The following is a 55,245-nucleotide window of genomic DNA, read 5'->3' as shown; positions in this document are numbered from 1 at the left end:
CGAGATCTGGCTGCTGATCCGCCCCGATTTGGCCGAGGTGCCGCGGGTGCGGGCGGTGGCCGACGCGCTGGCCGGGCTGTTCCGGGAGCACCGGGCGCTGTTCGGCTAGGCCCGGAACACGCCCCGCAGCAGCGTCGCCACCACCAGGGCCAGCACGCCCGCCACGGCGACCGGCACCGCCGCCGCCGGCCAGCCCGCGGCATCGACCACCCCGCCGACCGCCACCGGGCCGATCACCTGGCCGAGATTGCTGCCCTGCATGATCAGGCCGAGCGTCATCGGCCCCAGCCCCGGCTTCGGCGCCACCAGCCCCGCGGCGCCCAGCACCGTGGCCGGCAGCAGCCCGCCGACGCCGGAGAACAGGACGCAGAGCAGGAACACCACCATCGGCGGCAGCGGGAGGGCGAAGACGGCGATGCCGGTCAGGGTCATGACGGTGGCCGCCGTGGCGATCAGCATCCAGCGGGCGGCGCCGCGCCCGAGCAGCAGGCCGGCGGCCAGGTTGCCGAGCACATTGGCGCCGACGGCGACGGCGCTGAGCGCCCCGGCCGCGGCGACGGCCACGCCCATCCGCTCCATCAGCAGCACCGGCAGGAAGCTGGCCAGGGCGAAGTAGAGCAGGCTGTACAGCACGAAGGCGCCGGCCAGCAGCAGCGGGCCGCGCGAGGTCGCGGTCAGCACCGCGTCGCCGCCGATCTCGCGCCAGGACAGGCCGTCCGGCACGCGCTCCCGCGCCCGCACGGCGAACAGCACCAGCAGGACGAAGGCACCGGCCAGGACGGCGTTGGCGATCCAGAACGGGCGCCATCCCGCCAGCGCGGCGCCGAGCAGCAGGGCGATCGCCATGCCGCCCGGCATGAAGGCGCTCCAGATGCCGAAGGCGAGGTCGCGGTCCGGCGCGGCGACGATGCGCTGCAGCAGCGCCGGCGCCGCGACCACGACCAGCAGGAAGCCGAGTCCTTCGAGCACGCGGGTGCCGAGCAGCAGCGGGAAGCTGCCGGCGGTCGAGCCGACGGCGCTGCCTAGGGCCAGGGCGGCGAGGCCGAGCGCCAGCAGCCGGCGGTCGCCGAACCGGGCCACGGCGGCACCCGCCGGAATGCCGCCGACCACGCCCAGCAGGGCGAAGACCGACATGATCCAGCCGGCCGATTCGAGACTCAGGCCGAATTCGGTCCGCAGGGCCGGCAGGGCGATGGCGCCCTTGCCGACCTGCAGCGCCGCGACCACGCCGGACGCGACGACCACCGCGACCGCGGTCCAGCGGGTCGGCGCCGCCTGCGGTCCTGCGAGCGCTGCGGTCACGCCGCGGAGTCCCGGATCGGCGGGCTGGCCTGGATCGCGCGGGTCCAATGCACCAGGCGCTGCAGCATCCGGGCCAGGATCGCCCGGGTCGGCTCATCGGTCAGGCGCAGGTCCGCGTCGAACTTCCCGGCGGCGCGGCCGACGAAGATCTCCGGCTGGTTCAGCACATGCAGGCCGGTGGTGATCGCCACGTCGCGCAGATGCAGCTGCGCCCGCACCGTGCCCATCCCGGCCGAGGCGCCGAGGATGGCGACCGGCTTGCCGACCAGCACCGAGGCGCCATAGGGGCGCGACGCCCAGTCCAGCGCGTTCTTCAGCGCCGGCGCGATCGAGTAGTTGTATTCCGGCACCGCTAGCAGCAGCGCGTCGGCCGCCTCGATCTTCGCCTTCAGCGCCTGGACCGGATCGGGGAGGCCCTCGGCCTCGACATCCTCGTTGAAGAAGGGCAAGTCGGCGAGCGGGTGGATCTCCAGCGCGGCATCGGCGGGCAGCAGCTCGCTTGCGGCGCGCAGCAGCGCGGTGTTCAGCGAGGCCCGGCGCAGGCTGCCGGACAGGCCGAGGATGCGGATCGGGTCGGACATCGGAACCCCTTCCAGAAAGGCCGGCGCCCGTTCCACGGCGCCGAATGGGATTTGGCCCGGAACCAGCGCGGCGCCCATTCCCGAGCTCCGTATGCACCCTATACAATTCCGTATAGTCGGTCAGGGCGGGTTGAGCTCCGGCGCCCGGGCCTTCAGCTCGGCCACGGCGAAGTCGATGAAGGCACGGATGCGCGGCGCGTCGCGCAGGTCGGCATGCACCCCCAGCCGCACCGACTGCACCGGGCAGGACACCGGCGTCTCGATCCGCCGCAGCGCCGGGCGCGCGTCGCCCAGCAGCCGCGGCAGCGAGGCCATCGCCAGCCCGGTCTCGGCCGCGGCCATCTGCGATCCCAGGCCGCTGGTGCGCGAGATCACCCGCGCCTCGGGCGCGATGCCGTGCAGCCAGACCGCCTGGGTCGACCGGCTGGCGAACTCATACATGGTGACCACGACATGGCCGGCGCAGCCGGCGGCGAAATCCGGTGGGCCGTGCCGGTCGAGATAGCCGGTCGTGGCGTAGAGGCCGTAGCCGACCTCCGCCACCTTGCGCTCGATCAGGTCCTCCTGGGCGAAGGCGGCGAAGCGGAACGCCAGGTCGGCCTCGCGCCGCGACAGGTTGAACATGCGCGGCTCGTTCAGGAGCTCGATCGCCACCAGCGGGTGCAGCACGCCGAACCGCGCCGTGATCGGGGCCACGACAGTGTCGCCGAACCAGTCCAGGCTGGTGATGGTGATCGCGCCCTGCAGGCCGGTGTCGCGCGCGGCGATCCGGCGCTCGACCGCCAGCGCCCCCTCCTCCATCCGCTGCAGCCCGTCGACCAGCGCGGCGCAGAGCGGCGTCGGCGACAGGCCGCCGGCCGAGCGTTCGAACAGCTTGACCCCGATCCGCCGCTCCAGCCCGTCCAGCCGCCGGCTGACCGTCGGCTGGGTCGTGCCCAACGCCCGCGCCGCGGCGCTGAGCGAACCGTGCCGGGCGACGGCGAAGGCGAACTTCAGATCGTCCCAATCCATGCGGGGACTATACGGAACTGCATGGACGGCCGGAAGCGTTACCCCCTCAGGGGCAGGGGCTCGGATACGCGGTGTGGATCGCGTCGATGCCCTGCAGCACCTCCGGCGACAGCGTGACCTCGGCCGCGGCGATGTTGGTGCGCAGCTGCTCCATCGAGGTGGCGCCGATGATTACCGCGGTCATGAACGGCCGCGACAGGGCATAGGCGATCGCCATCTGCGCCGGGTCCAGCCCATGCTCGCGCGCCAGGGCGATGTAGCGCCGGGTCGCCGGCTCGGCGTTCGGCGTGTCGTAGCGCGACTTGCGGCGGTCGATCGCGCGGCGCGAGCCCGGCGGCAGCTGGCCGTCGAGATACTTGCCGGTCAGGGTCGCCGCGGCCAGCGGGGCGTAACCGAGCAGCCCGATATCCTCGCGATGGGCGCATTCGGCGAGGCCGACCTCGAAGCTGCGGTTCAGCAGGTTGTAGGGGTTCTGGATCGAGACCGGGCGCGGCAGGCCCAGCCGGTCCGACGCCTCGACATAGCGCATCAGGCCCCAGGGCGTCTCGTTCGACAGGCCGACATGGCGGATGCGGCCGGCCTTCACCTCATCGGCCAGCGCCGCCAGCGTCTCCTCCGGCGCGACGAAATCCTCGGCCGAATCATGGGCGTAGCCGAGCCTGCCGAAGCTGTTCACCGAGCGGTTCGGCCAATGCAGCTGGTACAGGTCGATCCGGTCGGTCTGCAGCCGCTTCAGGCTGGCCTCGACCGCGGCCTTGACGTTCTTGGCGTCGAGCCGCGGCTTGCCGTCGCGGACATAGCTCAGATGCGCGCCCGGGCCGGCGATCTTGGAGGCCAGCACCACCTGGTTGCGCTTGCCGGACGTCGCGAACCAGCTGCCGATGATCTCCTCGGTCCGGCCATAGCTCTCGGCCGTCGGCGGCACCGAATACATCTCGGCCGTGTCCCAGAAGGTGACGCCGCGGTCGAGCGCGTAGTCCATCTGGGCATGGCCCTCGGCCTCGGTGTTCTGCGTGCCCCAGGTCATGGTGCCGAGGCAGATCGCGGTGACGTCGAGGCCGGTGCGGCCGAGCGGACGCTGTTCCATCAGGGGCTCCGGGAGCGGATTGGTCGGACGATTTCGCTATAGCCGGAAACGCCGCCGAACGGAACCGCGATGCGGCGGCGTCTTGCCGGCGCGGGCGGCGAGCCCCATGCTGAACCGTCGACTGCTGTCCAACGCCGATGCGCCGCCCGCCGATCGATCTGACCACGCTTCTCCTGGCCGCCGCGGCCGTCGCCTGCCTTGTCTACGTCGTGCTCGGCGTAGAGCCCGACTATCCTTGGGCACGATCCCTGCTCAACCTTGTCGGGCCGGATCTCTATCCGTTCGTGAGCCGCGGCATCTTCGGCTTCGTATTTGCCATGACCGCCGTCTTCGCGTGGCTCAGCGCGACGGACCGGCTTCGGCTCGACCGCTGGACCGGGACGAAACGCCGGCAGGCGGAGCTGATCGACAACGCCATCCACCGCGATCCTTGAGCGGTCACCCCGTCCGGGCCAACCCGCTGGACCGGATCAGCTCGATCACCGCGGGGGTGATGCGCTCGACGATCGCCTTCACGCCCGCGGCGTTGGGGTGCATGCCGTCGGCCTGGTTCAGCGCCGTCAGCGTCGCCACCCCGTCGAGGAAGAAGGGGTACAGCGCCACGCCATGGGCCTCGGCCAGGTCCGGGAAGATCGGGTCGAAGGCCGCGGCATAGGCCGGGCCGAGATTGGGCGCGGCCCGCATCCCGGCCAGCAGCGTCGGGATCTTCTCCTGGTCCAGCCGGGCCAGGATCTTGTCGAGATTGGCCCGGGTCGAGGCCGGGTCGAGGCCGCGCAGCATGTCGTTGGCGCCGAGCTCGACGAGGACGAGGTCGGGCTTGTCGGCCAGGGCCCAGTCCAGCCGGTCGAGCCCGCCGGCGCTGGTGTCGCCGGAGACGCCGCCGTTCAGCACTCTCACGTCGTGGCCCTTCGCCCGCAGCGCCGCCTCGAGCTGCGGCACGAAGCCATCCGCCTCGTCCAGGCCGAAGCCGGCGGTCAGGCTGTCACCCAGAGCGAGGATGCGGATCGTCCCCGCCTGCGCCAGGCTGGGCAGCGCGACAGCCGCGCACAGGGCCAGGAGCGCCGCATTGAAAAGGCGCCGCGCGGCGCCATCTGTCCGGAGTTGGGCGAGAGGGATACGCATGGACGGGACTACTCCTGCACCGCAGGCCGGCTTCGGGGCCGGAACGGCCGCCCCGCCCAGCATCCGGCTGACCGATGTGCACCTTGAATTGGCGAGCGCGGCCGGCCCCGTCAACATCCTGCGCGGAATCGACCTGTCGGTCGCCGCCGGCGAAGTGGTGTCGATCGTCGGCCCCTCCGGCTCCGGCAAGTCCAGCCTGATGATGCTGATCGGCGGGCTGGAGCGGCCGACCCAGGGCCGGGTCGAGGTCGCCGGACGCGAGCTGTCGACGGCGAGCGAGGACGCTTTGGCGCTGTTCCGGCGCGACCATGTCGGCATCGTGTTCCAGAACTTCCACCTGATCCCGACGATGACGGCGCTGGAGAACGTCGCCATCCCGCTGGAGTTCGCGGGCGCGGCCGACGCCTTCGAGCAGGCGGCGGAGCGGCTGCGCGCCGTCGGGCTGGGCCACCGCCTGAGCCATTATCCCGGCCAGCTGTCGGGCGGCGAGCAGCAGCGCACCGCCCTGGCCCGTGCCTTCGCCGCCGACCCCGACGTGATCCTGGCCGACGAGCCGACCGGCAATCTGGACGGCGAGACCGGGCGGCAGGTGATCGAGCTGATGTTCGACCTGTCGCGCCGGCGCGGCGCCACGCTGCTGCTGATCACCCACGACCCGGCGCTGGCGGCGCGCTGCGACCGCATCGTCCGGCTGGTCGACGGCCGCATCACCGATGTCGGCCTCACCCACTCCGCCGCCCTGGCCCGGCTGAAATGAGCTTGCGCAACGCCGCCCGCCTGGCCCGGCGCGAGCTGCGCGGCGGCCTCAAGGGCTTTCGCATCTTCCTGGCCTGCCTGGCGCTGGGGGTCGGCGCCATCGCCGCGGTGCAGTCGGTCGCCGACGGCATCCGCCGCAGCATCGCCGAGGACGGCCAGGCGATCCTGGGCGGCGATGTTGAGCTGCACCGCCTGTACCAGGCGGCGACGGCGGCGGAGCGGGCGCAGTTCGAGGCCGCCGGCCGGGTGTCGGAGGTGGTCGAGACCCGCGGCATGGCCCGCAACCCGCAGGACGAAGCCACGACGCTGGTCGAGCTGAAGGCCGTCGACGGCGCCTATCCGCTGTATGGCCGGATGGAGCTGGAGGGCGGCGGCGACCTGCAGGCGGCGCTGGCCCAGCAGGACGGCGTCTGGGGCGCGGTGGCCGACCCGGAGGTGGCGGCGCGGTTGGGCCTGTCGGCCGGCGGCCGGATCGCGGTCGGCGATTCGGTGGTGGAGCTGCGCGGCACCATCGCGCGCGAGCCGGACAAGGCCGGCAGCGGCTTCGCCATCGGGCCGCGGCTGATGATCGACCGCGGCGCGCTGGACGCCAGCGGCCTGATCCAGCCGGGATCGATGCTGACCTACAACTACCGCCTGGCGCTGCCGCGCGGCAGCGACGCGCGCGAGATCGCCGAGGGGTTCAAGGATCAATTCCAGGATGCCAACTGGCGGGTGCGCGACGACCGCGACGCGGCGCCGTCGCTGCGCCGGACCATCGACCAGCTGACCATGTACCTGACCCTGGTCGGGCTGACCGCGCTCTTGGTCGGCGGCGCCGGGGTCGGCAATGCGGTGCGCGCCTGGCTGGACGCGCGGCTGGCCACCATTGCCACGCTGAAATGCCTGGGCGCGCCCGGGCGGCTGATCTTCCAGACCTATCTGCTGCAGGTGCTGGTGCTGTCCGGCCTCGGCATCGCCATCGGCCTCGCCATCGGCGCCGTCGCGCCCTCGGCCGTCGCCGCGCTGATCCAGGGGCTGCTGCCGGTCGAGGCCCGGATCGGGGTCTATCCCGGCGCCCTGCTGCTGGCCGCCGGCTTCGGCCTGCTGACCAGCCTGACCTTCTCGCTGTGGCCGCTGGCCCGCGCCGCCTGCATCCCGGCCGCGGCGCTGTTCCGCGACCGGGTGGCGCCGCGCCATGCCCGGCCGGAGCCGCGCTTCGTCGCGGCCACCGGCCTGTGCGCCGTGGCCCTGGCCGGCCTCGCCGTCGCCACCGCGGCGGACCCGAAGCTGGCCGCGATCTTCGTCGGCGGCGCGGTCGCCTCCATCCTGCTGTTCACCGGCACGGCGCTCGGCGTCATGGTTCTGTCGCGCCGCGCCCCGCGCCCGCGCCGGCCGGGGCTGCGCCTGGCGCTGGCCAACCTGCACCGGCCGGGCGCGCCGACGCCGCAGATCGTGCTGTCGCTCGGCCTCGGCCTGACCGTGCTGGCGGCGATCGCCCTGATCCAGGGCAACATGGACCGCCAGATCCGCGACACCCTGCCCGACCAGGCGCCGTCCTTCTTCTTCGTCGACGTGCAGAAGTCGCAGAAGGGGCAGTTCGACGCCCTGATCCAGGGCACGCCGGGCGCCGCCGACCTGGCCGAGGTGCCCAGCCTGCGCGGCCGCATCGCGGCGGTGAACGGCGTGCCGGCCGACAAGGCGGTGATCGACCCCAGCAAGTCGGGCTGGCTGCGCGGCGACCGCGGCGTCACCTACGCCGCGGCGATGCCGCCGAAGGATAAGCTGCTACAGGGGCAATGGTGGCCGGCCGGCTATGACGGCCCGCCGCGGATCTCGGTCTACAAGGACGTCGCCGAGGCCTTCGGGCTGAAGCCGGGCGACCGGATGACGATCAACGTGCTGGGCCGCGACATCGAGGCCGAGGTCGCCAACATCCGCGACATCGACTGGAGCACGCTGGGCATCAACTTCACCCTGATCATGTCGCCGAAGCCGCTGTCGGCCGCGCCGCACACCTGGCTGGCGACGGTCAGGATTCCGCCGGCCGGGGAGATGGCGCTGCAGAAGGCGGTGACCGAGGCCTTCCCCAACGTCACCACGGTGCGCCTGAGGGATGCGCTGGAGACGGTGAACGCGCTGCTGTCCCAGATCGGTACGGCGGTGCGGTCGACCGCCGGCGTCACCCTGCTGGCCGGCGCGCTGGTGCTGGCGGGCGCCGTGGTGGCGGGCCACCGCCGCCGGATCTACGACGCCGTGGTGCTGAAGGTTCTGGGCGCCACCCGCGGCGATATCCTGCGCGCCTTCCTGATCGAATACGGCCTGCTGGGCCTGCTGACCGCCGTGATCGCCTGCGCGCTCGGCAGCGTCGCCGCCTGGGCCGTGCTGACTTTCGTGATGGAGATCGACTGGACCTTCCTGCCGCTGACCCTCCTGGGCACCGCGGCGCTGTGCATCGCCATCACCCTCGGCTTCGGCTTCCTCGGCACCTGGGTGGCGCTCGGCCAGAAGGCGGCGCCGCTGCTGCGGAACGAGTGAGGCCTCGCTTCGCTCATCCGGCGGGAGGCGTCATCCGAAGTGCCCCGCCGCGGATCCCCAGGAAGTCGCAGGCCAGATCGCTGACCTTGTCGATCTCCACCGGATCGAAGGGGTCCAGACCGGTCATGATGCGATATTCGTGAGCGAAGACGAAGCTCGTCGTCACCAGGCCGATGACCGCGTAATGGAGCTGGCCCGGATCGCCGGGCCGCGCCGCCCCGACGGCCTGGGCGGCGCGGATCAGACCGGTCGAGAATTCGAAATAGGGGCGGACGTGGGTTTCGATCAGCCATCGGATTCGCACATTGTCGGTCCGCCCCTCGAAGGTGACGATGCGGTGGAATTCCGGCCGGCGCGCCGTGAACAGGACAAGCTCCCGCACCATGATCCGCAAGGCTTGCTGGGGGCTCTCACCCGCCAGCCGCGGATGCATGGCGGCGAACTGCGCGGCGGCTTCGCCCATGATCGAGGCGAGCGCAGCCCGCCAAAGGGCTTCTTTGGTCTTGAAGTGATAGACCACCAGCTGGTGCATCACACCGGCGCGATCCGCGATCTGCCGTAGGCTCGCCCCCTCGAAGCCGAAGGTGGCAAACACCTCCAGGGCGGCCGCCAAGATCCGCGAGCAGCCGCCTTCCCGGCGCGCCTCGCTGTTCATAGCGACGCCTTTCACCATGTCCTCCTCGCGCGGCTGCGCCATCCGATGGATTATTGACTTTCCAGACGGAAAGTCCATCTCTACAGCACTTTCCGAACGGAAAGTCAGCAGATGGAGATGCAGCCTGTGAAACGGGTTCTGATCGTGGGTGGGGGATATGCGGGGACGATGCTCGCCCGGGCGCTGGACGAGGTCGCCGAGGTGCGGCTGATCGAGCCGCGGGACCGCTTCGTGCACAACGTCGCGGCCATCCGGGCGGTCGTCGAACCGGCCCTGCTGGACCGACTGATCATTCCCTATGACCGCCTGCTTCGCCGGGGATCGGTGATCCAGGGGCTGGCCGCCGACATCAGCGAAGGCCGTGTGACGCTGGCCGACGGGACGACGATAGAGGCCGACATCGTCGTCGCCGCGACCGGGTCGACCTACGGCCGGCCCTTCAAGCCGCAATCTGCCTCGGGCGAGATCTTCGCCCAGGACAGCCGGTCGGCGCACGAGACCCTGCGCGCCGTGCGGTCCGTGGCGATCGTCGGCGGCGGGGCGGTCGGCGTGGAACTGGCCGGCGAAATCGCGGCCGCCTATCCGGGCAAGCCGATGACCTTGCTGGCGTCTTCGCCGAACCTGCTTCCCGGCTATTCGGGCCGGCTTTCGGCGGCGCTGGCCGAGCAACTCACGGCCCGGGGCGTGACGCTTCGCCTGGGTGCACGGGTCGAAGGCCTCGAGGCCGCCGACCGCCCGTTCGCCGGCGTGCTGACGGCGGCAGGCCGGACCGTCGAGGCCGACCTGGTCTTCCCGGCCATTGGCGCACGACCCGTCGTCCCGCCGATCGCTCATGCCAAGCTCTCCCCCTCCGGGCGGCTCGGGCTCGATCCATGGTTGAGGCCTGCGGGATTGCGCCACGTCTTCGCCTTGGGCGATGCCGCCGAGACGGGCGACCCCATGACCATCGTCGCCATCACGCGGCAGGCGCCCTGGCTGGCGAAGACGCTGAAGGCGGTCATGGCCGGGCGCGCCGTCGAGAGCCTGGCCGCCTACACGGCTTGGCGCGCGCCGGCGATCCTGGTGCCGCTGGGCCCGAAGGCCGGGGCCAGCATTCTGCCGGTCACGCGGCACGGCCTGGCCGTCGGCCCGTGCGTGACGTCGACGCTGAAGGGCCGCGACCTCTTTGTCCCGCGCTACCGCAAGACCTTCGGCTACGGCGCGGCGACAGATGCGCGCTGAGCCTCCCCGCCATCACCTCCTGCAAAAAGGAGACAAGGAGGGATCGGCCACACGCGACGCCTGAGGCCCTTCGGCGCAGGCGCCAACTGTTGTATGTTGGCCCGACGCTGCCAATATCTGCCGCGTGGTTTTTCACCACCCTAGAGGACTTCAAGATGGCCTTCGATCCACAGGGCCGTTACGCAACACCGGGCGCCGGCGCGCGCACCATCGAGCGTGCGGCGTTCGACGAGGGTCTGCGGCAGTACATGCTGCGGATCTATTGGTACATGGCCGGCGGCCTGCTGGTCAGCGGCATCACCGCCGCGGCGGTGATGTTCACGCCGCTCGGCGGCGTGTTCCTGGCGGCCAACGCCTTCGGGCAGGTCGGCCTGACCGGGCTGGGCTGGGTCGCGCTGCTGGCGCCGATCGGCCTGATCTTCTGGATGAGCATGGGCATCCGCTCGATGAGCGCGTCCACGCTGCAGACGCTGTACTGGCTGTTCGTAGCCCTGCAGGGCATCGGCTTGGCGCCGATCCTGATGGCCTATACCGGCGAGAGCGTGGTCCGGGTGTTCTTCATCACCGCGGCGTCCTTCGCGGGGCTGAGCCTGTACGGCTACACCACCAAGCGCAGCCTGTCGGCCTTCGGCTCGTTCCTGATCATGGGCCTGTTCGGCATCATCATCGCCAGCGTGGTCAACATCTTCCTGGCCTCGAGCGGCCTGGCCTTCGTCATCAGCGTGCTCGGCGTGCTGATCTTCGCCGGCCTGATCGCCTACGACACCCAGCGGCTGAAGGAGCAGTATGCCGAGGGGCTGGGCCAGGAGGTCGAGACCAAGACCGCGGTCTGGGGCGCGCTGACCCTGTACCTGAACTTCCTGAACCTGTTCATGTTCCTGCTGCGGCTGCTCGGCAACCGCAACTGACCAACCGTCGTCATGACGGACAGCCCGGCGGCTTCGGCCGCCGGGCTTCGCTTTTCCGGACGCCGCATCGACCATGGACATGACCGAAGCCGTTCCCGACCCGTCCCGAAAAGGCCGCCGCCGCCTGGCCGACACGTTCGACAACTGGATCGTCGACCACGGCGTGTTCCGGACCTTCGTCAACACCCGGATCGAGATCGCCCCCGGGATCTGGCGCTCGGGCCAGCCCCTGCCCTACCAGATCCGCGGCATGGCCCGCGACGGCATCCGCACCATCATCAACCTGCGCGGCCCACGCGACTGCGGTTCCTACCGCTCCGAGGTGGAGGCCTGCCGCCGCCACGGCATCACCCTGGTCGACGTCACCACCAAGTCGCGCGACGCGCCGAAAGTCAGCGTGCTGCACCAGATCAAGCGGGCGCTGGACGGGGCAGAGTACCCGATCCTGGTGCATTGCAAGTCGGGCTCCGACCGCGCCGGGCTGGTGGCGGCCCTGATCCTGATGACGCGGGAGAACATCCCGCCGGCCGAGGCGCTGAAGCAGTTGCACTGGCGCTATCTGCACTTCAAGAAGTCGCCGACCGGCCTACTGGACCGTTTCATCGAGGCCTATGCCGAGGCCAATGCGCGCGAGCCGATCGGCTTCTGGGACTGGGTCGATACCGCCTATGACCGCAAGAAGGTGAAAGCCTCCTTCACCCCCAGCGGCCTCGCCACCATGATCGTGGACCGGGTGCTGGGGCGGGAGTGAGCCGGCGGCTTTACCGCGGATCGGATTCGGCCTAAATTCAGACCTTATTCGGACCGATCCGGGAGTTCGTCGCCATGAAGCTGTCCGACCGCGTGAAGCCGATCAGCTACCTGAAGGCCCATGCTCCGGAGGTCATCCAGGGGCTGAGGGAGGGGCAGGAACCGTTCATCATCACCGTCAACGGCGAAGCCAAGGCGGTGCTGCAGGATATCGACAGCTATGAAGAGACCCAGGAAACGCTGGCGTTGCTGAAGATTCTGGCGCTGGGGGAGCGCGACTATGAAGCGGGCAAGTTCCGGCCGGCCGAGGACGTATTTGCCGACCTGGAAGCCCGCCTCGAGGCCCGCCTCAAGGATTGATCCCGGTGTCCCTGCCGGTCATCGTGCTGCGGGAAGCGGAACGGGACCTCGAGAGCGTTGTCGACTTTATCGCCGATCACGATTCGGCGGAGAACGCTCGTCGCATCCTCCGATCCCTGAACGATGTGATCCGGCGGCTGACAACCCTGCCGTCACGCGGCAACATCTCGAAGGAATTGCGCGCCCTCGGACTGGCTCAGTTCCGCGAGGCCCACTACAAGCCGTATCGCATCATCTATCGCGTCCGCGAGGACGCGGTGGTCGTCCATTGCATCGTCGACGGACGGCGCGACATGCAGAGCCTGCTGCAGCACCGATTGCTGCAAACGCCCTGAGCCAAATGAAAAGGGCGCAGCCTCGGCCGCGCCCTTCCCGTTTCCGTCCCTAAACCCGGTTCTTCTTACGCGTAGTGCTGGCCGAAGCGGTTGGCCAGGACGTCGGACAGGTTCGCCTGCTCCTGCCGCACGAAGCCCTGCTGCGGCAGCTTGCCGGCGCGCTGCAGGTCGACCATGGCGCAGATGCCGGCCGCGGTCGTGACCTGGATCGCGCTCCACAGCTGGCCGGCGATCTCCTTGGCGTAGACCTTCTTGGCGTAGGTCTCCTGCATCAGCCGGCCTTCCTTCTTGCCCCAGGCGGTGACGAAGATCAGGACCACGTCCTGCTTGGTCATCGGGATCGAGGCCTCGAGCACGTCCTTCAGGATGTCGCGGCGCTGCCCCAGCTGCAGCTCGTTGACCAAGAGCTTGACGATGTCGCGGTGGCCCGGATAGCGCACGGTCTTGTAGTTCAGGAACTTGACCTTGCCGTCCAGCGTCTCGCACAGGGTGCCGAGGCCGCCCGAGGTGTTGAACGCCTCGTAGTCGATGCCGTCGAGCGAGATGTGCTCCATGCCCTCGAGCGGCAGCACCTCGCGCAGCTCGCCCTCGTGGATCGCCTCGCAGGGGTTGCAGTACTCATTGATCAGCCCGTCGGTCGACCAGGTCAGGTTGTACTTCAGCGCATTCGACGGATAGACCGGCAGGGCGCCGACGCGCATATGCACGGTGTGCAGCTCGTCGAAGCGCTTGGCCAGATCGTAGCCGACGATCGAGATGAAGCCCGGCGCCAGGCCGCATTGCGGGGTGAAGGCGGTCTTCGCGCCCTCGGCCAAAGCCTTGACCCGGCGGGTGCTCTCGACGTCCTCGGTCAGGTCGAAGTAATGGGCGCCGCGGTCCTTCGCCGCCTCGGCGATCAGCGGCGTCAGGTGGAATGGCGCGGCCGAGATCACCACGTCGTGGCCGGACACCGCGTCGCGCAGCGCCTGCGCGTCGTCGAAGCGCAGCTGGCGCTTGGCGACATTGGCCTCGAGCCGGTCGAGCATGCCCTGGTCCTGGTCGCCGACGGTGAGCTGGTAGTCACCGGTGGCGGTCAGCAGGGCGGTGATGCAGGTGCCGATCTTGCCGCCGCCGAGCAGCAGAACCTTGGTCATGACGCCGTCTCCTTCAGACGAACGCCCCGGGGCCGGCGGCACCGGGGCGGTTCGGATGGAGCGTCTCTACACCCGCCGGAAAGCCGCAGAAAGCCTTGTGTTCGGGCGTTCCGGAAGGTGCGCGCGGAGGCTCGGCGACCTTCGAGTCGCCGGTGGATCGGAGAAAGCGGGAAAGATAATTAGCCGACCAAGATTTGTGGCCGAGATCCCATTCAACACTGATTCTTCGAAGTAGGTTTGGTTCGCACCTACGCGATGATCTCAGGCCGCAGCCGGACCGCGCCGCGCAGCACGTCGCCGGGCTGCAGCACCGCCATGCCGGTGTCGGTGCGGCCGGACTCGGCGAGGTTGAAGGCGTCGGTCGCGTTGCTCACCGGCTCGACGCAGACATAGGGGTCGTCCGGCGAGTAGCAGACCAGGAAGTCGAAGGGCGCGTCGGCTTCCATCACCAGCCGGGCGCGATGCTCAGGCCAGTCGATCACCGCCCGCCGGTCCCAGCCGGTGAAGTTGTTGTCCATCCGCACCGCTTCCGGCCGGACGCCGCGCCGGAAATCCTTCTCCGGCGGCGGCTCGACCAGTTCCAGCGGCATCACCTCGGAATCGTTGACCCACATCCGCTCGATCCCGGCGGTCACCGTCGTCTGCGGCGTGCGCGGGAAGTAGAAATGCTGGCCCAGCCCCGCCGGCATCGGCTCGCGGCCGGTGTTCTCGACCGACAGCACGAGGTCGAAGCCGGCCGGGGTCAGCTCGAATTCCTGCCGCGCCCGGTACGGGAAGGGCCAGGAATCGGCGGCGTAGTCGTCGACCAGCACGCAGCGCGTCGCCGACCGCTCCAGCACCGTCCAGGGCCGCTGCCAGCCATGGCCGTGCAGCTGGTGCCGCTCACGCGTGTTCAGCGGCAGCGCCACCTCCCGCCCCCGGAAGCGGAAGCGGCCCTCGCGAATCCGGTTCGAAAACGGGGTGAGCGGGAAGTTGGCGAGGCCGAGCGGATCGTCCGCCGCCAGCGCTTCGGCAGTGGCCGGGCGCAGCCAGTCGCGCCGGTCCGGGCCCGAGCCGGTCCACCAGGCGGCGATGCCGCCGCCGATCGCCGGCACGATGTCGGCCCCGCTGTCACCCGCCCGCAATTGCACCGTCTCGACCGTCATTCCATCCTCCCGTTGCGGCTGCCCTGGTCAGCAATGTTCGGCAATGCTTGACGCCGATCCGCCGAGGGCTCAATACTCCATTTGTATGATGAATAGTAAAGAGTGCGGTCGGCAAGCCAGATCGCGCCGTTGGGGAAAGGCCGTGGTCGAGAAGTGCGGAGAGAATGTCGTTCGAGCGGACGGCATGCGGATGGCCCGTGGCAGGACTGCCCGGCCCAGCCCCGACCTGCGTATCGACCGGAGCGAGATCGTCGGACCGATGGAAGACGGCGGAGCCGGGACGCTGTGGCGCCCGAGCGGCTTCGGCCGCGTCTGACCGGCAGCAGGAAAGGGGAACAGATGTCCGGCCCGGAGAGACCTATCGGGGGAAGAGCGATCGCGATGGCCGCTGCGTCGGCCCATCCGGACGCGACGATGGCCGGGACCCCGGTGCTGCGGCGCGGCCGGCGCCCGGCGGAGGCCGCGGGCGCCGCCGACCAGCCGCAGGGCGGCAGCAAGACCTTCTCCCGCCGCTCGCTGCACGGCCAGATCGCCTACGACATCGGCACCCGGATCGTGCGCGGCGACATCCAGCCCGGCACGGTGCTGCCGAACGAATCCGACCTGTCGACCCAGTTCTCGGTCAGCCGCACCGCGCTGCGCGAGGCGATCAAGGTGCTGGCCGCCAAGGGGCTGGTCGAATCCCGCCCCAAGACCGGCACCAGGGTGCGGCCGCGCGGCGAATGGAACATGCTGGACCCGGACCTGCTGGCCTGGCAGTTCGCGACCCAGCCGATGGAGCGCCTGGCCAAGGACCTGTTCGAGATCCGCCAGATCATCGAGCCGGCGGCCGCGGCGATGGCGGCGGAGCGCGGCGATGACGGCCAGCGGGCGGCGATCACTCGCGCCTTCGCCGACATGGAGGCGGCGCCGGACGGCGACGCCTCGGTCGAGCCCGACCTGCGCTTCCACCAGTCGATCCTGGCGGCGTCGAACAACGAGTTCCTGCAGCCGCTGGGCGCCCTGATCGAGACCGCGATGGCGTCGAGCTTCCGCATCACCAACAACGAGCCCGGGGCGCTGCAGGTGTCGCTGCCGCTGCACCGCGCGGTGCGCGACGCCATCCTGGCGCGGCAGCCGGAGGAGGCGCGCCAGGCGATGCGGATCCTGCTCGAGGACGCGGCGCGGGACATGGTTCGCGCCCTGCCGCACTTCAAGCCGACCCTCTGACCACAGCCTAGCCACAAGGATCTCGTGATGGCTGACGACGCCGGCAGCAGCAACAACAACCGGAAGCCTCTCCGCTCCTCCGCCTGGTTCGGGCACTACGACAAGGACGGCTTCATCCATCGCAGCTGGATGCGCAACCAGGGCCTGCCGGACCATGTGTTCGACGGCCGCCCGGTGATCGGCATCTGCCAGACCTTCTCCGAGTTCACCCCCTGCAACGCCCATTTCCGCAAGCTGGCGGAGCATGTGAAGCGCGGCGTGTGGGAGATGGGTGGCTTCCCGCTGGAGTTCCCGGTGTTCTCGACCGGCGAGACCAACCTGCGGCCGACCGCCATGCTGTACCGCAACCTGGCGGCGATGGATGTCGAGGAGGCGATCCGCGCCAACCCGATCGACGGCGTCGTGCTGCTGACCGGCTGCGACAAGACCACGCCGTCGCTGCTGATGGGCGCGGCCAGCTGCGACATCCCGGCGATCGTCGTGTCCGGCGGCCCGATGCTGAACGGCCGCTACCAGGACCGCACCATCGGCTCGGGCACCGCGGTCTGGCAGTTCGACGCCGACGTCAAGGCCGGGGTGATGAGCCTGCAGCAGTTCATGGAGGCCGAGGCCGCGCAGTCGCGCTCCGCCGGGCACTGCATGACCATGGGCACGGCCAGCACCATGAACTCGATGGCCGAGGCGTTGGGCACCAGCCTGACCGGCTGCGCCGCGATCCCGGCGGTCGACGCCCGTCGCTACGTCATCGCCCACATGTCCGGCCGCCGCATCGTCGAGATGGTGCATGAGGATCTGCGCATCTCGAAGATCCTGACCCGCGAGGCCTTCCTGAACGCGGTGCGCGTCAACGGCGCCATCGGCGGGTCGACCAACGCCGTCATCCACCTGCTGGCCCTGGCCGGCCGCACCGGCGTCGACTTCACCCTGAAGGACTGGGACGAGTTCGGCCGCGACGTGCCGACCCTGGTCGACCTGATGCCGTCCGGCCGCTTCCTGATGGAGGACTTCTACTATGCCGGCGGCATCCCGGCGGTGACCCGGGCGCTGGGCGAGAACGGCATGCTGTTCAAGGACGCCCCGACCGTCACCGGCAAGACCATGTGGGAGAACGTCCAGGCCGCCGCCAACTGGAACCCGGAGGTGATCCGCCCCTGGGACAACGCGCTGGTCAAGCAGGGCGGCATCACCGTGCTGAAGGGCAACCTGGCGCCGGACGGCGCCGTGCTGAAGCCCTCCGCCGCGACGCCGGAGCTGATGCAGCATCGCGGCCGCGCCGTGGTGTTCGAGACCATCGAGCACTACAAGGCGCGCGTCGACGACCCGGATCTCGACATCGACGAGACCTGCATCATGGTGCTGAAGAACTGCGGCCCGAAGGGCTATCCGGGCATGGCCGAGGTCGGCAACCTGGCGCTGCCGCAGAAGGTGCTGAAGAAGGGCGTGCGCGACATGGTCCGCATCTCCGACGCGCGGATGAGCGGCACCGCCTACGGCACCGTGGTGCTGCACACCGCGCCGGAAGCCGCGGCCGGCGGCCCGCTGGCCCTGGTGCAGGACGGCGACATGATCGAGCTGGACGTCGCCAACCGGCGGCTGCATCTCGACGTGCCCGAGGCCGAGCTGGCGGAACGGCGCAAGCGCTGGTCGCCGCCGGAGCCGGCCATGAAGGGCGGATACCAGGAGCTGTATGTCCGCCACGTGATGCAGGCCGACAAGGGTGCCGACCTGGACTTCCTGGTCGGCTGCCGCGGCCACGCCGTACCGCGCGACAGCCATTGACCCCTTCCGGCCCGCCCCGTCCGGGGCGGGCTTTCTCCATTCCGGACAGCCCGATCAGGCAGACACCATCATGACCGAATACGCGAATTATCCGTCGCTGCGCGACAAGCCCGTCTTCGTCAGCGGCGGCGGCAGCGGCATCGGCGAGAGCATCGTCGAGCATTTCTGCCGCCAGCAGGCGCGGGTGTTCTTCGTCGACATCAACGATGCGGCGTCGACCGCGCTGGTCGACCGGCTGAAGGCCGAAGGGCTGAAGGCGCCGCAGTACCGGCACTGCGACCTGCGCGACATCGCCGACCTGCGCGCCGCGGTGGCCGAGGCGCAGCAGGCGATCGGGACCATCCGGATCCTGGTCAACAACGCCGCGCACGACCAGCGCCACGCGCCGGAGACGGTCGAGCCCGACTATTGGGACGAGCGCATGGCGGTGAATCTGCGCCACCAGTTCTTCGCCGCCCAGGCGGTGCAGCCGGGGATGCGCGACGCCGGCGGCGGCTCGATCATCAATTTCGGCTCGGTCTCCTGGCGGCTGAAGCAGGGCGGCATGCCGGCCTACACCTCCGCCAAGGCGGGGGTGGAGGGGCTGACCCGCGGCCTGGCGCGCGACTGGGGCCCGCAGCACATCCGGGTCAACACCGTGATGCCGGGCTGGGTCATCACCCAGCGCCAGAAGGACCTGTGGCTGACGCCGGAGGCGGATGAGGAGCGCCGGAAGGGGCAGTGCATCCCCGACCAGGTGCTGCCCGTGCACCTGGCGCAGATGACCCTGTGGCTGGCGGCGGACGACAGCGCCATGTGCACCGGCCAGACTTTCGTCGTGGACGCCGGCTGGGCGTCGGGACTGTGAGGCGGATATGAACCTGATCCAACTGCGCACCAAGGCCGGCGACCGGCGCGTCGGCATCGTCTCGGGCGGAGACACGCTGAAGCTGCTGTCCGCCTTCGACACCACCTACGACCTGGCCCAGGCGGCGATCGCGTCGCGCAAGACCATCGCCGAGCTGGCCGCGGCCGATGAAGGGGCCGGCACCGAGTCCTACGACGCCGTGATCGCCGAGGGCCGGCTGCTGGTGCCGCTCGACCATCCCGATCCGGCGCATTGCATCGTCACCGGCACCGGCCTGACCCATCTCGGCAGCGCCGACGCCCGCGACCAGATGCACAAGACTCTCGGCGAGGCCGAGACGCTGACCGACAGCATGAAGATGTTCCGCGACGGCCTGAGCGGCGGGAAACCTGCCGGCGGCAAGCCGGGCGTGCAGCCGGAATGGTTCTACAAGGGCGACGGCTCGATCGTGGTCGCCGGCGAGCAGGCCCTGACCATGCCAGCCTTCGCGCTGGATGGCGGCGAGGAGCCGGAGATCACCGGCTGCTACCTGGTCGGGCCGGACGGCACGCCCTGGCGCGTCGGCTTCGCCATCGGCAACGAGTTCTCCGACCACATCACCGAGCGGCAGAACTACCTGCTGCTGGCCCATTCCAAGCTGCGCCAGTGCTCGGTCGGGCCGGAGCTGCTGGTCGGCCCGCTGCCGGACGACGTGCGCGGCACCAGCCGCATCACCCGTAGCGGCAAGACGATCTGGGAGAAGTCGTTCCTGAGCGGCGAGGCCAACATGAGCCACTGGATCGCCAATCTGGAGCACCACCACTTCAAATACGGGCTGTTCCGCCGGCCGGGCGACGTGCATCTGCACTTCTTCGGCACCGCGACGCTGAGCGTCACCGACGGCATCAAGCCCGAGCCCGGCGACCGCTTCGAGATCGAGGCTAAAGCCTTCGGCCGCCCGCTGCGCAACCCTCTCGCGCGCGCGGCGGAGGAGACGGTGACGGTGCGGGCGCTGTAGGCTCGGGCGCATCGGGAGGACGCTTCCCTCTTCTGTCATGCCCGGGCTTGACCCGGGCATCCAGGGGCCACGAAGAGCCGCTCTGGCCGCCCCTGGATCCTCGGGTCAAGCCCGAGGATGACAATAGGGAAGAATGGACAAACTCCGCCTTCGGGTGGAACACGGGGAAACGCGGATGAACAGGATCGATCTCGACGGCAAACTGGCCGTGGTCACCGGCGGGGCGCAGGGCATCGGCCGGGCGGTCGCCGAGCGCTTCATCGCCTCGGGCGCCCAGGTGGTGCTGTGGGACCGCGACCAGGCCCTGGTCGAGGCGACGGCCAAGGCGATCGGCGCCACCGGCGTCGCCATCGATGTCACCGATGCCGCCGCGATCGCCGCGGCCGTGGAGGCTCAAGGGCGGATCGACATCCTGATCAACAATGCCGGCATCGCCGGCCCGTCGGTGAAGACCTGGGACTATCCGATCGACACCTGGCGCCAGGTGATCGAGCTGGACCTGAACGCGGTCTACTACTGCTGCCGGGCAGTGGTGCCGGGGATGATCGCCCGCGGCTATGGCCGCATCGTCAACGTGTCCTCGATCGCCGGCAAGGAGGGCAACCCCAACGCCAGCGCCTATTCCGCCGCCAAGTCCGGCGTCATCGCCCTGACCAAGTCGCTGGGCAAGGAGCTGGCGGGCCACGACATCGCGGTCAACTGCGTCACCCCGGCCACCGCCAAGACCCGGATCCTGGAGCAGATCAGCCAGGAGCACATCGACTACATGCTGTCGCGCATCCCCCGCGCCCGCTTCCTGAAGGTCGAGGAGGCGGCGTCGATGATCGCGTGGCTGTGCTCGGCCGAGAACAGTTTCACCACCGGCGCCGTCTTCGATCTGTCGGGCGGCCGCGCGACCTATTGAGCCGATGACCGACGCCGACCTCCTCGCCGCGCTGCGCCGGATGGGGTTGGCCGGGCCGGACGAGACGCCGCGCTTCACCGCGCTGACCGGCGGCGTCTCCTCCGACATCTTCCGGGTCGACCTCGCCACGGGCCCGATCTGCGTCAAGCGCGCCCTGGCCAAGCTTCGGGTGGCCGCCGACTGGCGGGCGCCGGTGGCGCGCAACCTGTACGAAGCGCGCTGGATGCGGGTCGCCGCCGGCATCGTGCCGCAGGCGGTGCCGCGGCTGCTCGGACAGGACGAGACGGCCGGGGCGCTGGCCATGGCCTATCTGGCGCCGGAGGACCATCCGGTGTGGAAGGCCGAGCTTCGCGACGGCCGCGCCGACCCCGCCTTCGCCGCCGAGGTCGGGCGACGCCTGGCCGCCATCCACGCCGCCACGGCGGCAGATCCGGCCCTGGCAGCCGAGTTCCCGACCGACGCGATCTTCTACGACATCCGGCTGGAGCCCTATCTGGTGGCGACCGCGGCGGCGCATCCGGACTGCGCCGCGGCGCTGCACGCGCTGGTCGAGACCACGCGGACGACGAAGCAGGCCCTGGTGCATGGCGATGTCAGCCCGAAGAACATCCTGGCCGGCCCGCAGGGGCCGGTGTTCCTGGACGCCGAATGCGCCTGGTGGGGCGACCCGGCCTTCGACCTGGCCTTCTGCCTGAACCACCTGCTGCTGAAGGGCCTGTGGCGGCCGGATTCGGCGCCGGACTTCCTGGCCTGCTTCGACGCCCTGGCCGCCGCCTACAGCGCCGGGGTGGACTGGGAGCCGGCCGATGCCTTCGAGGCCCGCGCCGCCCGGCTGCTGCCCGGCCTATTCCTGGCCCGGGTCGACGGCAAGTCGCCGGCCGAGTACCTGACCGATGCGGCGCAGAAGGACCGGGTGCGACGCGTGGCTCGGTCCCTGCTGCTGGACCCGCCGACACGATTGGCCGAGATTCGGACCGCCTGGACTGAGGAGCTGAACGCATGACCCGCACCACCATCGCCGGGATCCGCGGCCGGCGCGTCTGGGACAGCCGGGGGCGGCCGACGGTCGAGGCCGAGATCCGGCTGGAGGGCGGCGCCACAGGCCGCGCCATCGCCCCGGCCGGCGCCTCCACCGGCTCCGGCGAGGCGCGGGACAAGCGCGACGGCGGCACAGCCTTCGGCGGTCATGACGTGCAGGGCGCGGTGGCCGCGGTGAACGGCGAGATCGCCCGCGCCCTGGCCGGGCTCGATGCCGCCGACCAGGCCGGGCTGGACCGGGTGCTGATCGAGCTCGACGGCACGCCGGACAAGGGTCGATTGGGCGGCAACGCCACCATCGCCGTGTCGATGGCTGCCGCCCATGCCGCCGCTTCCGCCGCCGGCCTGCCGCTGTGGCGCCATCTCGGCGGCGACGAGGCAACCCTGCTGCCGCTGCCCGAGATCCAGATTTTTGGCGGCGGCGCCCATGCGGGGCGGCGGCTGGACCTGCAGGATTTCATGGTGGTCTGCCCCGGCGCCGGCAGCTTCGCCGAGGCGCTGGACTGGACCGCCGAGGTCTACCGCGCCGCCGGGTCGCTGATGGCCGAGGCCGGCAAGCTGTACGGCGTCGCCGACGAGGGCGGCTTCTGGCCCGACTTCGCCGACGCGGCCGAGGCGCTGGACATGCTGCTCCGCGCCATCGAGCGCGCCGGCCGCCGCCCGGGCGAGGAGGTGGCGATCGCGCTGGACGTCGCCGCCTCGGAGTTCGGGCGCAACGGCCGCTACCGCTTCGAGGGGCGCGAGCTCGACACCGGCGCGATGGTCGAGCTGGTCGCCGGCTGGACCAAGCGCTGGCCGATCGTCTCGGTCGAGGACCCGGTGGCGGAGGACGACGCCGCCGGCTTCCGCGCCATCACCGCCGCGATCGGCGACCGGGTGCAGGTGGTCGGCGACGACTTCCTGGTCACCGACGCCGCGCGGGTGCGCGATGCCGCGGTGGCCAAGGCCTGCACCACCGTGCTGATCAAGCCGAACCAGCGCGGCACCTTGACCGAGACCAAGGCGGCCTGGGACGCGGCGCAGGCGGCCGGTCTCGGCGGCATCGTCTCCGCCCGCTCGGGCGAGAGCGAGGACACCACCATCGTCGACCTCGCGGTCGGCTGGGGCGTCGGCCAGCTGAAAGTGGGGTCCTTCGCCCGGTCGGAGCGGATGGCGAAGTGGAATGCGGCGCTGCGGATCGAGGAGGCGTTGGGCGGCCGCGCCATCTTCGCCGGCCGAAGCGTCTTGCGCGGGTGAGCGGTCTGGGCTGTTCTGCCCGTCCCGCAACCGGATGAGCTTATGAGTTCAGACATCGCCTCGCTGCTCGCCCAGATCGATCTCCGCATCCTCGGCCTGGCCATCCTGCTGGTGGCGCTGCTGACCCTGCTCGTGGCCCTGTTCCGTCGGCCGAGGCTGGATCTCACGCCCCTGAGCGGTGCGGTCGAGGATCTGCGCCGCGACCTGGCCCGGGTGGAGCAGGAGCTGCAGACGGCGGAGCGGCGCGGCGAGGCCTCGGCCGAGGCGCGGGACAGCCGACAGCGGCAAGAGATCGCATCGTCGCTGCGCCACACCGGCGAGACCCTGGTCGGCGCCATGAAGGCGATCGGCGAGACCCAGCAGACCCGCCTCGACACCGTCGCCGCCCGGCTGCAGTCGCTGTCCGAATCGATGGCGCAGAGCCAGAACCGGCTGCGCGAGACCATGGACCTGAACCTGCAGTCGCTGCGCAAGGAGAACGAGGCGAAGCTGGAGCAGATGCGCGCCACGGTCGACGAGAAGCTGCAGGCGACGCTGGAGGCGCGGCTGCAGACCCAGTTCCAGACCGTCAGCGAGCGGCTGGAGCGGGTGCATCAGGGCTTGGGCGAGATGCAGGTGCTGGCCGGCGGCGTCGGCGACCTGAAGAAGATGCTGTCCGGCGTCAAGACCCGCGGTACCTTCGGCGAGGAGCAGTTGGACGCCCTGCTGGCGCAGGTGCTGACCGAGGACCAGCTGGTGCGCAATGCCCGGCCGCGGCCGGACAGCGCCGAGACGGTGGAGTTCGCCATCCGCCTGCCCGAGGGCGTGCTGCTGCCGGTCGACAGCAAGTTCCCGCAGGAGGATTACGAGCGGCTGATCCTGGCGGTGGAGGCCGGCGACGCCCTGGCGGTCGACGCCGCCGGCAGGCAGCTGGAGCGGCGGATCCGGGACGAGGCGAAGAAGATCGCCACCAAGTACATCTGCCCGCCGACGACGACCGATTTCGCCGTGCTGTTCGTGCCGACCGAGGGGCTGTTCGCCGAGATCCTGCGCCGCCCCGGCCTGCGCGAATCGATCCGCGAGCAGCACCGCGTCACCATCCTGGGCCCGACCACGCTGGGCGCCTTCCTGTCCAGCCTGCGCATGGGCTTCCGCACCCTGGCGATCCGCGAGAAATCGGCCGAGATCTGGCAGGTGCTGGGCGCGGTGAAGACCGAGTTCCGCACCTATGGCGAGCTGATGGACAAGGTCGGCAAGAAGCTGCAGGAGGGCCAGAACGTGATCCGCGACATCGGCACCCGCACCCGTGCCATCCACCGCAAGCTGCGCGAGGTGGAGGAGCTGCCGATGGACAAGGCCGCGCCGATCCTGGAGCTCGACGCGCCCGAGGCCGAGATGCCGCCCGTCCTTTCCGACAGTCCGGCGGAAGAAGAGACGCCATAGCCCTGTTGCATCGGCAGGCCGCGGGCCCTATCCAGTCATCATTCATCCGACAATAGGTCGAGAAGAGGAAACCAGATGAGCGTCCACGCCAACTACATCGCCGGCTCGTGGGTCGAAGGCCCGGACGCGGCGAAGAACGTGAACCCGTCGGACCTGTCGGACGTGGTCGGCGAGTACAGCCGCGCCGACCGCGCCCAGGCGGAGCAGGCGATCGCCGCGGCCCGTGCCGCCTTCCCGAAATGGTCGATGACGACGCTGCAGGAGCGGCACGACCTGCTCGACAAGATCGGCAACACCATCCTGGCGCGGAAGGAGGAGCTGGGCCGGCTGCTGTCGCGCGAGGAGGGCAAGACCCTGCCCGAGGGCATCGGCGAGGCCGCCCGCGCCGGCCAGATCTTCAAGTTCTTCGCCGGCGAGGTGCTGCGCATCCAGGGCGAGAAGCTGGCCTCGGTCCGCCCCGGCATCGATGTCGAGATCACGCGTGAGCCGATCGGCGTCATCGGTCTGATCACGCCGTGGAACTTCCCGATCGCGATCCCGGCCTGGAAGCTGGCCCCGGCCCTGGCCTACGGCAACTGCGTCGTGTTCAAGCCGGCCGACCTGGTGCCGGGCAGCGCCTGGGCCCTGGCGCAGATCATCGTCGATTCGGGCGTCCCGGCCGGCGTGTTCAACCTGGTGATGGGCCGCGGCTCGGTGGTCGGCGAGGCCTTCGTCGCCAGCAAGGATGTCGACGCCATCACCTTCACCGGCTCGGTCGGCACCGGCCGCGGCATCGCCCTGCGCTGCGCCGAGCTGGGCAAGAAGGTGCAGCTCGAGATGGGCGGCAAGAACCCGATGGTCATCCTCGACGACGCGGACCTGAACACCGCCGTCGGGGCCGCCACCAACAGCGCCTTCTTCTCCACCGGCCAGCGCTGCACCGCCTCGTCGCGGCTGATCGTGACCGAGGGCATCCACGACCGCTTCGTCGCGGCGATGACCGAGAAGCTGAAGGCGCTGAAGGTCGACAACGCGCTGAAGCAGGGCACCGAGATGGGCCCGGTGGTGGACCAGAGCCAGCTGGACCAGGATCTGTCCTACATCGACATCGGCGTCACGGAAGGCGCCAAGCTGGCCTTCGGAGGCGAGCGGCTGAACCGCGAGACCGAGGGCTTCTACCTGTCGCCGGCGCTGTTCACCGAGACCACCAACGACATGCGGATCAGCCGCGAGGAGATCTTCGGGCCGGTCGCCTCGGTGATCCGGGTCAAGGATTACGAGCAGGCGCTGGCCACGGCGAACGACACCGAGTTCGGCCTGTCCGCCGGCATCGCCACCTCGAGCCTGAAGCACGCCAGCCACTTCAAGCGGGCCAGCCAGGCCGGCATGGTGATGGTGAACCTGCCGACCGCGGGCGTGGACTACCACGTGCCGTTCGGCGGCCGGAAGGGCTCCAGCTACGGCCCGCGCGAACAGGGCCGCTACGCCGCGGAGTTCTACACCGTGGTCAAGACCGCCTACACCTTCCCGGGATGATTTCAGCCGGAAACGGAATGCAGGAGGGCCCGGCCGGCGACGGCCGGGCCTTTTCTGTTTGCGCTTGCGATGCGCCACGGGATGACCAATATGACCATCATGACTATATCGCGTGGAGGTTCGTCGTGAGCGCAGGAACATGGACCGTCGCCGAAGCCAAGGCGAAGTTCAGCGAAGTCATCGATCGAGCCCGCCGGGAGGGACCACAGACAGTCACCCGCAACGGACATTCCGCCGTGGTGGTAGTATCCGCCGAGGAATGGGAACGAAAGACAAAGCGCGTCGGCACCCTCGCTGACTTTTTTGCCGCTTCTCCCCTCCGCGGCTCGGGATTGGATACCGAACGACTCAACGACGGCCCCCGCGAGACCGACCTTTGACCTTCCTTCTCGACACCAACGTCGTCTCGGAGTGGAAGAAGCCCTCTCCCGACGCCGGCGTCATCGCTTGGCTGGCCAACACTGACGAAGACCGGACTTTTCTGAGCGTCGTCACTCTGGCGGAGCTGAGGTATGGCATCGATCGACTGCCCGGTGGAAAGCGGCGCAGCTTGCTCGATCATTGGCTGACGCACGACCTCCCGACACGCTTCGAATCCCGGATCCTGCCGATCGACCCGGCCGTAGCGGATACGTGGGGTATCATCATCGCACGCCGAGCCGCCATGGGACGGCCGATCGGCGCCATGGATGCCTTCATGGCTGCCACCGCCCAGATCCACGACCTCACGCTGGTGACCCGCAATATCTCGGATTTCGAGGCTTCGGTGACATCCATCGTGAATCCGTGGACGCGCCCGCCGTCCACCTGACGACCTCCTCCCTCAAGACCCGCCCGTCACCGCCTGCCAGTCCAGGCCGAAGCGGGCGAGGTACTTGCGCAGGCGGTCGGCATCGTTGGCACTGGTCTTCTGCGCCCGCGAGGCGGCGAACAGGGTGCGGCCGGCGGCGCTGAGCGAGCTGCTGGTGCGGCACACCCCGACCACCGCGGCCAGCTGCGCCCGATCGAACAGGTCGACCTGCGCCAGCCGCTCTAGCCCCAGCAGCCCGGCCAGCAGCGCCTCGCCGCCGTCCTCGCCGCCGCGCGACCAGGTGCGGTGCAGCCGCTCGATCTCCTCCTCCACCACCGCCTCGTTGATTCGGCCGGAGGGGGCGAAGGTGGCCATGCGCGTGATCGAGGCACCGAGGTCGCGGAAATTCGCGCTCCACACCGCCTCGGGCGCGGTGGCGAAGGCCAGATAGCGGTCCCGCGCCTCGCGGTTGAAGGTGATCTTGACCCCCTCCCGCTCGGCATGGCGGCGCAGCTCGAACTCCAGGTTCGGGGCGATGTCCTCGCGCCGGTCGCGCAGCCCCGGCAAAGTGAAGGTCCACAGGTTCAGCCGGGCCAGCAGGTCCTCGCGGAACCGGCCGCGGGCGACGTCGACCGAGAGGTCGCGGTTGGTGCCGGCGATCAGCTGGAAGTCGCTCGACACCTCGCGGTCCGCGCCGACCGGCGGGAACCGCTTCTCCTCCACCGCGCGCAGAATCATCGCCTGCTCGTCGGGCCCCAGCTCACCAATCTCGTCGAGGAACAGGATGCCGCCATCGGCCGAGCGCAGCAGCCCGGCGCGGTCCTGCAGCGCCCCGGTGAAGGCGCCCTTCACATGGCCGAACAGGGCCGACATGGCGCCGTCGCCGCGCAGCGTGGCGCAGTTGACCTCGACGAACGGCCCCTCGACCTGGTGCCGTGCCTTCTTCAGGTCGTAGATCCGCCGCGCCAGCTGCGACTTGCCGGCGCCGGTCGGGCCGATCAGCAGCAAGGGCGCCTTCGACCGGATCGCCACCTGCTCGATCTGGTCGATCATGCGGTTGAAGGCGGCGTTGCGGGTGGCGATGCCGGATTTCAGGAACGACGCCGCCTCCTCCCGCTCCGCCTCGAAGCGGGTGGCGATGCGGTCGTAGCGGGAGAGGTCCAGGTCGATCACGTCGTAGCCGCCGGGATGCCCGGCCTCCCACCGCTTCGGCGGGGTCAGCTGCAGCAGCCGCGCCGGCAGGTAATGCGCCTCGGTCAGCAAGAACCAGCAGATCTGGATGACATGCGTGCCGGTGGTGATGTTGACCAGATACTCCTCATCCTCGGTGTCGAAGTCGTAGCCGCGGGCGAAGTCCAGCATCGCCGCGAACACCTCCTGGAAGTCCCAGGCGTTGCGCAGGTTGATCAAGTTGAAGCGGACCACCGTGTCCGGCGACACCGCCTGGATGTCGGTGGCGACCCGTTTGGCCAGCGCGGCGGAGTGGGTGTCGTGGATCAGCTCCAGCCGGTCGACCAGCATGTCTTCGTGCTGGCACAGCGCCACGGTCGGCCGCCACCGCTCCCACCGGCTGTCCAGCTTGCCGGCATCCATGGTGGTGCCGATGAAGCCGATGACCACCCGACGCTTCGGCATGATCTATCCTATAAGATAAATATCGATCCTGCAGGATCGGATTTCCCCATCATGGGTGATGATCAGAGACGTGTAAATGGGGGTCCGAAAATTTTTTATCCCTTCATTCTCAATCAGTTGGGTGAGATCGGCCGATCGGCTGTCCGGAGTTGGCACGCGCTTCGCTTATAGGAGGGCGCAACCAAAGGATGACGATCATGGCAAACAAGTCCGTGTTTGCTTCGCTGATGGGAAGGCTGCTTCCGCGCAGCGATGCCGTGAACCACGAGGGGGCCCAGGCCTACGCCCTGACGCCGCGCCACGCGCTGGCGCAGCTGGCGGCGACCGGGACGCTCCACCGGACGTTCTACGCCGATGCGCGGGAGCAGCTGGACCAGGTGCTCGCCCTCGCCCGCGAGGTCGAGCCCGGATTCATCGCCCGCACCGCGGTCCATGCCCGGGAGCGGGGGCACATGAAGGACATGCCGGCCCTGCTGGTCGCCCTGCTGTCCACCCTGCAATCGCCCGACGTCACGCCGGCCTTCCGGCGCGTCGTCGACAACGGCCGCATGCTGCGCAGCTTCGTGCAGATCATGCGGTCGGGCGCCGTCGGGCGGAAGTCGCTCGGCACCCGGCCGAAGCGGCTGGTGCAGGAGTGGCTGGAGCAGGCCTCGGACATCGAGATCATGCGGGCCGCGGTGGGGCAGGACCCCTCGCTGGCCGATGTGGTCAGGATGGTGCACCCGAAGCCGGCGAATCCGTCGCGCCAGGCGCTGTATGGCTGGCTGATCGGCCGGCCCTATGACGCCGCGGCGCTGCCGGAGGTCGTGCGGGCCTTCGAGGCCTTCAAGCGCGACCCGTCGGCGCCGGTGCCGGACGTGCCCTTCCAGATGCTGACGGCGCTGCCGCTGACGCGGGAGCACTGGGCGGCGATCGGGGAGAAGGCCGGCTGGCACATGCTGCGGATGAACCTGAACACCTTCGCGCGCCACGGCGTGTTCGAGGTGGACGGGTTCGCCGAGCGGGTGGCGGCAAGGCTGCGCGACCCGGAGGCGATCCGGCGCGCCCGGGTGTTCCCGTACCAGCTGATGGCGGCTTACGCCATGACGGGGACGGGAGTGCCGGCGGTGGTGCGCGAGGCGCTGCAGGACGCGATGGAGGTCGCGGTCGGCAACGTCCCGGTGCTGGCCGGCCGGGTGGTGATCTGCCCCGATGTGTCGGGGTCGATGGCCTCCCCGGTCACCGGATACCGGGCCGGCGGGACCACGGCGGTGCGCTGCATCGACGTCGCCGCGCTGGTGGCGGCGGCGGTGCTGCGGGCCAACCGGTCGGCCCGGATCATGCCGTTCGAACGGGATGTGGTCGAGATCGACCTCAACCCGCGCGATGCGGTGATGACCAACGCGCGGAAGCTGGCCGCCATCGGTGGTGGCGGCACCAACTGCTCGGCCCCGGTCGAGCGGCTGGTGGCGGAGCGCGCGGCGGTCGACCTCGTCGTCTTCGTCTCGGACAACCAGTCCTGGGTCGATGCGGCGAAGCACCCGCACCAGGGCACCGGGCTGATGCAGGCCTGGGCGAAGCTGAAGGAGAGGAATCCGGAGGCCAAGCTGGTCTGCATCGACATCCAGCCCTACGCCACGACGCAGGCGCAGGAGCGGGCGGACATCCTCAACGTCGGGGGCTTCTCCGACGCGGTGTTCGACGCGATCGCCGCCTTCGCCGCGGACGGGTCGGGCGCGGACCGCTGGGTCGACGAGATCGAGCGGATCGTGCTCTGACGGATCGGGGCCGGGCGTCCGGAAAACCGGGCGTCCGGTCCCGGCCGGGAGGAATGCGGTCGGGACTCCAGTGAACCCCGTGGGCAGGCCGGGCAACCGCTGCCTCGGGGCGCCGCTTCGGCGGCGGTTGTCCCGGCCACCACTCGTCCTCCCGGTTGGATCCATGGCGAATGCCGTGCGGGAGTCCATCCTCCAAAGATGGGGCTAACCATGCCCCCTCTCGCACATCCTCGTCGCCATGGCCGCAGGATCGATCCGGCCGGCCGCCGGCCCGGCGAATGCCGCGGAGAGTACAGTCGCACCGACCAAAGACGCGCCCTCCGGCGCGTCCGCTTCTACGGTGCGGGTCTCTCTCCCGATCTTCGTCGCCGGGCCGGCGGCCGGTCGGTGGGGAACGGCCGGAGGCCGGGGGGAATGCCGTCGGGACTACGTTGAAAACCTGCCGTCACACGCAGGCGCCGCCTCGGCGGCGGTCGTCCCGGCAACCCTGGTCCCCCCGGCCGATCGTGTTTCGTGACGAATGCCGGCGGAATTCCATGGAGGCGGGTTCGACTCCCGCCGGGTCCGGTTTCCATCACCGGCCCGTCGCTCAGCGGCCGAGCAATGGTTTCGCCACCCCTGGTCGTCACGCCTGCCTCACGCGGCGAATGCCTGCGGGAGTCCATTGGTCAGAGCACCTGCCGCAAGGCAGGAGGTGGCGGTTCGACTCCGTCCCGGGCCGCGAGGTCCGGTAGCTCAGGAAACACTCTCGCGAACCCTTGTCGCCGTCCCTCGCAACCCCTTGAAAGGACCACAGATCGCAGCGAATGCCGGCCGGGATTCCATCAGGCAGCGGCGCAAGCCGTGAGGTTCGAGTCCTCGCCCGCACCACGGTCCACCGTGGGACGGAAAGATCCCGCCACTCCTTGTCGCTGCACCCGAACGCATGGCGAATGCCGATGGAACTCCATGGACTCTTACTCCCCAGGTCGCGGGTTCGACTCCCGCCGGGGCATCGCCCTCACGGGAATGCTCCGTAGCTCAGCGGTAGAGCAGGTGCCCGGCCGGGTCTCGACCCGGACGGGCAGCGTTTCATCACCCTTGTCGCCATGCGTCCTTCTGGACTCGAGGATCACCATCATGGACCGGACCTACGACCTTCTGACCGAAAGCTTCGCCCCGGCGCGCGACACGCGCGCCAAGCCGGTCAAGATGTGGACCCGCGGCGTGCCGGTCGATGACGGCTCGCGCCAGCAGTTGCTGAACACGGCGACCCTGCCGTTCATCCACAAGCATGTCGCGGCGATGCCGGACGTGCATTACGGCAAGGGCGCGACCATCGGGTCGGTCATCCCGACGCGCGGGGCGATCATCCCGGCGGCGGTCGGCGTCGACATCGGCTGCGGCATGTGCGCCGTGCGCACGACCCTGACCAGCCACCAGCTGCCGGACAGCCTGTCCGGGCTGCGCTCGGCGCTCGAGGCGGTGATCCCGGTCGGGATGGCCGATCACGGGCAGAAGGTGCCGCGCGCGGCGGAGAACGCCTGGTACTCGGGCTTCAAGCGCCGCTACGACGAGCTGCAGCAGAAGTACCCGGCGATCTCCACCCGGAACTCGCCGGCGCGGCAGATCGGCACGCTGGGCGGCGGCAACCACTTCATCGAGGTCTGCCTGGACCAGGACGACCGGGTGTGGGTGATGCTGCATTCCGGCTCGCGCGGGGTCGGCAACCGCATCGGCAGCTTCTTCATCGCCGCGGCGCGCCGGGAGATGGAGCGGCTGTTCATCCACCTGCCGGACCGGGACCTGGCCTACCTGGCCGAGGGCTCGGCGCTGTTCGACGACTACATGGAAGCGGTCGGCTGGGCGCAGGACTACGCCCGCGCCAACCGGGACGTGATGCTGAAGCAGGCGCTGGCGGCGATGGCCGCCGCCTTCACCGATTTCGGCGTCACCGACGAGGCGATCAACTGCCACCACAACTACGTGGAGCGGGAGCATCACTTCGGCGAGAACGTCTGGGTCACCCGCAAGGGCGCCGTGCGCGCCCGCGAGGGCGATCTGGGCATCATCCCGGGATCGATGGGGGCGCGGTCCTTCATCGTCCGCGGCAAGGGCAATCCCGACAGCTTCTGCTCGTGCTCCCACGGGGCCGGGCGGGTGATGTCGCGGACCGAGGCCAAGCGGCGGTTCACGGTCGCCGACCATGCAGCCGCCACCGCGGGGATCGAGTGCCGCAAGGACGAGGGCGTCATCGACGAGACGCCCAAGGCCTACAAGGACATCGACGCCGTGATGGCCGCCCAGTCGGATCTGGTGGAGGTGGTACACACGCTGCGCCAGATCGTCTGTGTGAAGGGGTAGAGACGCCACGGGCAGCGGTCCGGGCAGCCGGACCGCTGCCCGCCGTTGCTCGTGGTCTCAACAACAAGAAACGAAAGAACCGACCATGATCACGATCGACGGATCCCAGGGCGAGGGCGGAGGGCAGATCCTGCGCTCGGCCCTGACCCTGTCCCTGGCGACCGGGACCCCGTTCCGGATCGAGCGGATCCGGGCGGGGCGCACCAAGCCGGGCCTGCTGCGCCAGCACCTCACGGCCGTGAAGGCGGCGAGCGAGATCGGCCGGGCCGCGGTGACGGGGGCCGAGCTGGGCTCGACCGTGCTCGGCTTCACGCCGGGGCCGGTCGCGGCCGGCGCGTATGACTTCGCCATCGGCTCGGCCGGGTCGACCCTGCTGGTGCTGCAGACCGTGCTGCTGCCGCTGGCGCTGGCGGACGCCCCGTCGCGGCTGCGGCTGCAGGGCGGCACCCATGCCATGGGGGCGCCGAGCTTCGACTTCGTCGAGCGCGCCTTCCTGCCGCTGCTGCACCGCATGGGCTTCCACGCCCGGGCGGCGCTGCGGCGGCACGGCTTCTACCCGGCAGGCGGCGGCGTGGTCGACGTCGAGGTGATGCCGCGCGGCAGGCCGGCGCCGCTGGTGCTGGAGCGGCGCGGCGCCCTGGTGTCGCAGCAGGTGGAGGCGGTGGTCACCCATCTGCCGCTGCACATCGCGGCGCGGGAGACGGCGACCGTCGCCAAGGCCCTGCGCTGGCGGACCGAGGCGCTGGCCCCGGCCCGCGCCGTCGCCGCGGACGGGCCGGGCAACTGCCTGACCGTGACGGTGGCGCATGAGCATGCGACCGAGGTGTTCACCGGCCATGGCCAGCCCGGCCTGGCGGCGGAGGATGTCGCCGCGGCGACGGCAAAGGCGGTGCGGCAGTACCTCGCCAGCCGGGCCCCGGTCGGCCCGCATCTGGCGGACCAGCTGCTGCTGCCGATGGCTCTGGGCGCGGGCGGCCGGTTCGTCACGGTGGCGCCGACGCCGCACACCCGCACCAACATCGCGGTGATCGAGGCCTTCCTCGGCACCCGGATCGCGGTGACCCGCCACACCGGCCGCAGCATGCTGGTCACGGTGGCCGGGCGAACGAGCAAGGAGGCGGCATGAACGCCGCGCAGACCCTGACGCCGAGGACGCTGGCCCCGTTCCTGCTGAACGTGGCCAGCGTCCTGCCGGTCTTCATCTGGGGGCCGCCGGGCATCGGCAAATCCGCCCTGGTCCAGGCCTTCGCCGAGTCCGTCGGCCTGCCCTGCGTGTCGCTGCTCGGCTCGCAGCTGGCGCCGGAGGACATCATCGGCGTGCCGCAGATCATGGACGGCAAGTCGCGCTTCTGCCCGCCGACCATCATCGCGCGGGACGAGCCCTATTGCCTGTTCCTGGACGAGCTGAACGCCTGCTCGCACGAGGTGCAGAAGGCGTTCTACTCGCTGATCCTGGACCGGCGGGTGGGTGAGTTCCGCCTGCCCGAGGGCACCATCGTGATCGGCGCCGGCAACCGGACGGAGGATGCGGCGATCACCCGGCCGCTGTCCTCCGCCCTGGTCAACCGGCTGGTCCATGTCCAGCTGCGCGCCTCGGCCCGCGACTGGCTGGACTGGGCCGGCGGCGCCGGGGTGCATGAGATGGTCATCTCCTATGTCGGGCAGCGGTCGGACCACCTCTGGTCCAAGCCGCCGAAGCATGAGGAGCCGTTCTCGACTCCGCGGGCCTGGGACATGCTGTCCCGCGCCCTGCACGCCTATGGTCCGGGCATCACGCTGGACGAGATCAAGGTGCTGGCCAGCGGCCTGCTGACGCCGGCGCATGCCCAGCAGTTCGCGGCCTTCGCCAAGCTGCGCGAGCGGGCGCACGACCTGTCGGCGATCCTGAAGGGCGACCGCGGCTGGCCGGAGAAGCCGGAGGAGCGGGACATCCTGTACTTCCTGGTGCAGCAGCTGCGCGACCGGCTGATCAAGGAGCTGCCGGACGACGAGGGCGCCGCCGGGCGCGAGGCGCGGCAGCTGGCCAACCGGTCGAAGGAGCTGATCGTGACCCTGGCGCGGATCTCCACCGAGCTGGCCCAGCTGGTGGTGACCGAGACCGAGAGCGGCGCCGCCCTGCCGGCCTGGTACACCATCGAGCTGGCGCGCGCTTTGCCGCGGCTGGCGGCGCAGCGGGCGGGCTGACGGCCATGGCCAGGCGCCGCGAACCGCCGAAGGAGAATCTGCGCGCGATCACGGCCGGCTGCGCCCTGCTGCGCGACCACCCACTGTTCGCCGGCCTGGTCGGTCGCGACTGGATGGCGGCGAGGCCGTCCCGACCCTTCCCGACCGACGGCTTCGCCCGGCTGGTCCTGTCGCGCAGCCGGTACGACGACAAGCCGGTGATCACGATCGAAGCCAATCCCTGGCGCCGCGCCGAGCCGGCGGAATGGGCCAATATCCTGGCCCAGGCGCTGCTGCACGAGCATATGAACCATGTCGATCCCGCCCGCACCGACGAGGCCTGGCGCATGGCGTGCGGCCTGGTCGCGGTCGAGTTCCTGCGCCCGCTGGGCCTCGGCCGGCGGCCGGAAGCCCTGCCCTATCCGGCGCTGCCGCCGCCGGGCCGCGACGTGGCGGAGATCGCCCGGATCCTGGCGGAAGACCCGGCCGGCCGCGCCGCCCATGCCGGTCCCGGCATCGCCGGCGCCGGAGAGACGGCCTGGATCTTCACCGCCGACGCCCCGCCGCTGACCCCGGCGATCCGCAGGGCGTATGAGGACCGGTTCGCCACGGCGATCCGCCGCAGCGTCGTCAGTGCGATCGAGGGGGCCGGCGCCGCAGCGCGCGGCCCGGCCGGGCCCAGGCGCAACCCCAACTCCCTGGCCGAGCGTGCCCGCGCCTGGTTCGTCGCCAGCTATCCGCTGCTGGCGGCACTGGCGGCGACCTTCGAGATCATCGAGGACGAGGGGCTGTGCCGGCAGCTGGACATCGCCGTCGCCGCCGTCGACACCGAGCTGCAGCGGATCTACCTGAACCCGAAATTCCCCTGGACCCATGACGGGCTGAAATTCGTCATGGCGCATGAGCTGCTGCATGTCGGGCTGCGCCACGAGCCGCGTCGGCAGGGCCGCGACCCGTATCTGTGGAACATCGCCTGCGACTACGTGATCAATGGCTGGCTGGTCGAGATGGGCGTCGGCGAGGTGCCGTTCGACAGCCTGCTGCTGGACCCCGAGCTGGGCTTCGAGCGCGACTCGGCGGAGGCGATCTACGACCGCATCACCCGCGACCTGCGCCTGATCCGGCGGCTGAACAAGGCCCGCACCCTGCGCGGCCAGGGCAAGGTCGACATGCTGGGCGACCGGCCGCCGGCCTGGTGGACCGGGCCGGGCACCGACCTGGACGCCTTCTACCGCCGCGCTCTGGCCGAGGGGCTGGACCTGCATCTGGCCGGCACCGGGCGCGGCGAGCTGCCCGGCGAGCTGGTCGAGGAGATCCGGGCGATCCAGCACCCGCCGATCCCGTGGGACGTCCGGCTGGGCCAGTGGCTGGACGCCTTCTTCCCGCCGCTGGACAGCCGGCGCAGCTTCGCCCGGGCCAGCCGGCGGCAGGCGGCCACGCCCGACATCCCGCGGCCGGTCTGGCTGCGCCCGGAGGAGCGGCTGGCCACCCGCACCTTCGGCACGGTGCTGGACACCTCCGGTTCGATGCCGCCGCGGCTGCTGGCCCGGGCGCTGGGGGCAATCGCCAGCTATGCCGTCAGCCGCGAGGTGCCGCTGGTGCGCGTGGTGCAATGCGACGCCGGCATCCACGACATGGGCTACGTGCCGCCGGAGACGCTGCTGCAGCGGGTGGAGATCCGCGGCCGCGGCGGCACGGTGCTGCAGCCGGCCATTACCCGGCTCGAGGGCGATGACGGCTTCCCGCGCGAGGCGCCGATCCTGGTCATCACCGACGGCGCCTGCGACATGCTGTCGATCCGCCGGGAGCATGCCTTCCTGATGCCCGAAGGCGCCCGCCTGCCCTTCCGCAGCGCCGCGCCGCAATTCCATTTCGAGCGGCCGGAATGAGCCGCCCGGCCGGTGCGCTTGACACCGGCCTTCCCGGCTTGCGAGCCTGAGCCCGGAAGTGACACGGGGTGCCTGGAAACGGGCTGAGATCATACCCGTCGAACCTGATCTGGGTCATGCCAGCGAAGGGAGCCGTCACGCGATGCCCGACCGGGCCCCGGATCCTCAGGATCGATCGCCGACCGCCCCCTTCGCTGGAGGAGGAGCGGAATGGGTGCAGAGGCAACGGAAGCGGGGCGGCGCTTCGACCTGTCGGTCTATCTCGTCACCGACACGCGGCTGAGCGGGCCGCGCGGAGTCGCTGCCGTGGCCGCCGCGGCGGCGCAGGGCGGCGTCACCATCGTGCAGTTGCGCGACCCCGACGCCACCACCCGCGAGCTGATCGCCGCGGCCGAGGCGCTGCAGGCGGCGCTGGCGCCCCACGGCGTGCCCCTGGTGATCAACGACCGGGTCGACGTCGCCCTGGCGGTGGGGGCGGACGGCGTCCATCTCGGCGACCGCGACATGCCGGCGGCGGCGGCGCGGCGCCTGCTGGGCCCCGGCCGCATCGTCGGCGTCACCGTGCATGACGCGGCCGAGGCGCGGGCGGTCGACACCGAGATCGCCGACTACGCCGGCATCGGCCCGGTCTTCACCACCACGACCAAGGCGGAGGCGCGGCCGGCGATCGGGGTCGACGGCTTCCGGGCGCTGCGCCGGCTGGTGCCGCTGCCCGTGGTCGGCATCGGCGGCATCGACGCGGCCCGGACCGCCGATGTGATCGCGGCCGGGGCCGATGGCGTCGCCGTGGTCTCCGCCATCTGTGCCGCGCCCGACCCCGAGGCGGCCGCCCGGGCGATCGCCGCGGCCGTGGCGGAAGGACGGGCGCGATGATCCCCAATGTCCTCAGTATCGCCGGCACCGACCCCTCGGGCGGCGCCGGCATCCAGGCCGACCTGAAGACCTTCTCCGCCCTCGGGGCCTATGGCTGCGCGGTGATCACCGCGCTGGTCGCCCAGAACACCCGGGGGGTGCAGGCGGTGGAGCTGGTGCCGGCAGCCTTCGTCGCCCGGCAGATCGACTGCCTTCTCGCCGATGTCCGGATCGACGCGGTCAAGATCGGCATGCTGGCGACCGGCGAGATCGTGCGCACGGTGGCCGACGCGCTGCGCCGGCACGGGCTGAGCCGCGTCGTGGTCGACCCGGTGATGGTGGCGAAGAGTGGCGACCGGCTGCTCGACCCCGACGCCGTGGCGGCGCTGCGCGAGGAGCTGCTGCCACTGGCCATGGTGGTCACCCCGAACCTGCCGGAGGCCGCCGATCTGCTGGGCCGCGCGCCGGCCGAGCGACGGGACGAGATGCCGGAGATCGCCGCGGCGCTGCTGGCGCTCGGGCCCCGGGCCGTGCTGCTGAAGGGCGGCCATCTGGACGAGGCGGAGAGCCCGGACCTGCTGCTGAGCGCGGCCGGGTCCCTGACCCTGGCGGCGCCGCGCATCGCCACCCGCAACACCCACGGCACCGGCTGCACCCTGTCCGCCGCCATCGCGGCGCTACTGCCGCAGCGGCCCGACCTGAAGACGGCGGTGCGCGAGGCGAAGACCTATCTGACCGGGGCGCTGGAAGCGGCCGACCGCCTGTCCGTCGGCGGCGGCCACGGGCCGCTGCACCATTTCCACCGCTGGTGGGGATAGCCCACGCCTGCGTAGGCTGGGTTCGCGTTGGCGAACCCAGCGCTGCAACGCTCCGGCTGCGCGATGTTTGGGTTCGCCAACGCGAACCCAACCTACGAAACTCGCTCAGCCGACCTTGTTCTTGTTGTAGACGTCGAAGGCGACGGCGGCGAGCAGCACCAGGCCCTTGATCACCATCTGCAGGTCGATGCCGAGGCCGAGGATCGACATGCCGTTGTTCATCACGCCCATGATGAAGGCGCCGATCACCACGCCGGTGATCTTGCCGACGCCGCCCGAGGCCGAGGCCCCGCCGATGAAGCAGGCGGCGATGGCGTCGAGCTCGAACTGGTTGCCGGCCTGCGGCACCGCCGAGGTCAGGCGCGCCGTGGTGATCAGCCCGGCCAGCGCCGCCAGCACCCCCATGTTGATGAAGGTCAGGAACACCAGCCGCTCGGTGTTGATGCCGGACAGCTTGGCCGCCTTCTCGTTGCCGCCGACCGCGTAGATGCGGCGGCCGAGCGTGGTGCGGGTGGTGACGAAGGCGTAGAGCACCACCAGCACGCCCATCAGGATCAGGATGTTGGGCAGGCCGTTATAGGTGGCCAGCAGGTAGCCCAGCCCGGCCAGCGCCAGCACCGTCGCCACGTTCTTGATGACGAAGAACACCAGCGGTTCTTGCTCCACCCCGTGCTGGATCTCGTTGCGCCGGGTCTTGATGTTGAACCAGACCAGGATCAGCGGCACCGCCAGGCTGATCAGCAGCGTGGTGATCCAGACCTTGCCGTTGCCGGTGAACAGCTCCGGCACCGATCCGAACGGCTCGGCGATGAAGCCCGAGGACATCTTCTGGAACTCGACCGGCACCGGCCCGGCGCGCTCGCCGTTCAGCACCATGATGCAGAGGCCGCGGAAGGCCAGCATCCCCGCCAGGGTGACGATGAAGGACGGGATCTTGCGGTAGGCGATGAAATAGCCCTGGGCGGCCCCGATCACCGCGCCCAGCGCCAGGCAGGCGATGGCGGAGAGCCAGGGATCGACGCCCTCCCACACCATCAGGGCGCCGCCGACCGCGCCGACGAAGCCGGCGATCGAGCCGACCGACAGGTCGATATGGCCGCTGATGATGACCAGCAGCATGCCGAAGGCCAGCACGATGACATAGGCGTTCTGCTGGATCAGGTTGCTGAGGTTCAGCGGCGTGAACAGCCGGCCGTCGGTCGCGAACTGAAAGAACACCATGATCGCGACCAGCGACAGCAGCATCGCGTATTCGCGGATGTTGTTCTTCAGGAACTCGCCGATCCGGCTGTTCGCGCGACCCTGCAGGGCGGTGGTTTCGGTGGTCATTGCCGTGCTTCCCTAGGCCCGTTCTTTCGAGCGCATGATCGCCCGCATGATGCTTTCCTGAGAGGCTTCCCTGGCCGGCATCTCGGCGACGAGGCGGCCCTCGTTCATGACGTAGATCCGATCGCACATGCCCAGCAGCTCGGGCATCTCCGACGAGATCATGATGACGCCCTTACCGGCCGCCACCAGCTGGTTGATGATGGTGTAGATCTCATATTTGGCGCCGACATCGATGCCGCGGGTCGGCTCGTCGAGGATCAGCACCCCGGGCTCCGCGAACAGCCACTTGCTCAGCACCACCTTCTGCTGGTTGCCGCCGGACAGGTTGACCGTCTTCTGCTGCACCCCGGAAGAGCGGATGTTGAGCTTGCGCCGGTAGTCGAAGGCGACGCCCAGCTCGCGCATCTCGTCGATGATGCCGCGGCGGGCCACGCCCGGAAGATGGGCCAGCGGGATGTTGTGCTGGATCGAATCGATCAGCACCAGGCCCAGCTGCTTGCGGTCCTCGGTGACATAGGCGAGGCCGGCGGCGATCGCCTTGGGCACGGTGCCGAGGTCGGCCGGCTGCCCGCGCATGGTCGCGGTGCCGGTGATCTTCTGGCCGTAGGACTTGCCGAACACGCTCATGGCGAATTCGGTCCGCCCCGCCCCCATCAGCCCGGCGATGCCCACCACCTCGCCGGCGCGGACATGCAGGTCGATGCCCTTGATCATCTGCCGGTCGCCATGCAGCGGGTGGTAGACGCTCCAGCCCTTCACCGCCAGCAGGGTCTCGCCCGGCTTCGGCTCGCGCTCGGGGTAGCGGTCGGTCAGGTCGCGGCCGACCATGCCCTTGATGATGCGGTCCTCGTTGACCACGCCGCCGCGTGCATCCAGCGTCTCGATGGTCGACCCGTCGCGCAGGATGGTGATCGAATCCGCGACCTTGGTGATCTCGTTCAGCTTGTGCGAGATCAGGATCGAGGAGATGCCCTGGCGCTTGAACTCCAGCAGCAGCTCCAGCAGCGCGTCGCTGTCGCTCTCGTTCAGGCTGGCCGTAGGCTCGTCGAGGATCAGGAGCTTGACCTCCTTCGACAGGGCCTTGGCGATCTCGACCAGCTGCTGCTTGCCGACGCCGATATTGGTGACCAGCGTCGACGGGTTCTCCTTCAGCCCGACCTTGGTCAGGAGCGCCCGGGCCCGGACCAGCGTCTCGTTCCAGTCGATGACGCCGCGGGTCGCCACCTCGTTGCCGAGGAACAGGTTCTCAGCGATCGACAGGAGCGGCACCAGCGCCAGCTCCTGATGGATGATGATGATGCCGGCGTGCTCGCTGTCGGCGATCGAGCGGAACTGCCGCTCCTTGTCCTCGAAGCGGATCTCGCCCTCATAGGAGCCGTGCGGGTAGACGCCGGACAGCACCTTCATCAGCGTCGACTTGCCGGCACCGTTCTCGCCGACCACGGCGTGGATCTCGCCGCGCGTGACCGCGAGGTTGACGTTGCTGAGCGCCTTCACGCCCGGGAACGTCTTGGTGATCCCGCGCATCTCCAGGATCGTATCGACGGGGACTGCTGTATCCACCTCAGGGCTCCGCTCGCCTCGGGCGCCACCAGCCTGCCGTTCGGATCGCGGCAGGCGCACGGCAGGGCCCCGCGCCCGGAGGCACGGGGCCCTGGGGGCACGTCAGATTACTTCAGTTGGTCGGCGGTGTAGTAGCCGCTGTCGACGAGGGTCTTCTGGACGTTGTCCTTGGTCACCGGCACCGGCACCAGCAGGAAGGACGGCACCACCTTGACCCCGTTGTTGTAGGTCTTGGTGTCGTTGACCTTCGGCTCGGCGCCCGACATCACGGCATCGATCATGTCCACCGTGACCTTGGCGAGGTCGCGGGTGTCCTTGAACACGGTCGAGTACTGGTCGCCGACGAGGATCGACTTGACCGACGGGACCTCGGCGTCCTGGCCGGAGACGAAGGGCAGCGGCCGGTCGCCCGAGCCGTAGCCGACCGCCTTCAGCGAGGCGATGATGCCCATCGACAGGCCGTCATAGGGCGACAGCACCGCGTCGACCTTCTTGTCGCCGTAATAGGCCGACAGCAGGTTGTCCATGCGGGACTGGGCGGTGTTCGGATCCCAGCGCAGGATGCCGACCTTGTCCATGCCCATCTGGCCGCTCGGCACCGCCACCTTCTTGCTGTCGATGTAGGGCTGCAGCACCGACATCGCGCCGTTGTAGAAGAAGAAGGCGTTGTTGTCGTCCGGCGAGCCGCCGAACAGCTCGACGTTGAACGGGCCCTTGCCGTCCTTCAGGCCCAGCGCGTCGACCAGCGAACCGGCCTGCAGCACCCCGACCTGGAAGTTGTCGAAGGTGGTGTAGTAGTCGACATTCGGCGTGTCGCGGATCAGGCGGTCATAGGCGATGACCTTGATCCCGGCGTCATGCGCCTGCTGCAGCACCGAGGTCAGGGTGGTGCCGTCGATCGCCGCGATCACCAGCACCTTGGCGCCCTTGGTGACCATGTTCTCGATCTGCGACAGCTGGGTCGGGATGTCGTCGCCGGCATATTGCAGGTCGGCGCCGTAGCCCTTGGCTTCGAGCGACTTGACCATGTTGTCGCCGTCGGCGATCCAGCGCGCCGAGGTCTTGGTCGGCATCGAGACGCCGACGAGGCCCTTCTCGGCGGCCTGCGCGGACAGCGCGAAGGCGGACAGCCCCAGCGCCAGTGCCGTGACGGATGTGATCAGCTTCACCGTTTTCTCCCTCTGCTACACTCTTCTGCGCCCGGGCCGGCCGTTCCGGTGTGATCCCGGCGCGCTGTTGCCGCATGATGGCCCATGATGCCGCGGCAGTCCCGGCCATTCCAGCCGGCCTGTCCGCGGTCACGGGATCGATGTGAATCCGGCGCCGGCGATCCAGCGGGACGCCGGACAGCCTGCCGCCGGTGGATCAAGCCCGACGCCTCGTCGATGTGGTGAAATCCATGTGCTCCTCCCTGTGAACGCAACTGCGACGCCTTGTGGTTGCTTGGGGGGCCGGCCCTGCCGATCCAATCCTCATACAATTTGGCGTAATCTCTCGCCGAGCCGTCGCGCTGTCAAGCGCCGCCGCGGAACCGAGGCAATCGATTGGATCGGGAGTGGCCGACGGCTTGCTCTCCGGCCCGCTTTCGCGAGAATGACGACTCAGGAGGAAAGTGCCGTCTACTTCCGCGGCCGCAGGGTCGGGAACAGGATGACGTCGCGGATCGAGGCCGAGTTCGTCACCAGCATCACCAGCCGGTCGATGCCGACGCCCATGCCGCCGCTGGGCGGCAGGCCGTATTCCAGCGCGGTGACGTAGTCGCGATCCATCATCTGGGCCTCGTCGTCGCCGGCGTCGCGGGCCGCGACCTGGGCGGCGAAGCGCTCATACTGGTCCTGCGGGTCGCTGAGCTCGGAGAAGGCGTTGGCGATCTCCCAGCCATTGGCATAGGTCTCGAACCGCTCGGTCAGGCGCGGGTCGCTGCGATGCGCCTTGGCCAGCGGCGAGATCTCCTTCGGCATGTCGGTGACATGGGTCGGCTGGATCAGCGTGTGCTCGACCGTCTCGCCGAACACCAGCTCCACCACCTGGCCCCAATTCTCCTTGCCGGAGACCTTCAACTGCAGGCCGCGGGCGGCGTCCCGCGCGGCCTCGGCGCCCTCGATCTGCAGGAAGTCGACGCCGGTCGCCTCCTTGACCAGCTCGGTCATCGGGGCGCGGCGGTACTGGCCGCCGAACTCGATCCGGTGCTCGCCGAAGGTCACCGTGGTGCCGCCGGTCGCCGCCTTGGCCGCCGCCGCGAAGATGTCCTCGGCCAGCGCCATCATGTCGGTGTAGTCGGCATAGGCCTGGTACAGCTCGAGCATCGTGAACTCCGGATTGTGCCGGGTCGAGATGCCCTCGTTGCGGAAGTTGCGGTTGATCTCGAACACCCGCTCCGACACGCCGCCGACGATCAGCCGCTTCAGGTACAGCTCCGGCGCGATGCGCAGGTACAGGTCCATGTCGAGCGTGTTGTGATGCGTCACGAACGGCTTGGCCGAGGCGCCGCCCAGGATCGGGTGCAGCATCGGCGTCTCGACCTCGAGGAAGCCGCGGTCCTGCATCAGCCGGCGGATGTCGGCGACGATCCGGCTGCGGGCGCGGAAGGTCTCGCGGCTCTCCTCGCTCATGATCAGGTCGAGATAGCGCTGGCGGTAGCGCGCCTCGACGTCGGTCAGGCCGTGATACTTCTCCGGCAGCGGCAGCAGCGTCTTGGCCAGCAGGGTGACGTGCTGGACGTTGATGGTCAGCTCGCCGCGCTTGGTGCGGCGGATGAAGCCCTCAACGCCGATCAGGTCGCCGATGTCGAGCAGCCCGACCAGCTCCTGCGTCGCCGGGTCGGCATAGTCCTTGTGGCAAAACACCTGGATCTTGCCGCCGGCGTCGTGCAGGTCGATGAACATGCCGCTGTTGCGGTACGCCCGGATGCGGCCGGCGATGCGGACCACATCCTCCGGCTTCTCCGCCTCGGCCGGCAGCTCGGCATAGCGCGCCTGCAGCCCGGCGGCGTCGGCCGTCTTCTCGTAATGGTAGGGGTAAGGGTCGATCCCCTTCGCCCGCAGCGCCCGCAGTTTCTCCAGCCGCGGCGTCTTCAGCGGGTTGTCGGCATCGTCGTGCGGGGCGCGGACGCTCTCGACGCTGTCGGACATGATCGGGACTCCAGGGCAGGGAACGACAAGACGGACAAACCGGGATCGCGTCCTCTACCCGCCGCATCCCGGGGGTGCAAGCCGGTTCCGCGCATGGCCCCCTTCTTCTTCCCAAAGCAGCAATCGTTTTCGATATCCGAATGTTTCACGACTGTTTATGAGAAACAGAGTCATACTTGCGTATTGAAGCCGGCATCGTATCGACCGGCGGCTGTGAGCAGTGAGGGCGTTCGAGATGAGAGACAGCGTTCCCCGAATGGCCATGGCGGCCGCTTTCGCCGCGGCCGGCCTGACGGCCTGCGCCGACCTCACCAACATCACGCCCTGGGCCTATTCGACCGAGCCCGAAACCGCGCAGCGACCGATCGCGGCCCAACCGCTGCCCGAGCCGCAGCCGGTGGCCGTGCCGCCGGCCTACACCGCGCCGCAGGTGATCTCGACCGCGCCCGCCCGCGTCTCGCCGCCGCCGCCGACCGTGACCTATGCGCCGCCCCGCGCCGTTCCCGCCCCGGTGGTCATGGCGCCGCCGCCGCCCCCGGCGGTGGTGGCGCCGCGCGTGGTCGTCGCGGCTCCCCCGCGCGTGGTGCACCCGGCCCCCGTGATCTCGGTTCCCGCCGCGACCACCGTCTATGTCCCGGCCCGGCCGATGCTGACCGAGAAGAGCGGCCTGATCGACTTCGTGCTGACCGACGGCGCCGGCCGGCCCGACGGCGTGATCCTGAAGGACAAGACCGTGATCCGCTTCGCCCCGGCCTTCGCCCTGGCCATGGACCCCGACCGCAGCCGCCTGGCCCCCGGCCGGCCGATCGTGGTGCGCGGCACCGTCTCCGGCGGCCGCCGGAACCCGGTGCTGGAAGCGCTCGAGATGGGCACCGACATCTACTCGATGGTGACGCTGGGCTACTGACCGCGTCCATTCGGCTTTGGACCGCCGGTTCCATCTGGTGCAGGAAGTATCGTCCACTCCCTGCTCCGCTGTTCGCCCGTGACCTTGCCCCCTCTCCCGATCGACACGGCGCTGCCGCCGCTGCGCGCCGCTTTGGCCGAGCACGGCCGTGCCGTGCTGCAGGCGCCCCCCGGCGCCGGCAAGACCACGCGGGTGCCGCTGGCGCTGCTGGACCAGCCCTGGCTGGGCGGCAAGATCGTGATGCTGGAGCCGCGGCGGATCGCGGCCCGCGCCGCCGCCGGCCACATGGCGTCGCTGCTGCGCGAACGGGTCGGCGAGACCGTCGGCTACCGCATCCGCATGGACCGCAAGGTCGGCCCGAACACCCGGATCGAGGTGGTGACCGAGGGCATCCTGACCCGGATGCTGCAGGACGACCCGGCGCTGGAGGGCGTCGGCGCCGTGATCTTCGACGAGTTCCACGAGCGCAGCCTGAACGCCGATCTCGGCCTGGCCCTGGCGCTGGAGACGGCCGAGCTGCGCGACGATTTGCGCCTGCTGGTGATGTCGGCGACGCTGGATGGCGGGCCGGTGGCGCGGCTGCTGGGCGACGCGCCGATCGTCACCTCCGAGGGCCGGGCCTGGCCGGTGGAGACGCATCATCGCCCGCCCCGCGCCGGCGAGGCGATCGAGGATGCCGTCGCCCGGGCGGTGCGCGACGCGCTGGCGGAGGAGACGGGCAGCCTGCTGGTGTTCCTGCCCGGCGCGCGCGAGATCCGGCGGGTGCAGGCGAAGCTGGCGGGTCTCGGCGACGGGGTGGCGGTGGCGCCGCTCTACGGCGACCTGCCGGCGGCGGCGCAGGACCAGGCGATCCGCCCGGCGCCGGCCGGGACGCGCAAGGTGGTGCTGGCCACCAACATCGCCGAGACCAGCCTGACCATCGAGGGCGTGCGGGTGGTGATCGACGGCGGCCTGGCCCGCGCCCCACGCTTCGACCCGCGGACGGGCATGAGCCGGCTGGAGACGGTGACCATCGCCCGCGCCGCCGCCGACCAGCGCCGCGGCCGCGCCGGCCGCACCGAGCCCGGGGTGTGCTGGCGCCTGTGGGCCAAGGCCGGCGAAGGCGCCATGGCGCCGTTCGACCCGCCCGAGATCCTGGTCGCCGACCTGGCGCCGCTGGCGCTGGAGCTGGCGCTCTGGGGCGGCGGCGACCTGGCCTGGCTGGACCCGCCGCCGGCCGCCGCGCTGGCCCAGGCGCGCGACCTGCTGGCCGATCTCGGTGCCATCGATCCGGATGGCCGCCCCACCGCGCACGGCAAGGCGATGGCCCGGCTGCCGCTGCATCCGCGCCTGGCCCATATGGTGCTGCGCGCCAAGGCCGAAGGCGCCGGCGGCACGGCGGCGGAGCTGGCGGCGATCCTGGAAGGCCGCCGGCCGTCCTCCGAGACCGATCTGCGCGCCTCGATCGAGGTTTTGCACCGGGACCGCGGCGACCCGGCGGTCGCCCGGCTGCGCGAGGCCGCGCGCGACATCGCCCGGCGCTTCGGCCTCGGCCCCGGCGGCGGGGATGCCGGCGCCCTGCTGGCCCTGGCCTATCCCGACCGCGTGGCCAGGCGCCGGCCGGGCGACCGCGGCAGCTTCCTGCTGGCCAATGGCCGCGGCGCGGCGCTGCGGGACAGCGACCCGCTGGCCGGTGCGGACTACCTGGTTGTCGCCGAGACCGACGATGCCGGGCGCGAGGCCCGCATCCTCGCCGCGGCGCCGCTGGACGAGGCGACGCTGGAGGCGGTGCTGGGCGACCGCATCGCCTGGGTCGAGACCGTCGCCTGGGATACCTCCGAGCAGGCGGTGGCCGCGCGTCGCCAGCGCCGGCTGGGCGCGCTGGTGCTGGCCGATGCGGCGCTGCCGAACCCGGATTCCGCCGCCGTCACCGCCGCGCTGCTGGAGGGGGTGCGGCGGCTCGGCCTCGATGCCCTGCCCTGGCGCGACGGCGCGGTGGCGCTGCGCCGGCGGGTCGGCTTCGCCCGGGCGCTGGAGGGCGAGGCCTGGCCGGACTGGTCGGATGCGGCGCTGACCGAGACGCTGGCGGAGTGGCTGGGGCCGCATTTGTCCGGGATGCGGCGGCGCAGCGATCTCGACCGGCTGGATCTGGCGCAGATCCTGGCGCTGGGCTGGGAGCGGCAGCGCGCGCTCGATAGCCTGGCGCCGGCCACGATCCCGATTCCCAGTGGTCGCCGCGCTGCGCTGGACTATGCCGACCCGGCCCAGCCAGTGCTGGCGGTCAAGCTGCAGGAGATGTTCGGCCAGGCCGAGACGCCGCGCGTCGGCAACGGAAGGGTGCCGGTGGCGATCCACCTGCTGTCGCCGGCCGGCCGGCCGCTGCAGGTGACCCGCGACCTCGCCGGCTTCTGGGCCGGCAGCTATGCCGAGGTGCGCAAGGACATGCGCGGCCGCTATCCGCGCCACCCCTGGCCGGACGACCCGCTGGCCGCTCCAGCCACCGCGCGGGCCAAGCCGCGGGGGACCTGAGCGGCGGATTCGGCGCTATGATCGACTCGATGAGCACTGCCGCCGACCAGACGCTCGACGCCGCCGTCGCCGCGAGCCCCGCCGCCGATGTCGCGGACCGCGACCGGCTGACCATCGCCCGGATCCTGCGGGTCAACCACGCCGGCGAGTTCGGCGCGATCCGGATCTATGGCGCGCAGATCGCCGTCGCCCGATGGCTGTGGCCGGATCTGGTGCCTCGTCTCGAGCAGATGCGCGCCGATGAGATCCGGCATTGCCGCCTGTTCCGCGGCGCCATGCCGACCCGCGCCTCCCGCCCCTGCCGGGTGATGCAGCTGTGGAGCCTGGGCGGCTTCGTCATGGGCTTCGCCACCGCCCTGGCGGGGCGCCGGACGGTGTGGATCTGCACCGCCGCGGTCGAGGCCGCGGTGCACCGCCATCTCGGCGACCAGCTGCATTTCCTGGCCGGCAAGGATGACGGGGTCGGCGCCATCATCCGCGACATCAATGTCGAGGAGATCGCCCATCTGCGCACGGCCGAGGCCCAGCTGGGCCCCGGTCCTGCGCAGGGCCGGCTCTATGCGGCGATCGCCGCGATCACCGACCTGCTGATCTGGCTGTCGACCTGGGGTGATTCCAACCGCATGGCCAGGGCGGTGGCTATATCCGCCCCATCAGCACCAGGATCAGCAGGACGATGACGATCACGCTCAGCAGGCCGCTCGGCCCATAGCCCCAGCCGCTGCTGTAGGGCCAGGACGGGAAGGCGCCGATCAGCAGGAGGATCAGGATGATCAGCAGAATGGTTCCGATACCCATGACGGCACCTCGCCGTTGTTCGCGCTGAGTCCCTCAATAGCGATTGGGAAATTCCGTTCCTGCCGGCCGGGCCGCCTAGTCGCGCTTGGACCGCAGCGCCAGGGCGCCGATCACCGCCGCCAGCGCCAGCCCGGCGGCGAAGCCGATGCCCATGCCCCACAGCCCGATGCTGCCGCTGCCGAGCAGGTGGCCGGCCACGGCGCCGAGCAGCGCCAGGATGAAGGGCAGGAAGCAGCCGATCAGAACCATCGCATCATCCTCGTCGCGCCGCCCCTCGCATTCCTTAGAACCCAGTTGCGACCATTCGTCGAGCCTGCATCCCTTGCGCCGCCCGCCGGGCTCGGCCACAAGGACGGGACCTCCCGACACGGCGGCGACCATGGCCACGCCACAGGCCGAAGACGCGATCTCCTCCCCATCCCCGCGCGGCCTGCGCCGGCAGCTGCTGCGCCTGCATCTGTGGACCCGGCTGCGCAGCGCCGTGCGCGCCAACGAGATCGCCCTGCCGCTGCTGGCGGTGGCGATCGGCGTGATCGTCGGCCTGGCCGTCGTCGCCCTGCGCTGGGCGCTGCAAATCATGCACGAGCTGCTGTTCCGTTTGCCGAGCGGCCAGCGCCTCAGCGCCAGTATCGACACCAGTCCGCTGCTGACCGTGCTGGTGCCGGTGCTGGGCGGCCTGGCCTTCGGCGGGGTGATGTGGGCGATCAGCCGCTGGCGCCCCCGCCCGCCGGTCGACCCGATCGAGGCCAACGCCCTGTATGGCGGCCGGATGTCGCTGCGCGACGGCTTCGTCGTCGCCGGCGCCACGCTGATGTCGAGCGGGGTCGGCGCCTCGGTCGGCATGGAGGCCGGCTACACCCAGATCGGCGGCGGCTTCGCCTCGCGCGTCGGCCAGATCTTCCGGCTGCGCCGGGCCGATCTGCGCACCATGGTCGGCTGCGGCGCGGCGGCCGCCATCGCCGCCGCCTTCGACGCGCCGCTGGCCGGCACCTTCTATGCCTTCGAGCTGGTCATGGGCGCCTACACCGCGGCGACGCTGGCGCCGGTGGTGGCGGCGGCGCTGGCGGCCACGGCGGTCGAGCGGATGCTGCTGAACGAGGGCCCGTTCCTGACGGTGACCTGGACCACCGGCCTGCACGCCACCGACTATGCCCTCTTCGTCGTGATCGGCCTGGCCTGCGCCGGGCTGGGCATCCTGATGATGCAGGGCGTCACCTGGACCGAGCGGGCGATGCGCCGGCTGGCCCTGCCGCAGATCCTGCGCCCCGCCGCGGGCGGGCTGATCGTCGGGCTGATGGCGCTGCGCTTCCCGGAGGTGCTGAGCTCCGGCCACGGCGCGCTCTATGCCGACCTGACCCTGGCGCCGCCTTTGACCGCGCTGGCCCTGCTGCTGGTGGCCAAGACCGCGGCGGCGGCAATCTCGCTCGGCGCCGGCTTCCGCGGCGGCCTGTTCTTCACCTCGCTGCTGACCGGCGCGCTGTTCGGCGGCATCCTGGCCCAGCTGACGGCGCTGGCCCTGCCCGGCCACCCAGTCGAGCATCTGGCCTATTCCCTGGTCGGCATGGCCTCGATGGCCGCCGCGGTGATCGGCGGGCCGCTGACCATGACCTTCCTGGCGCTGGAGCTGAGCGGCGACTTCTCCGTCACCATCGGCGTGATGGTCGGGGTGGTGGTCGCGGCCGCGGTGGTGCGGCACCTGTTCGGCTATTCCTTCGCCACCTGGCGCTTCCACCTGCGCGGCGAGGCGATCCGCGGCGCCCAGGACATCGGTTGGATCCGCGACCTGACCGTCGCCCGGCTGATGCGCCGCGACGCGCGCAGCGTGCCGGAGACGACGACGGTGGCCGACTTCCGGAAGCAGTTCCCGGTCGGGTCGACCCAGCGCGTCTTCGTCACCGATGCCGCCGGCCGCGCCGCCGGGGTGGTGCAGGTGTCGGATGCCCACAATTCCGACCACGACGCCGAGGCGGAGACCGCCGAGATCGGCACGCTGCGCCACGCCGCCGCCTATATCCTGCTGCCCGGCCAGACCATCCGCACCGCGCTGGAGCTGTTCCAGGCGGCGGAGACCGAGACCCTGCCGGTGGTCAGCGACGCGCAGGAGCGGCGGATCATCGGCTATGTCAGCGAAGCCTACGCCCTGCGCCGCTACAGCGAGGAGCTGGAGCGCCGCCGGGCCGAGGATGTCGGTGAGCGCTGGTTCCGGTCCACGGAGTGAAGGATCAGGGCAGCTCCTTCACCGAGTGCGGGTCGGTCGAGTACGGGAAGGTCTCGGCCAGGAAGCGCGGCTGCGACCGCACCCGGTCGATCCAGGCCACCACGCTGGGATAGTCCGACAGCGGCAGATCCGCCTCCTCCGCCCGGTGGACATAGGCGAAGGCGGCGATGTCGGCGATGCTGTAGGCCGGCCCGGCCAGCCAGGCGCGCTGCGACAGCTCGCGGTCCAGGATCGCCAGCGTCTTCAGCGACCCCTCGCGCTTGGCCTCGACCAGCGCGGCCGGGCGGTGCTTGCCGGTCATGATCCAGTGCCGCAGCGTGGCGATGGTCGACTGGACGTAGTCGCCCTCGAAGGACAGCCATTGCAGCACCTTCGCCCGGGCGAAGCGGTCGTCCGGCAGATAGGCCGTGCCCTCGGCCAGGAAGACCAGGATGGCGTTGGACTCGGCGATCACCCGGCCGTCGTCCAGCTTGATCGCCGGCACCGCGCCGGTCGGGTTGATGGCCAGATACTCCGGCCTCTGGCCTTCGCCCTCGAAGATGCTGATGATCTCGGTGCGCCAGGGCCGCTGCAGTTGCGACAGCAGCAGCCGGACCTTGTAGGCGTTCTGCGACGGCAGGTAGTCGTAGAGGGTGATCATGGGCATCCTCGGGCGGGTGAGGCCTGGAGGATCGCACCGTACCGCGGCCCCGCCACTCCGCTTCTTGCGTTGAATTCGAGCGCAAGGGACGGATCGGCGGCTGTGGCGCAGAGAGACAGGGTGACGGCATCGCATGACGGGAGCCGGAGCATGATGGCCGATCTGTTCGACAGCCTTCCCGGACCGGGGCCGGACCAGGAGACCCTGGCCGAGGGCGCGGTGCTGCTGCGCGGCTTCGCCCGCGACACAGCGGAGGCGCTGGTCGCGGCGGTGCGGGCGGTCGAGGCCGACGCGCCGTTCCGCCACCTGGTCACGCCCGGCGGCTACCGCATGTCGGTGGCGATGACCAATTGTGGCAAGGTCGGCTGGGTCAGCGACCGCAGCGGCTATCGCTACGACACCGACGACCCGATCGCCGGCCGGCCCTGGCCGGCGATGCCGCCGGTCTTCGCCGCGCTGGCCGACGCGGCCTCGATCAAGGCCGGCTTCGGCCCCTTCGCCCCCGACGCCTGCCTGATCAACCGCTACGAGCCCGGGTCGCGCCTCTCGCTGCACCAGGACCGCGACGAGCGCGACACCGGCGCGCCGATCGTCTCGGTCTCGCTGGGCCTGCCCGCGACCTTCCTGTTCGGCGGGCTGCAGCGCAGCGATCCGACCCGCCGGGTGCGGGTGGAGCATGGCGACGTCGCGGTCTGGGGCGGCCCGGCGCGGCTGGCCTTCCACGGCATCGCCCCGCTGCCGGACGGCAGCCATGCGCTTCTGGGCCGGCACCGGATAAACCTGACCTTTCGGAAGGCCCTCTGATGCCGCTATGAAGTCCAGGTCGGTTGCAGGGAACGGGCGGCGCGATGCTTCACGGCAAGGTCATTCTGGTCACCGGATCGTCCTCCGGCATCGGCCTGGCGATCGCCCGGGCGGCGCGGGACGAAGGCGCCACCGTGATGCTGCACGGCATCGAGGCCGAGGCGCTGGCTCAGGCCGCGGTCGATCTGGGCGGCGTCGCCTCGGTGCTGGCCGACCTGACCGCGCCCGACGCCGCGGCGACCGTCCTCGACGCTGTCCGCCGGATCCATGGCCGGATCGACGGGCTGGTCAACAACGCCGCGTCCCTGGCCCGCACCACGCTGGAGCAGGCCGACGAAGCCGCCTTCGACGCCGTCTTCGCCATCAACGCCCGCGCGCCCCTGCTGCTGTGCCGCGAGGCGGTGCGCGCCTTCCGCGCCCAGGGCGGCGGCGGCGCCATCGTCAATATCGGCTCGGTCAACGCCCTGTGCGGCCAGGACAACCTGCTGGTCTATTCCATGTCCAAGGCGGCGCTGATGACGATGACGCGCAATCTGGGAGATTCGCTGTCGGCCGAGCGCATCCGGGTCAACCAGCTGAATGTCGGCTGGACCCTGACCGAGACCGAGCGCGCGATCCAGCGCCACGAGGGCCGGCCCGACGACTGGGCCGAGCATATCCCGCCGGCCCTCGCCCCGACCGGACGCATCCTGCGGCCCGAGGAGGTGGCGCAGCATGCGGTGTTCTGGCTGTCCGACCGGTCGGCGCCGGTCACCGGCCAAGTGTACGAGGTCGAGCAGTATCCGCTGGTCGGCCGCAACAAGATCAACACGCGATGAGGGGCTGGAGACGATGAAGGAGACTTGGCGCTGGTTCGGCCCGAACGACCCGGTGACGCTGGACCATGTCAAGCAGGCGGGGGCCAGCGGCATCGTCACCGCCCTGCATCACCGCCAGGACGGCAGCGTCTGGCCGGCCGAGGAGATCGCCGAGCGCAAGGCGGTGATCGAGGGCGCGGGCCTGGCCTGGTCGGTGGTCGAGAGCATCCCGATCCCCGATGTGATCAAGACCGGCGGCCGGGACGTTGCCGACGCCATCGCCAATTTCGCCCAGTCGCTGCGCAACGTCGCCGCCGCCGGGGTGACGACCATCTGCTACAACTTCATGCCGGTGGTCGACTGGACCCGCACCAACCTGATGTGGCGGCTGCCCACCACCGGCTATGCCCTGCGCTTCGACGCGGTCGACATGGCCGCCTATGACGCCTTCATCCTGAAGCGCCGCGGCGCCGAGGCCGACCACCGGCCCGAGGTGCTGGCCCGCGCCCGCGACCGCACCGCGGCGATGAGCGAGAGCGAGCAGGCCAAACTGGAGAAGACCATCATCGCCGGCCTGCCCGGCGTCGCCGGCGCGGTCAACGACCGGGCCGGGTTCGAGCGCCGCCTGGCCGCCTATGCCGGGATCACGGCCGACGATTTCCGCGCCAGCTACAAGGCCTTCCTGGCCGCCGTGGTGCCGGTGGCGGAGGAGGCGGGCGCCCGCCTGGCCGTGCATCCGGACGACCCGCCCTTCCCGCTGTTCGGCCTGCCGCGCATCGTCTCCACCCCCGCTGATGCCCGCGCGGTGCTGGCCATGGTCGACCGCCCGGCGAACGGGCTGACGCTCTGCGTCGGCTCCTACGGCTCGCGCGCCGACAACGACCTGGCGGCGATGGCCCGCGAATTCTCAGCCCGCATCCACTTCGCCCATCTGCGCAACGTCACGGTCGAGCCCGACGGCTCCTTCTTCGAGGACGAGCACCTGGAGGGCGGCGCCGACATGGTGGCAGTGATCGACGCGCTGCTGGCCGAGGAGCGGGCGCGCAAGGCGGCCGGACGGGCGGATTGGGAGATCCCGATGCGGCCGGACCATGGCCATCTGCTGGCCGACGACGTGCACAAGAAGACCAACCCCGGCTATTCGCTGATCGGCCGGCTGAAGGGTCTGGCCGAGCTGCGCGGGGTGGCCCGGGCCATCGGCCAGCTGCGCGGCGCGGCATGACCGACACGGTCGATGCGGTGGTGGTCGGCGCCGGGGTGGTCGGCCTGGCCGTCGCCCGGGCGCTGGCCCTGGCCGGGCAGGAGGTGATCATCCTGGAGGCGGCGGACGCCTTCGGCACCGAGACCTCGGCCCGCAACAGCGAGGTGATCCACGCCGGCATCTACTATCCGCAGGGCAGCCTGAAGGCCCGGCACTGCGTCGCCGGCCGGCGGGCGCTGTACCGCTTCTGCGACGAGCACGGCGTTACAGCGAAGCGCTGCGGCAAGCTGATCGTCGCCACCGACGAGGCCGAGGCCGCGACCCTGGCCCGGATCGAGGCGGGCGCACGGGCCAACGGCCTGACCGGCGAGGACGATTCGCTGCGGCCGCTGACCGCCGACGAGGCGCATGCGCTGGAGCCGGAGATCGCCTGCACCGCGGCGCTGCTGTCGCCCGCCACCGGCATCGTCGACAGCCATGGCTTCATGCTGGCGCTGCTCGGCGACGCCGAGGCCCACGGCGCGATGATCGCGTATCAGGCTCGGCTGGAGTCGGCGGCGGTCACCGCCGAAGGGCTGCATCTCGACATCGCGACCGAGGAGGGCGGCATGGAGCTGCTGGCCCGCCGGGTGGTGAACTCGGCCGGCCTGTCGGCCCCCGCCGTCGCCCGCCGCATCGCCGGGGTGCCGGAGGCGTCGGTGCCGCAGCCCTTCCTGGCCAAGGGCAACTATTTCGGCCTGTCCGGCCGGCCGCCCTTCCGCCACCTGATCTATCCGGTGCCGGTGCCCGGCGGCCTCGGCACCCATGCCACGATCGACCTGGGCGGGCGGGTGCGCTTCGGCCCCGACGTCGAATGGGTCGAGGAGCTCGACTACCGCGTCGACCCGGCGCGGGCGGACAGCTTCTACGCCGCCATCCGCCGCTACTGGCCGGCGCTGCCGGACGGGGCGCTGCAGCCGGACTATTCCGGCATCCGCCCGAAGATCACCCCGCCCGGCGCCGCCGCCGCGGATTTCGTGATCCAGGGGCCGGAGGGGCATGGCGTGCCCGGCCTGGTCAACCTGTTCGGCATCGAGAGCCCGGGCCTGACCTCGAGCCTGTCGATCGCGGAGGAGGTCGTCGAGCGGCTGGGGCTGGCGGCCTAACCTGGAAGTCTCACAAGTGAGGGGTGCATCGGGGCTTTGGATCTGAGAAAGTTGTTGTGCTGGAACAGCTTAACTCAGATTCGAGGATTGCCCCGATGCAGACAGAGTGTAGCGCGGAACTGTTCGA

Annotated in this window: 51 protein-coding genes and 1 riboswitch (1 of these 52 only partly in view); of the genes, 35 read left to right on the top strand and 16 right to left on the bottom strand. The window is 70.5% G+C overall.

Annotated features, from left to right (window positions below):
* Positions 1–109, top strand: the 3' portion of a protein-coding gene (locus ACTOWL_RS23450; RefSeq protein WP_441323695.1) for a LysR family transcriptional regulator. Its footprint begins 794 nt before the window's first position; 109 of the gene's 903 nt are visible here — the last part of the coding sequence; its start codon lies off the left edge, out of view; it ends in the stop codon at positions 107–109.
* Here ACTOWL_RS23450 and ACTOWL_RS23445 read toward each other — a convergent pair.
* The 4 genes from ACTOWL_RS23445 to ACTOWL_RS23430 all read right to left on the bottom strand — a co-directional run bounded on the left by ACTOWL_RS23445 (position 106) and on the right by ACTOWL_RS23430 (position 3,981).
* Entirely contained in the window at positions 106–1,302 is a 1,197-nt protein-coding gene (locus ACTOWL_RS23445) for an MFS transporter (protein WP_441323694.1), read from the bottom strand. The genes ACTOWL_RS23450 and ACTOWL_RS23445 overlap by 4 nt on opposite strands.
* The gene (locus ACTOWL_RS23440) at positions 1,299–1,883 is read right to left on the bottom strand and encodes an NADPH-dependent FMN reductase (RefSeq protein ID WP_441323693.1); all 585 of its coding nucleotides are present in this window, start codon (positions 1,881–1,883) and stop codon (positions 1,299–1,301) included. The genes ACTOWL_RS23445 and ACTOWL_RS23440 overlap by 4 nt, the downstream gene beginning before the upstream one ends.
* A 120-nt stretch (positions 1,884–2,003) precedes the next feature.
* On the bottom strand, positions 2,004–2,894 hold the full coding sequence (locus ACTOWL_RS23435) for a LysR family transcriptional regulator (protein WP_441323692.1): 891 nt from the start codon (positions 2,892–2,894) through the stop codon (positions 2,004–2,006).
* A 46-nt stretch (positions 2,895–2,940) separates the two neighbouring features.
* Positions 2,941–3,981 (bottom strand): aldo/keto reductase, encoded by a 1,041-nt coding sequence (locus tag ACTOWL_RS23430; protein ID WP_441323691.1) that lies wholly within the window; start codon positions 3,979–3,981, stop codon positions 2,941–2,943.
* Positions 3,982–4,118: 137 nt separating this feature from the next.
* Here ACTOWL_RS23430 and ACTOWL_RS23425 point away from each other — a divergent pair, with 137 nt between their 5' ends.
* Positions 4,119–4,415, top strand: coding sequence for a hypothetical protein (locus tag ACTOWL_RS23425; RefSeq protein ID WP_441323690.1), 297 nt, complete (start codon positions 4,119–4,121; stop codon positions 4,413–4,415).
* Between the two features lie 4 nt (positions 4,416–4,419).
* Here ACTOWL_RS23425 and ACTOWL_RS23420 read toward each other — a convergent pair whose 3' ends face one another.
* Positions 4,420–5,103: an arylesterase gene (locus ACTOWL_RS23420; protein ID WP_441323689.1), complete on the bottom strand. Its 684-nt coding sequence runs from the start codon at positions 5,101–5,103 to the stop codon at positions 4,420–4,422.
* Between ACTOWL_RS23420 and ACTOWL_RS23415 the strand changes: the two genes are divergently transcribed.
* Both ACTOWL_RS23415 and ACTOWL_RS23410 read left to right on the top strand, forming a co-directional pair.
* Positions 5,102–5,860 carry an ABC transporter ATP-binding protein gene (locus ACTOWL_RS23415; RefSeq protein ID WP_441323688.1) on the top strand — a complete coding sequence of 253 codons (759 nt, stop codon included), beginning with the start codon at positions 5,102–5,104 and terminating at the stop codon, positions 5,858–5,860. The genes ACTOWL_RS23420 and ACTOWL_RS23415 overlap by 2 nt on opposite strands.
* A complete protein-coding gene (locus tag ACTOWL_RS23410; RefSeq protein WP_441323687.1) occupies positions 5,857–8,376 on the top strand; it encodes an ABC transporter permease in 2,520 nt (839 codons plus the stop codon). Before ACTOWL_RS23415 ends, ACTOWL_RS23410 begins: the two co-directional genes overlap by 4 nt.
* A 13-nt stretch (positions 8,377–8,389) precedes the next feature.
* On the opposite strand, the gene ACTOWL_RS23405 is transcribed toward ACTOWL_RS23410, so the two are convergent.
* Entirely contained in the window at positions 8,390–9,073 is a 684-nt protein-coding gene (locus tag ACTOWL_RS23405) for a TetR/AcrR family transcriptional regulator (RefSeq protein ID WP_441323686.1), read from the bottom strand.
* A gap of 69 nt (positions 9,074–9,142) precedes the next feature.
* Between ACTOWL_RS23405 and ACTOWL_RS23400 the strand changes: the two genes are divergently transcribed.
* From ACTOWL_RS23400 to ACTOWL_RS23380, 5 genes are all read left to right on the top strand, one after another.
* Positions 9,143–10,252, top strand: a complete 1,110-nt coding sequence (locus tag ACTOWL_RS23400; protein WP_441323685.1) for an NAD(P)/FAD-dependent oxidoreductase — start codon at positions 9,143–9,145, stop codon at positions 10,250–10,252.
* A gap of 155 nt (positions 10,253–10,407) precedes the next feature.
* Positions 10,408–11,160 carry a Bax inhibitor-1/YccA family protein gene (locus ACTOWL_RS23395; RefSeq protein ID WP_441323684.1) on the top strand — a complete coding sequence of 251 codons (753 nt, stop codon included), beginning with the start codon at positions 10,408–10,410 and terminating at the stop codon, positions 11,158–11,160.
* A 79-nt stretch (positions 11,161–11,239) separates the two neighbouring features.
* Positions 11,240–11,911, top strand: a complete 672-nt coding sequence (locus tag ACTOWL_RS23390) for a fused DSP-PTPase phosphatase/NAD kinase-like protein (RefSeq protein WP_441323683.1) — start codon at positions 11,240–11,242, stop codon at positions 11,909–11,911.
* Positions 11,912–11,985: 74 nt separating this feature from the next.
* The gene (locus ACTOWL_RS23385; RefSeq protein ID WP_441323682.1) at positions 11,986–12,270 is read left to right on the top strand and encodes a type II toxin-antitoxin system Phd/YefM family antitoxin; all 285 of its coding nucleotides are present in this window, start codon (positions 11,986–11,988) and stop codon (positions 12,268–12,270) included.
* 5 nt (positions 12,271–12,275) lie between these two features.
* Entirely contained in the window at positions 12,276–12,605 is a 330-nt protein-coding gene (locus ACTOWL_RS23380; protein WP_441323681.1) for a type II toxin-antitoxin system RelE/ParE family toxin, read from the top strand.
* A 65-nt stretch (positions 12,606–12,670) separates the two neighbouring features.
* Here the strand turns inward: ACTOWL_RS23380 and ACTOWL_RS23375 are convergent, their stop codons facing one another.
* Both ACTOWL_RS23375 and ACTOWL_RS23370 read right to left on the bottom strand, forming a co-directional pair.
* Positions 12,671–13,738 (bottom strand): saccharopine dehydrogenase family protein, encoded by a 1,068-nt coding sequence (locus ACTOWL_RS23375; RefSeq protein WP_441323680.1) that lies wholly within the window; start codon positions 13,736–13,738, stop codon positions 12,671–12,673.
* A gap of 248 nt (positions 13,739–13,986) precedes the next feature.
* Entirely contained in the window at positions 13,987–14,883 is an 897-nt protein-coding gene (locus tag ACTOWL_RS23370; protein ID WP_441323679.1) for an aldose 1-epimerase, read from the bottom strand.
* 381 nt (positions 14,884–15,264) lie between these two features.
* On the opposite strand from ACTOWL_RS23370, the gene ACTOWL_RS23365 reads away from it, so the two are divergent.
* The 11 genes from ACTOWL_RS23365 (at position 15,265) to ACTOWL_RS23315 (ending at position 26,641) form a co-directional block, all read left to right on the top strand.
* The gene (locus ACTOWL_RS23365; protein WP_441323678.1) at positions 15,265–16,092 is read left to right on the top strand and encodes a FadR/GntR family transcriptional regulator; all 828 of its coding nucleotides are present in this window, start codon (positions 15,265–15,267) and stop codon (positions 16,090–16,092) included.
* A 27-nt stretch (positions 16,093–16,119) separates the two neighbouring features.
* On the top strand, positions 16,120–17,871 hold the full coding sequence (locus ACTOWL_RS23360) for an IlvD/Edd family dehydratase (RefSeq protein WP_441323677.1): 1,752 nt from the start codon (positions 16,120–16,122) through the stop codon (positions 17,869–17,871).
* A gap of 70 nt (positions 17,872–17,941) precedes the next feature.
* Positions 17,942–18,718, top strand: coding sequence for an SDR family NAD(P)-dependent oxidoreductase (locus tag ACTOWL_RS23355; protein WP_441323676.1), 777 nt, complete (start codon positions 17,942–17,944; stop codon positions 18,716–18,718).
* A gap of 7 nt (positions 18,719–18,725) precedes the next feature.
* Positions 18,726–19,715, top strand: a complete 990-nt coding sequence (araD1, locus tag ACTOWL_RS23350; RefSeq protein WP_441323675.1) for an AraD1 family protein — start codon at positions 18,726–18,728, stop codon at positions 19,713–19,715.
* Between the two features lie 175 nt (positions 19,716–19,890).
* The gene (locus ACTOWL_RS23345; RefSeq protein WP_441323674.1) at positions 19,891–20,619 is read left to right on the top strand and encodes an SDR family NAD(P)-dependent oxidoreductase; all 729 of its coding nucleotides are present in this window, start codon (positions 19,891–19,893) and stop codon (positions 20,617–20,619) included.
* A 4-nt stretch (positions 20,620–20,623) separates the two neighbouring features.
* Positions 20,624–21,622, top strand: a complete 999-nt coding sequence (locus ACTOWL_RS23340; protein ID WP_441323673.1) for a phosphotransferase family protein — start codon at positions 20,624–20,626, stop codon at positions 21,620–21,622.
* Positions 21,619–22,893 carry a phosphopyruvate hydratase gene (eno, locus tag ACTOWL_RS23335; protein ID WP_441323672.1) on the top strand — a complete coding sequence of 425 codons (1,275 nt, stop codon included), beginning with the start codon at positions 21,619–21,621 and terminating at the stop codon, positions 22,891–22,893. Before ACTOWL_RS23340 ends, eno begins: the two co-directional genes overlap by 4 nt.
* A 42-nt stretch (positions 22,894–22,935) precedes the next feature.
* Entirely contained in the window at positions 22,936–24,315 is a 1,380-nt protein-coding gene (rmuC, locus tag ACTOWL_RS23330; protein WP_441323671.1) for a DNA recombination protein RmuC, read from the top strand.
* 75 nt (positions 24,316–24,390) lie between these two features.
* Positions 24,391–25,830: an aldehyde dehydrogenase family protein gene (locus ACTOWL_RS23325; RefSeq protein ID WP_441323670.1), complete on the top strand. Its 1,440-nt coding sequence runs from the start codon at positions 24,391–24,393 to the stop codon at positions 25,828–25,830.
* Between the two features lie 17 nt (positions 25,831–25,847).
* Positions 25,848–26,210: a type II toxin-antitoxin system Phd/YefM family antitoxin gene (locus tag ACTOWL_RS23320; RefSeq protein ID WP_441323669.1), complete on the top strand. Its 363-nt coding sequence runs from the start codon at positions 25,848–25,850 to the stop codon at positions 26,208–26,210.
* The gene (locus ACTOWL_RS23315) at positions 26,207–26,641 is read left to right on the top strand and encodes a type II toxin-antitoxin system VapC family toxin (protein WP_441323668.1); all 435 of its coding nucleotides are present in this window, start codon (positions 26,207–26,209) and stop codon (positions 26,639–26,641) included. The genes ACTOWL_RS23320 and ACTOWL_RS23315 overlap by 4 nt, the downstream gene beginning before the upstream one ends.
* A gap of 12 nt (positions 26,642–26,653) precedes the next feature.
* Here ACTOWL_RS23315 and rtcR read toward each other — a convergent pair whose 3' ends face one another.
* A complete protein-coding gene (gene rtcR / locus ACTOWL_RS23310) occupies positions 26,654–28,255 on the bottom strand; it encodes an RNA repair transcriptional activator RtcR (RefSeq protein ID WP_441323667.1) in 1,602 nt (533 codons plus the stop codon).
* Between the two features lie 197 nt (positions 28,256–28,452).
* On the opposite strand from rtcR, the gene ACTOWL_RS23305 reads away from it, so the two are divergent.
* The 7 genes from ACTOWL_RS23305 (at position 28,453) to thiD (ending at position 38,077) form a co-directional block, all read left to right on the top strand.
* Complete coding sequence (locus tag ACTOWL_RS23305; RefSeq protein ID WP_441323666.1) at positions 28,453–30,012, top strand: vWA domain-containing protein; 1,560 nt, start codon at positions 28,453–28,455, stop codon at positions 30,010–30,012.
* 1,119 nt (positions 30,013–31,131) lie between these two features.
* On the top strand, positions 31,132–32,355 hold the full coding sequence (locus ACTOWL_RS23300; protein ID WP_441323665.1) for an RtcB family protein: 1,224 nt from the start codon (positions 31,132–31,134) through the stop codon (positions 32,353–32,355).
* An 85-nt stretch (positions 32,356–32,440) separates the two neighbouring features.
* Positions 32,441–33,481, top strand: a complete 1,041-nt coding sequence (gene rtcA / locus ACTOWL_RS23295) for an RNA 3'-terminal phosphate cyclase (RefSeq protein WP_441323664.1) — start codon at positions 32,441–32,443, stop codon at positions 33,479–33,481.
* Positions 33,478–34,539, top strand: a complete 1,062-nt coding sequence (locus ACTOWL_RS23290) for an ATP-binding protein (protein WP_441323663.1) — start codon at positions 33,478–33,480, stop codon at positions 34,537–34,539. Before rtcA ends, ACTOWL_RS23290 begins: the two co-directional genes overlap by 4 nt.
* Before the next feature lie 5 nt (positions 34,540–34,544).
* Positions 34,545–36,407 carry a vWA domain-containing protein gene (locus ACTOWL_RS23285; RefSeq protein ID WP_441323662.1) on the top strand — a complete coding sequence of 621 codons (1,863 nt, stop codon included), beginning with the start codon at positions 34,545–34,547 and terminating at the stop codon, positions 36,405–36,407.
* A gap of 54 nt (positions 36,408–36,461) precedes the next feature.
* A riboswitch (TPP riboswitch) is annotated at positions 36,462–36,556 on the top strand.
* A 61-nt stretch (positions 36,557–36,617) separates the two neighbouring features.
* Positions 36,618–37,280, top strand: a complete 663-nt coding sequence (gene thiE / locus ACTOWL_RS23280) for a thiamine phosphate synthase (protein ID WP_441323661.1) — start codon at positions 36,618–36,620, stop codon at positions 37,278–37,280.
* Positions 37,277–38,077, top strand: coding sequence for a bifunctional hydroxymethylpyrimidine kinase/phosphomethylpyrimidine kinase (gene thiD / locus ACTOWL_RS23275; RefSeq protein ID WP_441323660.1), 801 nt, complete (start codon positions 37,277–37,279; stop codon positions 38,075–38,077). Before thiE ends, thiD begins: the two co-directional genes overlap by 4 nt.
* A gap of 105 nt (positions 38,078–38,182) precedes the next feature.
* Here thiD and mmsB read toward each other — a convergent pair whose 3' ends face one another.
* The 4 genes from mmsB to lysS form a co-directional block, all read right to left on the bottom strand.
* A complete protein-coding gene (gene mmsB / locus ACTOWL_RS23270; RefSeq protein WP_441323659.1) occupies positions 38,183–39,406 on the bottom strand; it encodes a multiple monosaccharide ABC transporter permease in 1,224 nt (407 codons plus the stop codon).
* 12 nt (positions 39,407–39,418) lie between these two features.
* Positions 39,419–40,969 (bottom strand): multiple monosaccharide ABC transporter ATP-binding protein, encoded by a 1,551-nt coding sequence (gene mmsA / locus ACTOWL_RS23265; RefSeq protein ID WP_441323658.1) that lies wholly within the window; start codon positions 40,967–40,969, stop codon positions 39,419–39,421.
* Positions 40,970–41,076: 107 nt separating this feature from the next.
* A complete protein-coding gene (gene chvE, locus ACTOWL_RS23260) occupies positions 41,077–42,138 on the bottom strand; it encodes a multiple monosaccharide ABC transporter substrate-binding protein (protein WP_441323657.1) in 1,062 nt (353 codons plus the stop codon).
* A 450-nt stretch (positions 42,139–42,588) separates the two neighbouring features.
* A complete protein-coding gene (lysS, locus tag ACTOWL_RS23255) occupies positions 42,589–44,100 on the bottom strand; it encodes a lysine--tRNA ligase (RefSeq protein ID WP_441323656.1) in 1,512 nt (503 codons plus the stop codon).
* Between the two features lie 262 nt (positions 44,101–44,362).
* Here lysS and ACTOWL_RS23250 point away from each other — a divergent pair, with 262 nt between their 5' ends.
* The 3 genes from ACTOWL_RS23250 to ACTOWL_RS23240 all read left to right on the top strand — a co-directional run bounded on the left by ACTOWL_RS23250 (position 44,363) and on the right by ACTOWL_RS23240 (position 48,195).
* Positions 44,363–45,007 carry a hypothetical protein gene (locus ACTOWL_RS23250; protein WP_441323655.1) on the top strand — a complete coding sequence of 215 codons (645 nt, stop codon included), beginning with the start codon at positions 44,363–44,365 and terminating at the stop codon, positions 45,005–45,007.
* 78 nt (positions 45,008–45,085) lie between these two features.
* Positions 45,086–47,515, top strand: a complete 2,430-nt coding sequence (gene hrpB / locus ACTOWL_RS23245; RefSeq protein WP_441323654.1) for an ATP-dependent helicase HrpB — start codon at positions 45,086–45,088, stop codon at positions 47,513–47,515.
* A gap of 29 nt (positions 47,516–47,544) precedes the next feature.
* Entirely contained in the window at positions 47,545–48,195 is a 651-nt protein-coding gene (locus ACTOWL_RS23240; RefSeq protein WP_441323653.1) for a demethoxyubiquinone hydroxylase family protein, read from the top strand.
* On the opposite strand, the gene ACTOWL_RS23235 is transcribed toward ACTOWL_RS23240, so the two are convergent.
* Positions 48,155–48,313 carry a DUF3309 family protein gene (locus ACTOWL_RS23235; protein ID WP_441323652.1) on the bottom strand — a complete coding sequence of 53 codons (159 nt, stop codon included), beginning with the start codon at positions 48,311–48,313 and terminating at the stop codon, positions 48,155–48,157. The genes ACTOWL_RS23240 and ACTOWL_RS23235 overlap by 41 nt on opposite strands.
* Positions 48,314–48,388: 75 nt before the next feature.
* Complete coding sequence (locus ACTOWL_RS23230; RefSeq protein ID WP_441323651.1) at positions 48,389–48,562, bottom strand: hypothetical protein; 174 nt, start codon at positions 48,560–48,562, stop codon at positions 48,389–48,391.
* A gap of 130 nt (positions 48,563–48,692) precedes the next feature.
* Between ACTOWL_RS23230 and ACTOWL_RS23225 the strand changes: the two genes are divergently transcribed.
* A complete protein-coding gene (locus ACTOWL_RS23225) occupies positions 48,693–50,531 on the top strand; it encodes a chloride channel protein (RefSeq protein ID WP_441323650.1) in 1,839 nt (612 codons plus the stop codon).
* A 4-nt stretch (positions 50,532–50,535) separates the two neighbouring features.
* Here ACTOWL_RS23225 and ACTOWL_RS23220 read toward each other — a convergent pair whose 3' ends face one another.
* Positions 50,536–51,171 (bottom strand): glutathione S-transferase family protein, encoded by a 636-nt coding sequence (locus tag ACTOWL_RS23220; RefSeq protein WP_441323649.1) that lies wholly within the window; start codon positions 51,169–51,171, stop codon positions 50,536–50,538.
* Positions 51,172–51,321: 150 nt separating this feature from the next.
* Between ACTOWL_RS23220 and alkB the strand changes: the two genes are divergently transcribed.
* From alkB to ACTOWL_RS23200, 4 genes are read left to right on the top strand one after another with little or no spacing between them, the layout of a single operon-like run.
* Entirely contained in the window at positions 51,322–51,975 is a 654-nt protein-coding gene (gene alkB, locus ACTOWL_RS23215) for a DNA oxidative demethylase AlkB (protein ID WP_441323648.1), read from the top strand.
* A 44-nt stretch (positions 51,976–52,019) separates the two neighbouring features.
* A complete protein-coding gene (locus ACTOWL_RS23210) occupies positions 52,020–52,793 on the top strand; it encodes an SDR family oxidoreductase (RefSeq protein WP_441323647.1) in 774 nt (257 codons plus the stop codon).
* 13 nt (positions 52,794–52,806) lie between these two features.
* The gene (gene uxuA / locus ACTOWL_RS23205) at positions 52,807–53,994 is read left to right on the top strand and encodes a mannonate dehydratase (protein ID WP_441323646.1); all 1,188 of its coding nucleotides are present in this window, start codon (positions 52,807–52,809) and stop codon (positions 53,992–53,994) included.
* A complete protein-coding gene (locus tag ACTOWL_RS23200) occupies positions 53,991–55,118 on the top strand; it encodes an NAD(P)/FAD-dependent oxidoreductase (protein WP_441323645.1) in 1,128 nt (375 codons plus the stop codon). Before uxuA ends, ACTOWL_RS23200 begins: the two co-directional genes overlap by 4 nt.
* Positions 55,119–55,245: the final 127 nt, after the last annotated feature.

It is taken from the genome of Inquilinus sp. CA228, from assembly GCF_052078665.1.
Classification (GTDB): Bacteria; Pseudomonadota; Alphaproteobacteria; order DSM-16000; family Inquilinaceae; genus Inquilinus.
The sequence above is the reverse complement of the archived record's forward strand: the minus strand, read 5'-3'. Positions and strand labels throughout refer to the sequence as shown.

What these genes read in the sequence shown, in the direction of transcription:
- ACTOWL_RS23440 (WP_441323693.1), bottom strand. Translation starts at nt 1,883, where the DNA reads ATGTCCGACCCGATCCGCATCCTCGGCCTGTCCGGCAGCCTGCGCCGG.
- ACTOWL_RS23435 (WP_441323692.1), bottom strand. Translation starts at nt 2,894, where the DNA reads ATGGATTGGGACGATCTGAAGTTCGCCTTCGCCGTCGCCCGGCACGGT.
- ACTOWL_RS23430 (WP_441323691.1), bottom strand. Translation starts at nt 3,981, where the DNA reads ATGGAACAGCGTCCGCTCGGCCGCACCGGCCTCGACGTCACCGCGATC.
- ACTOWL_RS23425 (WP_441323690.1), top strand. Translation starts at nt 4,119, where the DNA reads ATGCGCCGCCCGCCGATCGATCTGACCACGCTTCTCCTGGCCGCCGCG.
- ACTOWL_RS23415 (WP_441323688.1), top strand. Translation starts at nt 5,102, where the DNA reads ATGGACGGGACTACTCCTGCACCGCAGGCCGGCTTCGGGGCCGGAACG.
- ACTOWL_RS23420 (WP_441323689.1), bottom strand. Translation starts at nt 5,103, where the DNA reads ATGCGTATCCCTCTCGCCCAACTCCGGACAGATGGCGCCGCGCGGCGC.
- ACTOWL_RS23410 (WP_441323687.1), top strand. Translation starts at nt 5,857, where the DNA reads ATGAGCTTGCGCAACGCCGCCCGCCTGGCCCGGCGCGAGCTGCGCGGC.
- ACTOWL_RS23405 (WP_441323686.1), bottom strand. Translation starts at nt 9,073, where the DNA reads ATGGCGCAGCCGCGCGAGGAGGACATGGTGAAAGGCGTCGCTATGAAC.
- ACTOWL_RS23400 (WP_441323685.1), top strand. Translation starts at nt 9,143, where the DNA reads ATGGAGATGCAGCCTGTGAAACGGGTTCTGATCGTGGGTGGGGGATAT.
- ACTOWL_RS23395 (WP_441323684.1), top strand. Translation starts at nt 10,408, where the DNA reads ATGGCCTTCGATCCACAGGGCCGTTACGCAACACCGGGCGCCGGCGCG.
- ACTOWL_RS23390 (WP_441323683.1), top strand. Translation starts at nt 11,240, where the DNA reads ATGACCGAAGCCGTTCCCGACCCGTCCCGAAAAGGCCGCCGCCGCCTG.
- ACTOWL_RS23385 (WP_441323682.1), top strand. Translation starts at nt 11,986, where the DNA reads ATGAAGCTGTCCGACCGCGTGAAGCCGATCAGCTACCTGAAGGCCCAT.
- ACTOWL_RS23375 (WP_441323680.1), bottom strand. Translation starts at nt 13,738, where the DNA reads ATGACCAAGGTTCTGCTGCTCGGCGGCGGCAAGATCGGCACCTGCATC.
- ACTOWL_RS23370 (WP_441323679.1), bottom strand. Translation starts at nt 14,883, where the DNA reads ATGACGGTCGAGACGGTGCAATTGCGGGCGGGTGACAGCGGGGCCGAC.
- ACTOWL_RS23365 (WP_441323678.1), top strand. Translation starts at nt 15,265, where the DNA reads ATGGCCGCTGCGTCGGCCCATCCGGACGCGACGATGGCCGGGACCCCG.
- ACTOWL_RS23360 (WP_441323677.1), top strand. Translation starts at nt 16,120, where the DNA reads ATGGCTGACGACGCCGGCAGCAGCAACAACAACCGGAAGCCTCTCCGC.
- ACTOWL_RS23355 (WP_441323676.1), top strand. Translation starts at nt 17,942, where the DNA reads ATGACCGAATACGCGAATTATCCGTCGCTGCGCGACAAGCCCGTCTTC.
- araD1 (WP_441323675.1), top strand. Translation starts at nt 18,726, where the DNA reads ATGAACCTGATCCAACTGCGCACCAAGGCCGGCGACCGGCGCGTCGGC.
- ACTOWL_RS23345 (WP_441323674.1), top strand. Translation starts at nt 19,891, where the DNA reads ATGAACAGGATCGATCTCGACGGCAAACTGGCCGTGGTCACCGGCGGG.
- ACTOWL_RS23340 (WP_441323673.1), top strand. Translation starts at nt 20,624, where the DNA reads ATGACCGACGCCGACCTCCTCGCCGCGCTGCGCCGGATGGGGTTGGCC.
- eno (WP_441323672.1), top strand. Translation starts at nt 21,619, where the DNA reads ATGACCCGCACCACCATCGCCGGGATCCGCGGCCGGCGCGTCTGGGAC.
- rmuC (WP_441323671.1), top strand. Translation starts at nt 22,936, where the DNA reads ATGAGTTCAGACATCGCCTCGCTGCTCGCCCAGATCGATCTCCGCATC.
- ACTOWL_RS23325 (WP_441323670.1), top strand. Translation starts at nt 24,391, where the DNA reads ATGAGCGTCCACGCCAACTACATCGCCGGCTCGTGGGTCGAAGGCCCG.
- ACTOWL_RS23320 (WP_441323669.1), top strand. Translation starts at nt 25,848, where the DNA reads ATGCAGGAGGGCCCGGCCGGCGACGGCCGGGCCTTTTCTGTTTGCGCT.
- rtcR (WP_441323667.1), bottom strand. Translation starts at nt 28,255, where the DNA reads ATGCCGAAGCGTCGGGTGGTCATCGGCTTCATCGGCACCACCATGGAT.
- ACTOWL_RS23305 (WP_441323666.1), top strand. Translation starts at nt 28,453, where the DNA reads ATGGCAAACAAGTCCGTGTTTGCTTCGCTGATGGGAAGGCTGCTTCCG.
- ACTOWL_RS23300 (WP_441323665.1), top strand. Translation starts at nt 31,132, where the DNA reads ATGGACCGGACCTACGACCTTCTGACCGAAAGCTTCGCCCCGGCGCGC.
- rtcA (WP_441323664.1), top strand. Translation starts at nt 32,441, where the DNA reads ATGATCACGATCGACGGATCCCAGGGCGAGGGCGGAGGGCAGATCCTG.
- ACTOWL_RS23290 (WP_441323663.1), top strand. Translation starts at nt 33,478, where the DNA reads ATGAACGCCGCGCAGACCCTGACGCCGAGGACGCTGGCCCCGTTCCTG.
- ACTOWL_RS23285 (WP_441323662.1), top strand. Translation starts at nt 34,545, where the DNA reads ATGGCCAGGCGCCGCGAACCGCCGAAGGAGAATCTGCGCGCGATCACG.
- thiE (WP_441323661.1), top strand. Translation starts at nt 36,618, where the DNA reads ATGGGTGCAGAGGCAACGGAAGCGGGGCGGCGCTTCGACCTGTCGGTC.
- thiD (WP_441323660.1), top strand. Translation starts at nt 37,277, where the DNA reads ATGATCCCCAATGTCCTCAGTATCGCCGGCACCGACCCCTCGGGCGGC.
- mmsB (WP_441323659.1), bottom strand. Translation starts at nt 39,406, where the DNA reads ATGACCACCGAAACCACCGCCCTGCAGGGTCGCGCGAACAGCCGGATC.
- lysS (WP_441323656.1), bottom strand. Translation starts at nt 44,100, where the DNA reads ATGTCCGACAGCGTCGAGAGCGTCCGCGCCCCGCACGACGATGCCGAC.
- ACTOWL_RS23250 (WP_441323655.1), top strand. Translation starts at nt 44,363, where the DNA reads ATGGCGGCCGCTTTCGCCGCGGCCGGCCTGACGGCCTGCGCCGACCTC.
- ACTOWL_RS23240 (WP_441323653.1), top strand. Translation starts at nt 47,545, where the DNA reads ATGAGCACTGCCGCCGACCAGACGCTCGACGCCGCCGTCGCCGCGAGC.
- ACTOWL_RS23235 (WP_441323652.1), bottom strand. Translation starts at nt 48,313, where the DNA reads ATGGGTATCGGAACCATTCTGCTGATCATCCTGATCCTCCTGCTGATC.
- ACTOWL_RS23230 (WP_441323651.1), bottom strand. Translation starts at nt 48,562, where the DNA reads ATGGTTCTGATCGGCTGCTTCCTGCCCTTCATCCTGGCGCTGCTCGGC.
- ACTOWL_RS23225 (WP_441323650.1), top strand. Translation starts at nt 48,693, where the DNA reads ATGGCCACGCCACAGGCCGAAGACGCGATCTCCTCCCCATCCCCGCGC.
- ACTOWL_RS23220 (WP_441323649.1), bottom strand. Translation starts at nt 51,171, where the DNA reads ATGATCACCCTCTACGACTACCTGCCGTCGCAGAACGCCTACAAGGTC.
- alkB (WP_441323648.1), top strand. Translation starts at nt 51,322, where the DNA reads ATGATGGCCGATCTGTTCGACAGCCTTCCCGGACCGGGGCCGGACCAG.
- ACTOWL_RS23210 (WP_441323647.1), top strand. Translation starts at nt 52,020, where the DNA reads ATGCTTCACGGCAAGGTCATTCTGGTCACCGGATCGTCCTCCGGCATC.
- uxuA (WP_441323646.1), top strand. Translation starts at nt 52,807, where the DNA reads ATGAAGGAGACTTGGCGCTGGTTCGGCCCGAACGACCCGGTGACGCTG.
- ACTOWL_RS23200 (WP_441323645.1), top strand. Translation starts at nt 53,991, where the DNA reads ATGACCGACACGGTCGATGCGGTGGTGGTCGGCGCCGGGGTGGTCGGC.